Here is a 57,671-nt window from a genome sequence, read left to right as displayed (position 1 = left end):
TTTGGCAGACACAACATGAAATGCTCTCATTATTGGGTGAAGTAGGGGAGACGAGATCCCATGAAACCGGAAATCATGTCCGCCGTGTCGCCAAATATGCAAAAATATTGGGAGAACTTTACGGACTCGAAGATGAGGAAAATCGTCTTCTCTACAGTGCTTCACCGATGCACGATATCGGTAAAATCGGTATTTCGGATGCTATTTTGCTTAAGCCCGGAAAACTTGAACCGGAAGAATACGATGTAATGAAAACACACAGCACAATAGGGTATGATATCTTAAAAAATTCTTCCCGTCCCCTTTTGAAAGCCGCCGCTATCATTGCGCGTGAACACCATGAAAAATGGGACGGAAGCGGTTATCCTAATGCCTTGAGCGGAAGTGATATCCATATTTACGGGCGTATTACCGCATTGGCAGATGTATTTGATGCCCTAAGCTGTGAACGTGTTTATAAAAAAGCATGGCCGATGGAAAAAATTATCGAGTTTGTCCTGAATGAACGGGGGAGACATTTTGATCCGGATTTGGTTGATATGTTTATGGAAAATATAGATCGTTTTAAAGAAGTAGCCGCTAAATATCAAGATTAAAAAGGCAATGGATGTCTAAATTCAATGAGTTTAAGAATCTTTCGGTTCTGTACGCAGAAGATGATTTCGAGCTGCGGGAAATAACCACAAAAACTCTTCAGCTTGTCGTAGGACACGTCTTTTCGGTTACCGACGGTACGGAAGCTTTATCGGTCTATGAGAATAACCGTATCGATATTGTCATATTGGACATTCATATGGGATCGGTCAGCGGGATCGATGTTGCGAAAACGATACGAAAAAGTAACGATAAAGTCCCTATTGTGATCGTATCGGGATCGATTGCGACTCAGGATCTATTGGAAGCCTGCAAACTGAATTTGATAGAGTATATGCATAAGCCGATTGAGTTTAATGCCCTGATTAAAGTCTTGTATCTGGCCGTTGACCGTCTTAAGTCACAGGGGATGTTGATTGCAAAAATCAATGACTCGGTATCGTATGATTATTTTGCCAAAGCTTTTATTCATGCTGAGGGAGAAATATCGGTTTTGACAAAAAATGAGATCAATGCGATGGAACTTTTGCTCGCACACAGAGGTCAAGTCGTCACGTATGAAACATTTTCGAATGTTTTGGAAGAAGAGATGTCGGACGGGGCATTGAAAAATCTCATCCTTCGAATCCGTAAAAAATTGCGTGACGATGGTAACCTGCGCAATCTGGCTAAAGTCGGATACATGCTGACATAAAACTTTTTATAATCCCGGATTTTTATCTTTTATCACATAAATATATAATTTTATTTAATATCTTGAATTGTTAGATTTGCAATTGATAAAATGGTGCAAGTTCATCATAAAAGGTTTCAAAATGTTAAATGATAACAATGAATGGTTGAATGAAGAAGAGGTACTTCAACGGCTGAAACAAATTTCCACGCAGCAGATGATCATCGTCTTTCGTGCGAAAATGAGCAACTACGAGATACTTCTGTGCCAAAAGATCAGCGCAATGAGCAAAATCCCCCTTACTGACGTCCTTGAAAAAATGGAAGCGTTTAAGCAAACGAGCGAGCATTTACTGTATAAAAAGGATTTTATCTTTGTTTGATCCCTTTTTTATTCTTGATTTGCCGCTCTTTCTCGATACTTATTGATAATTTTTAGTTCACTTCAAAACATTGCACAATAGATACATCAAAAAAATAGTTTTTTACTGTATTAAACTTGACTTTACCTATTTATAACTGATAAAATACTGTATATTACAGTTATAAATTATAAGGAATTTGATGAATATTACCATTGTCAATTTTAAAGGGGGAGTGGGTAAATCGATGATTGCCCATCAATTGATTACCGGATTCGGGTTTTGCGGATTTGAAATCGATCCGTACGGTTCCCTTTCAGACCGTCTTCCCGAAAGTGTCGAACGGATCGATATACAGCAAAAAAATATCGAGAAGCCGAAAAAGGAAACAATATTTGATTTCGGGGGATTCGATGATATCAAACTCGATCAGGCGATCGGTTATTCGGATCTGATTATCATCCCTTTTATACCGACGTTGGAGACGATACAAGGGACAGTCGATACCCTCGTACGGGTCGCATCGGCAAACAAACCGATTTTGATGGTGCCAAACATGAGCCAAAAAGAGAACGATATCGGTGATGCAAAATTCGTCTTCGAAGATACGCTCGGATTTGAGGTCGAAATGTTTCCGATTCCGATGAGCGTGGCTCTTCAAACGGCGATCAATGAAAACCGATCAATCGGCGAGCTCTCAAAGCAGGGGGGGATCAAAGCGTATGCCTATAAAAAAGGGGCACAGTTGATCAATGATCTGCATGCCAAAATCCGGGAATACGAAAATATCTAATCGGTTTCAAAATCTATAAAAGGTGGTTAAAGTGGAAGAGGTCAAAGGGAACAAATTTGCTGCACGGGTCACTCAGCGTGAGCTCTCAACCCATAAAGAGATTCAAACGGCCAAACATCCTGGCGGACGTCCTAAAAAAACCGATGAAATCAAACAGAGCGAAAAAGTATTTTTGACGCTGACCAAGGGTGAAAAAGCCAAACTCGACGAGCATACGGCACGCACGGGCGAATCGATCGCGGGGGCGATACGGCGGGCGCTCAAAGAGATGGGGATGATATGATAGGTGCGGTGATGAAACGAACGGTGGTAGCGGCAGCAGTATTGCTGATGTTGGGAGGATGTGCACAACAGCCAGCACCTAGTCCGCAAAAAGCGTGCATGAATGCAGCACAATTAAATAGTTACGGGTATGATCATCTTGAAAAAGTGGCTAAATTGCTACGCGAGGATAAAAAGAACATTGCGTCGTTTGAGTTGTTTATCAATGTGATGAAAGGGACGGTCGATAACTATTCGGATATGATCAAATCGAGTGTCTATATCAGCAATGTTGTTCGGTATTTGCCGGTACCGTATGCGGGTGAGGTATCCAATACGACGAAGTTGATTTCTAAAACGCTCTTAAATCTCGGCGGAGCGGCAAGCGCATTGAACCGGTATAAAAACAGTTCGGATACATTTTTAGCCGGTTTCGACAAACTCAACCGGGCCAATCTCAATGCAGCGGATGTCTCAAAATTGGCGGCATATGCCGATACGAAACTCCTCAGCGATGCCCGTGCCCTCGAAGACTCTCTAAATGAGATATCCTCATCAACGGCGATGATGTCGGCAACGACACAGAGCATTTCCGATGCGTTGGATTCGACAAGCGCTTATGTCGATCAGGCTAAAAGTTTCGTAGGGTTGTCACAGCCGGGCGGAGATGATAAAAATAAAGTGGCGCAAAACCGTTCTTCGATTAACACGCGTATGGCACAGCTGAACCAAAAAATCGTCTCCTTGGAGAAAAGCGGACAAGCCAATCGCTACAACATTGCTAAAGCGCGTATTTATTCGGAATTGGCGTTACAAATCGACAGTTCTTCACAAAAGTAGGCTATTTCGTCTGTTTGACAAAAGTATCTTCGATACTTTTTCGGTCAGTGACTTTGACGTTGATACAAAAATCGTCAAAGACACTGACCTGAGTTGCTGCGGAGTACTTTGTGCGTGTGTAGCGCAATACAATTTTGTTTTGATCATAGAATATTTCACCCGTTACATCACCGCCGTCGGGAGGAATTGTACATTTGTCCGCTTGAAAACCGTTTCGGCTCCATTTCCCGCTTAAATCTACCCCCGATATTTCCAAATCGAATATTTCAGTGAGTTGTGCGGATACGGGTACTTTGCCGACGAGAGTATATGTTGAAATAACATCATCATCGTCGGGACTTCGATTCGCGGTAAGTTTTAGGTGATTTCCGGACATTTCAAGTGTATAACCCCAACCATTATGTCCAATCCATGTGCCTGCAAGGGAAGTAACCTTTGCCGCCTGTTCCATGCGGTATTCGAGTTTAATGATTTCATCACGGATTTTAGGTGCATCTTCAGCTTTAGGATTAAGATCTAAATAACGCTGGTAACTGTACATCGCCTCTTTGTAACGGCCAAGTTTAGATTGTACCGATCCGAGATTGTACCATGCTGCAGAGAGTTCAGGGGCGATTTCGGTAGCTTTCGCAAACTGTTCAGCTGCTCCTGAAAGTTCTTTATCCGATTTTGCCATTTCGATTGCTGCGATACCCCGTATAAAGTATCGGCGACCCTCTTCAAACCGATCATCAGCTATCAAGGAAGTTAAGAGCAAGCTTGCAAGACAAACAGCTTTGAATAAGGTCTTCATGTACTATCCTTTATTTCTGTTACTTAAGCTATTATACAAAAGATATATCATGATTCACAAGGTAAAAAAGAATGAAGAAAGAAGGGGTCATATTTTAAAAGAGAACGGGATACAATCTGTAAAAAAAGGGAGTATAAATGTCCCGTTTTATCAGTTTTCCAATAGCGGTTTTATCAACTATATTGATTGCATCTGCAGCATATGCCGAATATTGTATCGACTGGAAATCATGGCTTCAAAGTTACGCAGGACAGTCGGGGCACTGCTGGCCTAGCGAATCGGAATGCAACTCCTATTACTTTTCGCGTTGTATGAACTCAAACTACAAAAACGACTGTGCCGGTCCTTGTTATTTTAAACCGGGCCTATATCCGAAAACCGGCGCATCCAAAGCTGTTAAATCGGATCAAACGGTTGATAATTCTGCCCAAAAAGCGGCGGAAAACCTTAATAAAACGAAAGAGGCTCTAAAAAAAGCGGCATATCAAAAACAATTTGCTCAAGAAAAAGAAAAGATGCTCCAAGGGATGAAAGATGTGACACTTTCGCCTCCTTCAAACCAGATTTTGCTAAAACCGATCCCTCCCGCACGATCTCAGCTTGATTGTATTGCTAATAATGATGCCAACCGAAGCTGGGGGCAGCGTGCACCCGATTGTACACCGGTGATTCCAAATGTTCCCGAGCCGCCAAGCCCGGTAGAAGCTTCCGGAAATATAGTAATCGATCCCGCCATGCTAGCGCAATTTATCGAATCGCTTCATCAGCGTGTATCTCAAACACGTGATTCACTCATCAAACAGGATGAAACAATTAAGGTTATGGAGAAAGAAGTTATCGCATTTCAGGGTAAAGATATAAAAGAAGAGAGTGATGCATTGAAGCGAGCGAGAGAAGCACTTGCGAAAGCTAAAGCCGACCGTGAACGTACCGCGCATGAACTTTCCCGGCTTGAACAGCAGGAAAAAAAAGCACAAAGTAAAAATAGTCGAACACCCTAATGTAATATTTTTGGTTGAATGGTGCGCCCGAAGGGATTCGAACCCCTGACCCTTGGTACCGGAAACCAATGCTCTATCCAGCTGAGCTACGGACGCTTGAAGAGAAGAAGAAAAGAAGGCGGAAAACCGCCTCGGAAAGTTTACGCTTTTTTCATAAACGCGGCAACGAGGACAATCGTAGTGCCGTTGATTTTTCCCTCGATGTATCGAGCATCGTCGGTGAGGCGGATATTTTTGACAATAGTTCCGCGCTTAGCGGTAAATCCTGCCCCTTTGACTTCCAAATCTTTGATAAGCGTTACGGTATCCCCCTCAGCGAGGATGGTTCCGTTGCTGTCGCGTTGAATGACCGCTCCGCCGTCGTCATTCGCGGCAGTATTAAGCATATCCGCTTGTGCCCATGCTTTGATATCGTCTTCGAGGTACATCATATCAAGTTGATCTTGGTCCCCCAGTGCGCTGAGAAGGCGATACGCCATCACCTGCACGGCAGGAACTTGACTCCACATGCTATCGCTAAGACAGCGCCAATGGTCAGAATCGAGATTCTGAGGATTTTCTATTTGACTTTTGCACGTTTCGCAGATATAGATAGATTGATCTGCCGAAGCGTCACTCGGAGCGACTTCATAAGCAGATAAGCCTTCAGTTGCACCGCATAATTCACAGATATTTCCGCTTCTCTCTTGTAATGATTGTTCAATACTCATAATAACACCTTGTTTAATTAATAGCGCAATTATAGCGTATTCATATTTTTGTCCCTTTTTGGCATAAACGATATTCTCTAGGTATTCAAATTCTATATATAATGATAAGAGTGATACGACTAGTAAAATTTTTTTGCCATATTTTCGATTTTCTTTCGAAAACCTCTTGACATCTATTCTATTTTCCCCTATAATTCCCGTCCACAAACGCTGATAGGCCTTGAGTTAAGGTTTAGAGTTTGAGTTTGCGATCATTGAAAACTAAGTAGGTTTAGCGGTTTCGAGACAATCTCGAAGACGTTGACCTTTAATGTCAACACAATACAACAACCGTCTATTTACTTTGGTTGGGTTAACCAATCACCAAAAAGTAAAATAGATAACAATTTATGAAGCCAATGATTTTAACATCTTGGGTCATAGGATTGAACACCAATTATGGAGAGTTTGATCCTGGCTCAGAGTGAACGCTGGCGGCGTGCCTAACACATGCAAGTCGAACGATGATTGGAGAGCTTGCTCTTCATGATTAGTGGCGCACGGGTGAGTATACCATAGATAATGTACCCCTTAGTTTGGGATAGCCACTGGAAACGGTGATTAATACCAGATACTCCTTCTTGTCCTAAGGCAAGTCGGGAAAGTTTTTTCGCTAAGGGATCAGTCTATGTCCTATCAGCTAGTTGGTGAGGTAATGGCTCACCAAGGCTATGACGGGTATCTGGTTTGAGAGGATGATCAGACACACTGGAACTGAGACACGGTCCAGACTCCTACGGGAGGCAGCAGTGAGGAATATTGCACAATGGAGGAAACTCTGATGCAGCAACGCCGCGTGGAGGATGACGCATTTCGGTGTGTAAACTCCTTTTAAGAGGGAAGATAATGACGGTACCTCTTGAATAAGCACCGGCTAACTCCGTGCCAGCAGCCGCGGTAATACGGAGGGTGCAAGCGTTACTCGGAATCACTGGGCGTAAAGGGTGCGTAGGCTGACTTTTAAGTCAGGCGTGAAATCCAATGGCTTAACCATTGAACTGCGCTTGAAACTGGGAGTCTAGAGTTCAGAAGGGGCAGATGGAATTAGTGGTGTAGGGGTAAAATCCGTAGATATCACTAGGAATATCAAAAGCGAAGGCGATCTGCTGGGATGATACTGACGCTGAGGCACGAAAGCGTGGGGAGCAAACAGGATTAGATACCCTGGTAGTCCACGCCCTAAACGATGAATGCTAGTCGTCGGGGAGCTCGTCTCTTCGGTGATGCACTTAACAGATTAAGCATTCCGCCTGGGGAGTACGGTCGCAAGATTAAAACTCAAAGGAATAGACGGGGACCCGCACAAGTGGTGGAGCATGTGGTTTAATTCGAAGATACACGAAGAACCTTACCTGGCCTTGACATGGTAGGAACCCTTAAGAGATTAGGGGGTGCTAGCTTGCTAGAACCTACACACAGGTGCTGCACGGCTGTCGTCAGCTCGTGTCGTGAGATGTTGGGTTAAGTCCCGCAACGAGCGCAACCCTCGTCCTTAGTTGCTAACAGTTCGGCTGAGCACTCTAAGGAGACTGCCTTCGCAAGGAGGAGGAAGGTGAGGACGACGTCAAGTCATCATGGCCCTTACGGCCAGGGCTACACACGTGCTACAATGGGGCGTACAAAGAGCTGCAATACCGCGAGGTGGAGCCAATCTCTTAAAGCGTCTCTCAGTTCGGATTGTTCTCTGCAACTCGAGAACATGAAGCTGGAATCACTAGTAATCGTAGATCAGCTATGCTACGGTGAATACGTTCCCGGGTCTTGTACTCACCGCCCGTCACACCATGGGAGTTGATTTCACCCGAAATCGGGATGCCAAACTGGCTACCGCTTACGGTGGAATTAGCGACTGGGGTGAAGTCGTAACAAGGTAACCGTAGGAGAACCTGCGGTTGGATCACCTCCTTTCTAAGAGTAACGACGAGTCATTCATTTGACTGCGTCATCTTAAAATCTCACAGAGTATTGTCTTGACCGTTAACCTACTTAGTTTTCAGTGATCCATGTTATTTGATTTAACAATTGGGTTTGTAGCTCAGCTGGTTAGAGCACACCCCTGATAAGGGTGAGGTCGATGGTTCGAGTCCATTCAAACCCACCATATGTATCACTTATCTGGGGAATTAGCTCAGCTGGGAGAGCGCCTGCTTTGCACGCAGGAGGTCAGCGGTTCGATCCCGCTATTCTCCACCAGAGATCAGAATAAAAAGTCTGATTCAAGTACAAGTTTGTTGTATTTGAATTAGACTTTTAAAGTCTAACGTTATTTGAATTATTATTGTTAAGTCGTCAACTAAATATGTTTGACATAGAGAAATCTATGACGAATACATTTACAGTATAGTGAATAACTATACAACGTAACTACAAACACATTTCACCGCTTTATTCTTAATAAGGCGGTGAGCGCAAATTAGAAAAAGATATTAAGGGCCATAGGTGGATGCCTTGGCTGGTAGAGGCGATGAAAGACGTACTAGGCTGCGATAAGCCTCGGGGAGCTGCCAAGAAGCTTTGATCCGGGGATTTCTGAATGGGGCAACCCACTGTATCGAGAGGTACAGTACCCTTCGGGGGGCGAACCTAGGGAAGTGAAACATCTCAGTACCTAGAGGAAAATAAATCAAACGAGATTCCCAAAGTAGCGGCGAGCGAAATGGGATATAGGACAAACCGATGGCTTGCCATCGGGGTTGCGGACTGCATACGGCATTGCGAGTCGATAGAAGAATGAGTTGGAAAGCTCGACCATAGAGGGTGATAGTCCCGTACTTGAAATTGACAGACAGCTAGCAGGATCCAGAGTAGGTCGGGACACGTGTTATCTTGACTGAAGCCGGGGGGACCACCCTCCAATCCTAAATACTACTACCAGACCGATAGCGAACCAGTACCGTAAGGGAAAGGTGAAAAGAACTGCGGTGAGCAGAGTGAAATAGAACCTGAAACCTATGGCTTACAATCATTCAGAGCCCCATTCTTTATGAGGGGTGATGGACTGCCTTTTGCATAATGAGCCTGCGAGTTGTGGTGTCTGGCAAGGTTAACCTAACGGGAAGCCGTAGCGAAAGCGAGTCTTAATAGGGCGAATTAGTCAGATGCTGCAGACCCGAAACTAAGTGATCTATCCATGAGCAGGTTGAAGCTGGTGTAAGAGCCAGTGGAGGACCGAACCGGTGGATGTTGAAAAATCCTCGGATGACTTGTGGATAGGGGTGAAAGGCCAATCAAACTTAGTGATAGCTGGTTCTCTCCGAAATATATTTAGGTATAGCCTCGAGTCGTAACATGAAGGGGTAGAGCACTGACAGGGCTAGGGCTGCTTACCGCGGTACCAAACCCTTTCAAACTCCGAATACTTCATGCGTAATCTCGGGAGTCAGGCGGTGGGTGATAAAATCAATCGTCAAGAGGGGAACAACCCAGACTAACAGCTAAGGTCCCAAAGTCGTATCTGAGTGGAAAAAGATGTGGAGTTGCTGAGACAATCAGGAAGTTGGCTTAGAAGCAGCCATCCTTTAAAGAAAGCGTAACAGCTCACTGATCTAGCGATTCTGCGCTGAAAATATAACGGGGCTAAGATACGCACCGAAGCTTTAGATTCGTATTTATACGAGTGGTAGGAGAGCGTTCCAAACAGCGTTGAAGGTATACCGGTAAGGAGTGCTGGAGCGTTTGGAAGTGAGCATGCAGGCATGAGTAGCGATAAAAGCAGTGAGAATCTGCTTCGCCGTAAACCCAAGGTTTCCTACGCGATGCTCGTCATCGTAGGGTTAGTCGGGACCTAAGTCGAGTCCGAAAGGGGTAGACGATGGCAAATCGGTTAATATTCCGATACCGACAATTGTTCGTTTGAGTGATGGGGGGACGCATAGAGTTAATCGAGCTCACTGATGGAATAGTGGGTCGAAGGACGTAGGAGGTAACACAGGCAAATCCGTGTTGCAATACTCCGAGATCTTACAGGCTCTTCAAGGACTTCGGTCTGCGAGGAGAATCGATGATACTGTCGTGCCGAGAAAAGCCTCTAAGCGAGAACAATTGTCGCCCGTACCGTAAACCGACACAGGTGGGTGAGATGAGTATTCTAAGGCGCGTGGAAGAACCCTGGTTAAGGAACTCTGCAAACTAGCACCGTATCTTCGGTATAAGGTGTGCCCTAAGTATGTGAAGGAGCTTGCCTCTGGAGCAGAACTGGGTCGCAGCAAAGTGTCCCTCCCGACTGTTTACCAAAAACACAGCACTCTGCTAACTCGTAAGAGGATGTATAGGGTGTGACGCCTGCCCGGTGCTCGAATGTTAAAAGGATGTGTCAGCGCAAGCGAAGCATTGAATTGAAGCACGAGTAAACGGCGGCCGTAACTATAACGGTCCTAAGGTAGCGAAATTCCTTGTCGGTTAAATACCGACCTGCATGAATGGCGTAACGAGATGGGAGCTGTCTCAACCAGGGATCCAGTGAAATTGTAGTGGAGGTGAAAATTCCTCCTACCCGCGGAAAGACGGAAAGACCCCGTGCACCTTTACTATAGCTTGACATTGCTATTGGGATACTCATGTGCAGGATAGGTGGGAGCTGTTGATATTGTCACGCCAGTGGCAATGGAGGCATCCTTGAGATACCACCCTTGAGTATTCTGATAGCTAACTCGCATCAGTTATCCTGATGGAGGACACTGTCTGGTGGGTAGTTTGACTGGGGCGGTCGCCTCCTAAAAAGTAACGGAGGCTTACAAAGTTCGGCTCAGAAGGGTTGGAAATCCTTCGTAGAGTATAATGGCATAAGCCGGACTGACTGTGAGACAGACAAGTCGAGCAGAGTCGAAAGACGGTCATAGTGATCCGGTGGTTCTGTGTGGAAGGGCCATCGCTCAAAGGATAAAAGGTACGCCGGGGATAACAGGCTGATCTCCCCCAAGAGCTCACATCGACGGGGAGGTTTGGCACCTCGATGTCGGCTCATCGCATCCTGGGGCTGGAGCAGGTCCCAAGGGTATGGCTGTTCGCCATTTAAAGCGGTACGCGAGCTGGGTTCAGAACGTCGTGAGACAGTTCGGTCCCTATCTTCCGTGGGCGCAGGAGAGTTGAGGAGAGCTGACCCTAGTACGAGAGGACCGGGTTGGACGTGCCACTGGTGTACCAGTTGTTCTGCCAAGAGCATCGCTGGGTAGCTACGCACGGATGTGATAACCGCTGAAAGCATCTAAGCGGGAAGCCAACTCCAAGATGAACTCTCCCTGAAGTTCCCTTGAAGACTACAAGGTTAATAGGCCAGGTGTGTAAGAGCAGTAATGCTTTCAGCTGACTGGTACTAATAGAACGTTCGTCTTTATCTATGCTCACCGCCTTATTAAGCATAAATGGTGGAATGTGCATGAAGTTACGTGTCTGACGACTTAACAACAATCAACTCTAAGCACTTAGAGTGAAGCTCATTTCGATGATCCTCACTCTGAGTGTTCAGGTGGCTATAGAGAGGGGGAAACGCCCGGTCCCATTCCGAACCCGGAAGCTAAGACCCTCATCGCTCATAATACTGCATCTTTCAGGTGTGGAAACGTAGGTCGCCGCCTGGCTCTCAGAGATTCATCTTCTTTTTATAATCCCCCTTCTAAATAATCAATCGAAATGCCTTTTCTATAATATTTAAAATTGACAAACTTATTTCTTCGCGCTAAAATCTAATACTTTATTTTTTGAGGTTAGATATGGTTAAAATACTCACAACCCTTCTTCTCTTCGTATCACTTCTTTTCGGTACGGTTAATATTAACAGAGCCAATTCGGCTCAACTTCAGACGCTAAACGGTGTCGGTCCTGCAAAAGCGCAGGAGATATTGAAATATCGTAAAGCGCACGGGCGCTTTAATACGGTTGATGAGCTGGTTAATGTAAAAGGGATCGGCCCTAGGACACTTATCAAATTAAAGCCTCATGTGAGTATTCGTTAAGGGATATAGATTTTATCAATCAGTTCTTGATATTCACTGCGTGTGTTACTATCGCTTGTAATGCCGCCGCCGCTCTTATAAACCAATCTCTCTTGAGAATTTTCGATAAATCGGATGGCAACGGCACTGTATAAATTTATGCCGTCAAAGTAGCCGAATACACCGGTAAAGTATCCGCGATCATACCCTTCTACCTCATTTATGATCTCAACCGTTTTGTGTTTAGGTGTACCGCTGATACTTCCTGCAGGGAGAAGTTTAGTGATAAGCTCACCGGCATTAGTTCGCCAATCTTCCCCTAATGTACCACAGATATGCGAACTTACCTGATGTAGCTTTTTTTCACCCGTATCGATAGTAGTAATATAGCGGAACTGTTCGACACGTATATCATTAGCAATCATTCCTAAATCATTGCGTAACAGATCGACGATCATCGTATGTTCCGCAAACTCTTTCGGATCTTTGAGTATGGTGTCGATAGCATTCGGTACGGATGCATCAATCGTCCCTTTCATAGGATAGGTATGGATCGTATTGCCCTCCATGGTGATAAACGGCTCAGGCGAGAAACAGACAAATTGATCTTTGACACGAAGTTTATACTGCGCATGTGCCATCGTATAGATATCTTTGAGATTGTAGGGGGATTCAATCGGTGTCGGTTGTGTTAGATTAAGCAGATAGGTATTGCCGCTGCGGATATGTTCTTGAACGGTGTCGAATTTTTGACGGTACTCTTCAAAAGGTATCGGGTAGATAAACGGCTTGTGTGGAGTATTGTTCGGATGCTGGGTACTGTTAAAAGAAAACTCGATATCGTGTAAAGCGAGTTCCTCTATTTTGTAACAATGAAACCGCTCTCCGGTAAAATCGGTATAAAATAGGCAGGGAACTCCTGATGACACGAGTTCACTGAAGTATCGGGTCATTAAGCAATAAGCGCTTTAAGGACAGCCATACGAATCGCGACCCCGTTACGTACCTGCTCTAACACTTTGCAGCGCGGATCTTTGAGCATCATGTCATCGATATCGATATTGCGATGAACGGGACCCGGATGAAGAAGGATGATATCTCGTTCTCCGACAAGTTCTTTGGTAATGCAAAAATCGCTGGCGTAATCTTTAAGCGAACCGTAGGTTTGGTGCGAATGGCGCTCCGTTTGGGTACGCAGACTCATGATTGCATCGACATTATGGATAACATCATGAAGGTTATGGGTCATTTTTAAATAGGAATCGGGAAGAAAATGGGGCGGTGCTACCAGAGTGATATCCATTCCGAAGCGGGTCAATAACTCGATATTACTGTTGGCAACACGGGAATTTTTGATATCCCCTACAATGGCGATTTTTTTCCCCTTAAGCTCACCGAAATGACGGCGGAGGGTAAAGAGATCGAGAAGTGCCTGAGTGGGATGGGCGTGTGCCCCGTCACCGGCATTGATTATGGAAGCATGGGTATGTTCGGCAAGGATATTGGGAACACCTGCATGGGCATGACGGACGATCATCGCATGAGGGCCCATCGCATCGAGGTTGGCTGCGGTATCGACAAGGCTTTCCCCTTTTTGGGTCGAGCTTTTTTGAACATCCAGATGGACGACCTCGGCTCCGAGACGTTTGGCTGCGATTTCAAAAGAGCTTTTAGTACGGGTCGAGTTTTCGAAAAAGAGGGTGATGATAATTTTTTCTTTGAGAATGGGATCAAATTGCCCCTGAAGATAATGTTCCGCATCGTGTAAAACCTGAATAATTTGTTCAATTGTAAAATCATCCGTGCGAATCAGGTGTTTCATGCTTTCTCCTCATTATGTAGTGAAATTGTATCCAAAAGTGCTTTGGCAATGGTATCGATATCTTTATCGATTTGGTAGACGGAGCCGAACCGATGGTTTAGGTAAGGGAGCGAGGTGGTTTCGAATCCCTTGTCATTGCTTCGGCAGTTTAATCCCCAAAGATGAGGAAGTTTAGCATCTTCGAGGGCTTTGAGACTGAGAAGAGTATCGTTGATGCATCCGAGATTGCAGTGTGTGACCAGAAACGTTACGGCATTAAAGTATCGGGGGATATCGATCATCATGGTCTGCTCATCGATCGGAACCATTAGCCCGCCGGCCCCTTCGATAATAACGATATCGCATAGGCTTTCGATTTTGGCCAGCGCTGTGTCAAACGATGCCAAATCGATCGCTCTGCCTTCATTGGCGACAAAAGGAGCTGCGGGAAGCGGGAATTGAAGGGTAACGATATCGTCCAACGATAATACCGAAAGCCCCGGATTAAAAGATAAGGCACATTGATAAAGTTCATCTCCGTCATAAGGGTGTGTCATCACACCCGTTTCAATCGGTTTGTAAACACCGACACGGTAACCTAAGCGTGAGAGCGCATCTATCAGCAGTTTCGAGGTATAGGTCTTGCCTATATCGGTGTTGGTCGCGCTTACGAAAATTCGTTTAGACAAGGTAAGAGCCTTTTAGGTTATAATTGTCTAATTTTAATATAGGTTTGATGATGAATCGCTTTGAAGAGTTTACAACCAGCATTGTTCAACATATCGGGAAAAAAGAGGGGCCGATCAGCCCGGTAATAGTCAACTCCGCGTCGTTCGGTTACGGCAGCAGCGAGAGCGGTGAGGGGATATTTGAGGGTTCGGTGAAAAAACCGCTGTATGCCCGTGTAGGCAATCCGACATCGGCACAGCTTGAACAGCTTTTAGCTCAAATGGACGGCGGAATCGGTGCGGTTGCAGCCTCCTCCGGAATGGGAGCTATTGCGATGGCGACGCTCAGTTTGTTAAAGGCAGGAGATGAGATTATCAGTATCGGCGGGTTGTTCGGAGGCACCTATTCGTACTTTAGCGAAACGCTGACCCGCTTTGGGATCACGACCCATTTTTTCGATGTGGATGAGTTGGACGCGATCGAAGAGGCAATCAATACCGCGACAAAAATACTCTTTTTGGAGAGTGTCGGAAACCCCAATATGCGGCTTCCCGATATTGCTAAAATTGCCGCTATCGCTAAAACTCACGGAGTGGTGTTGATGGTGGATAACACGATTACACCGCTGAGTGTCGCACCAATAACACTCGGAGCGGACATCGTTGTTTATTCGACGACCAAAATTATCACCGGGAATGCATCGGCGCTCGGGGGTGCGGTTATTTTCCGGGCTATCAACGAAGGTGATGACAAATTTAAAGAGGATCGCTACCGCGATATCCACCCTTTTATTAATAAGATGGGCTCCATGGCATTAATCGCCAATGCCAAAAAACGGGCGTTACGCGATTTTGGAATGTCGGCAAACGGATTCGGGAGCTACCTGACGATGTTGGGATTGGAGACTTTGCCGCTTAGAATGGATCGGATCGTCTCCACGGTTGAAGCGGTGGCCAAAGGGTTGTCTGCGAGAGGTTTAAGTGTCAATCACCCATGTTTGGCTCACCATCCGCACCACGAACGCTATAAGAGCCAATTTTCCAACGGCTGCGGAACGATACTTACAATCGATTTGGGAAGCAAAGAACGCGCATTCGAGTTTCTAAACCATTCGAAGCTAATTACGATTACCGCCAATATCGGAGATAACCGTACGTTAGGGCTGCACATGGCTTCAACGATATACCGTGATTTTAATGACCAAACGAAAGAATTTTTAGGGATTACTCCGGGTCTGGTCAGAATTTCGATTGGCTTGGAAAGTGCTGAAGCGATCATCGATGATTTCAGTAACGCGGCAAAAATTTAAAAAGATTCGGTATAGTTCAATTATGGCGACACAACATGAGCATTCAACACAGTTAGAAAATATCCTAGAGCATCCTAAGCAGTACAACGTTTTTTTACTTAATGACGACTATACGTCAATGGATTTTGTAGTGGATATATTGATGAAACTGTTTCGTAAGAACTTTCATGATGCCCATCGAATAATGATCGAAGTGCATCAAAACGGTCGCGGCTTATGCGGAGTGTATCCGTATGAAGTAGCGGAGACGAAAGTGCATCAAGTTTCAATCTTGGCCCGAGAAAACGGATTTCCCCTTAAAGCAATAATGGAGGAGGCATAATCATGGTAAGTACAGAACTCAATGCAATTTTCCAAAAAGCGATTGCGTTTGCACGACATCAGCGTCACGAATATTTAACGATTGAACATGTGATGCTCTCTTTGCTCAATTCACCTGACGGAGATGCTATCATCCGCTCCTGCGGTGCGGATGTCGAGCTTATCCGAGAATCATTGGGTGCTTATCTGATACAGACGATGGAACCGCTGCCGGATGATGTGGAACAGGAGCCGTTTGAAACCGTAGCGTTGGCCCGGATGATTGACGGAATGATGCACCATGTACGAAGTGCGCAAAAAGAGGCTGCCGATGTGGGAGATCTGATCGCTGCAGTGTATGAAGAACGCCATACCTATGCCTGCATGCTTCTCGAAGAGTACGGGATCAGCCGCGTCGATGTCCTTGAAGCGATATCTCATCGCGATTTGGAAGCGGCACAGGAGGAGTCACGCGGTGAAGGGGCACTTCAAAAATATGCGATCAACCTCATAGAACAAGCCCGAAAAGGGAAAATCGATCCGGTGATCGGGCGAGTGAATGAAATCGAACGTGCCATTCAAACGCTGTGCCGCCGCAAGAAAAACAACCCGCTTTTAATCGGTGAACCGGGGGTCGGAAAAACAGCAATTGCCGAGGGATTGGCACTGCGTATTCTCTCCGGTGATATCCCTAAACTCTTGGAAAATGCCGAGATATTTGCCCTCGATTTGGGAGCGATGCTGGCAGGAACGAAATATCGGGGCGATTTTGAAAAGCGTCTCAAAGCAGTGATGGATGAGGCAGCGGAGCATCCCAATGCGATCCTCTTCATAGATGAAATCCATACGATAGTCGGGGCAGGAGCGGTAGGAGGGGGTAGCATGGACGCCTCCAATCAGCTCAAACCTGCCCTGGCATCGGGCGCACTTAAATGTATGGGAGCGACGACTCACGCCGAATATAGAAGCGTATTTGAAAAAGATCGTGCGCTCAGCCGCCGCTTTGCCCGGATCGAGGTGGGTGAACCGAGCGAAGAGGAGAGCTTTTTAATCCTCAAGGGACTTCGGGCCAGGTATGAGCAGCACCATGGCGTTAAATATACCGATAAAGCGTTACGTTCGAGCATTGAGCTGTCCAAAAAATATATTACGGACCGTTTTTTACCCGATGTAGCCATTGATCTGATCGATGAAGCGGGTGCAGCCTTTCATCTGAAAACCCACAAACGCTCTACGGTAACGCCTCATGATATTGAAGCGGTTATTACGAAAATGACGGGAATTCCGACATCAAAAATCGGAGTGGATAGCCGTGAGAAACTCTCTTCCCTCGAAACGGATCTTAAAACTCTTGTGATTGGGCAGGATCAGGCGGTCGCTCAGGTAGTTAAAGCGATCAAACGCTCTTACGCCGGATTGAGCGCTGCACAAAAACCTATTGCCTCGTTTTTATTTTCCGGTCCGACCGGGGTGGGAAAAACCGAATTGGCCAAATCGCTGGCGAGTGAATTGGGGATTTATTTTGAGCGGTTCGATATGTCCGAATATATGGAAAAACATGCCCTCAGCCGTCTTATCGGAGCGCCTCCGGGATACGTCGGATTTGAGCAGGGGGGACTTTTGGTCGAAACGGTTCGAAAACACCCGTATATGGTGCTATTGCTCGATGAGATTGAAAAAGCCCACCCCGATTTGATCAATGTGCTGTTACAGGTTATGGACAGTGCGACGTTAACCGATAATACGGGTTTCAAAGCTAATTTCGCCAACGTCGTGCTGATTATGACGTCGAACATCGGAGCCAGTGAGCGGACGGTCATGGGATTCAATGCGGACAGCTCAATTTCAAGGCATGAAGCGCTCAAATCGTTTTTTACCCCAGAATTTCGCAACCGGCTTGACGGGGTGATTGAATTTGGAGCATTGCCGATGAGTGTGGTTGAGGGGATTGTCGATAAATTTATCCGTGAACTTAACGTTCAGCTGAAAGCGAAAAAAGTGACGGTCAGCCTCACCGATAAAGCCAAAGGGTATGTGGCGAAAATCGGATACGACAAAGCGATGGGTGCACGGCCTCTGGGTAGAGTGATTTCCGATAAGATCAAAGATCCGCTGGTGGATGAGATGCTGTTCGGGCGTTTGGTACAGGGCGGTAAAGTATCGGTTGATTATACCGATAAGCTGATTTTTGACTATGCGGTATGATTCCAAAACTTACCCATCATCTTTCTTTTCCCAATCCGTCTGATGCTTCTGATGAGGGGATCGTCGCGTACGGCGGCGATCTTTCACCATCACGTCTTATGCTGGCCTATCGTTACGGGATATTTCCCTGGTACAGTGCCAATGATCCCATTCTCTGGTGGTCGCCTGACCCGAGGTTGATATTGGAATTGGATGAATTTAAGCTCAGCCGATCCTTACGCAAAAAAATCCCTCAATTCGAGATCCGTTTCAATACCGCTTTTGCCGAGGTGATCCGTGAATGTTCTGCGGCGCCCCGTCCGGGACAGAAAGGGAGCTGGATCGTGCCGGAGATGATCGAAGCGTATGAAACGCTTCATGCACTCGGACATGCGCACAGTATAGAAGCGTATCAAAACGGCATACTTGTCGGCGGATTGTACGGTGTGAGTGTCGGAAAGGTATTTTGCGGGGAATCGATGTTTGCCAAAGTCTCCGATGCATCTAAAGCGGCATTGGCTGTTTGGATAGAACAATTACGTGAATGGGGATACGATTTTATCGATTGTCAGGTTCCTACCGCCCATTTGAAAAGTTTAGGGGCCAAAGAGATATCAAGGGCGGCTTTTTTAGAGCGGCTTCGTTTGGCATCTGAGCAAAAAACCGGAGAAAAACAGTGAAAGAGATAAATTTTTAAGGTTCATTCTCCTATACTCTTTGTTAATTCTTATTGTATAGAAAAGGGGTTTCAATGAAAAAAGTATTGATCAGTATTGCGGCACTCGCGGCGTTAAGTACAGCAGGTTTTGCAACCGTTAACAACCAAACCGGATGCGGACTCGGTTCTCAAATCATCCATGATGACAGTTCTGCCGTTATGTTGGCACTTCAGGCGACGACAAACGGTACATTGGGGAACCAAACATTCGGTGTTACCTCAGGGACGTCAGGATGCAGAAAAGCGAGATTTGTGATGAACGAGCGTGCGGCGGAATTTGTTGCATCGAATATGGATCAGCTATCTCGTGAAATCGCTATCGGTCAGGGTGAGAGCGTTTCAACGTTGGCAGAGCTTTTGAACGTTCAGGATAAAGCGGAATTTGCTCATGCGTTGCAAGCCAACTATAACGCTATTTATACCAGTGAAAAAGCGGATATGGCAACAGTTCTTGATAACGTTTCAACGATCGCTGGATAAGTGTATTTTCAGAACGTATTACATGCGTTCTGAAATATGTTAAGGTTTTTTTTGCCGTTCCTTCTTTTATTATGTGCATTGAGTTTATCGCTGTATGCTGCCTTGAGCGATGAACTGATTGCACAGGCACATGCCAAAAAACTCTCCGAGACACGATACTGGCATCTGCTGATGCATACTCCCCATCAGATCAGTGAAGTGGATGATCCCGCTTTTTTTCTCTCCCCGGTGGGAAAAGAAAATCTCTCTTCCGAACTCGATGCAACCATCCGCCGTTTCAGTAACGATATCAATCGCAGCAATGAGTCTGTTTTTTGCCGTTTTCCGGCGCGTCGGGCATGGATTGAAAAAGAACTCAACATCTCGTTTGGCGAGGGTGAATGCAGCGAATACGAAGCGCTTGTGACAAAAATGGATCCCCAAAAAGTCACCCTTGTTTTTCCCAGTGCCCATATCAACTCCCCCGCTTCGATGTTCGGACACACTTTTTTACGGATCGATTCGTCGATGGAGTCCAAACTGATGTCGTATGCGATCAATTATGCGGCCCATACGGATGATACCAACGGATTGTTATTCGCCTATAAGGGGCTTTTCGGCGGCTATTACGGCTATTACTCCATGCTGCCGTACTATGAAAAACTCAAAGAGTACCGTGACAGCGAATCTCGAGATGTCTGGGAGTACGATCTTAACCTGACTCGTGATGAGGTGATGGCAATGGTACGCCATATCTGGGAACTGCAGCGTATGAATTCGTGGTACTACTTTTTCGACGAGAACTGCTCGTACCATATGCTGTGGCTCGCCGAAATCGCCCGTCCGAGCGTCCGTTTGCGAGACCATTTTTTCTATCACGTTATCCCTCCCGAAACGGTTCGGGCTTTTGAAGAAGAGGGATTGGTGACGACTAAACATTTCCGCCCTTCCAAGCGGACAAAACTGTTGGCATATGAAAGGGCGTTGAGCCCTCAGGGGATACACGCCGTTCGATCGCTTGGTGAGGGCAATATAGATACGAATCAGACACTCACAGATGTGCAAGACCGCCGTTATGCCCTCGAAGCGGCGGCTGAACTCGTCGAATATAACTTTATCGAGGGGAAGATATCCAAAGAACTTTATGCTCAGCGGTATCATGCCTTACTCTCCGAGCGTGCCGCATTGGGTGAGGGGAAAACGCTTCCAATCCCTGATAAATCCAATCCCGATACGGCGCATCATTCCGCCCGCATTCAGATAACGCAGGGATGGTATGAAAAACGCTCCCCTTTATTAATCGAATGGCGCCCCGCTTTTCATGATTTAAGCGAAGACGATGCGGGGCATCTCTTGGGTGCACAGATAGAATTTTTGGATACCGTGATAGGGTTGGATCGAGATAAAGTGAGTCTGGAAAAACTAACCGTTCTATCGCTCGCTTCGATTGCCCCTGTGAGTCATTTTTTTAAACCGTTTTCCTGGCGGATGAAAAGCGGATGGGATCGAGAGTACGGAGATGACCGTCTTAGTTTTGTGACACGTGTAGGGGCTGGAGCGGCAGTCGGAAATGAGCAGTTGTTCGGATACTTTTTGAGCGAGCCGGAAGTGAGACTCGGCTTTAACCCCGATATCGGACTCGGTTTTAGTGCCGGAGGGGGGATTAATTGGGGAAATCGGATGAAAAGTTATGTGGAAAGCGGGCATATTTTTTATCTGGACGGAGTGGATCGCAGCCGCATTATTCTCTCTCATCTATGGCAGTGGAATCGTTCCTCGGCAGTGACATTTTCTTACGAAGCATCGTATCAGCTGCACAGAGAGGATAGGGTTAAACTCGGGGCAAACCTCTATTTTTAATTATTTTTTGGCATAATAGGCCTAATTTATGTTTCGGAGTTTATATGTATATTGCGGAAGCACGCTTCGCCCTATGGGCCGATTTTATTGAGCGGACATTTTTGGAAGATGAGTTTAGGGAACTTATTTCCAAAGGGATCGTTAACGGAGCAACCTCCAATCCTGCTATTTTTAAAAATGCCATTCTTACCTCACCGGCGTATAAAGAGCAACTCTCATCATTGGCGCATCTTTCTTCCAAAGAAAAATACGAAGCGGTCGCTATTTACGATATCCAAAGCGCGGCTGATATTTTACGCCCGCTCTATGATGCCGGAGATGACGGATATGTGAGTATCGAAGTCGATCCGTTTTTGTGTGATGACGCAAATGCTACGATTGCGGAAGGGATTCGGCTTCACGCAACGATAGAGCGTCCTAACGTCATGATCAAAGTACCTGCAACAACGGCGGGATACATGGCCATGGAAGCCCTTGCATCTCAGGGGATTCCGGTTAATGCCACGTTGATCTTTTCGGTCGAACAGGCGCTGAAATGTGCGGAAGCATTTGAACGTGCATCGCACAAAGCGAGCGTTGATACAGTCATCAGTGTTTTTGTCAGCCGGATTGACAGAGCGATTGATGAAACGCTACGTGAAAAAGGGATAAAAACCGGATGGATGGGGATCGTAAATGCCGCCGATATTTATAATCGGGTCGAAGCGCTGAATGTTCCGAAATGCCGCGTCCTTTTTGCCAGTACGGGGGTTAAAGGGGATGAATATCGCGCTTCGTACTATATCGATGAACTTTTGGCTCCGAACAGTGTCAATACGGCTCCGATCGGAACGATTGACGCCTTTGTAAAGGGGGGTGACAGAGTGATCAAACTTCCTCTTTCGCAACAGCTTATAGATGAACATGCCGAGGCTGTGCGTCATGCCGGTGTTAATATGGATCAGGTTATCAAAACACAAATAGATGAAGGTCTGGAAGCATTTAAAGTTGCTTTTGGCGAAATTTTAAACGCATTGGAGTAACGAATATGAGCGAACCGTCTCAACACCATGTGAATGTCAGCGAGCTTAATTTCGATGTATTAAAAAAAGTACGGAGTTATCTGCGCCGAATGGTAGAAGCGGGGGGAAGCGACCTGCACGTAAAAGCCAACAGTGTCGTCCGTGCCCGTATTAACGGAGATATCGTCCCTCTCTCAGGAGAGATACTTTCCAAAGAAGATGCCCTTATTTTTGCAAAAGAGCTTCTTCGTACCCGTTTCCCGGAATTGGTAGAGAAAAAAGAACTGGATCTGGTCTATCCGTTTGATGAGAACACCCGTTTCCGTATCAATATCTTTTTTCAAATGGAAGGGATATCGGCGGTTTTCCGTCTGATCCCGGTCAAAATTTTATCGATCGATGAACTCAAGCTTCCCGAGGTCGTCCATACGTTTTCCGAAATGGAACGGGGACTCGTATTGGTTACGGGGGTAACGGGGAGCGGTAAGTCAACTACCTTGGCCGCATTGATCGACGAGATAAACTGGAAGCGTCGAAAACATATTATCACGATCGAAGATCCGATCGAATTTGTCCATAAAGATCGCAAGTGTATCATTAATCAACGCAGTGTCGGACAAGATACCATCAGCTTCGGGAATGCGCTGCGCGCTGCGCTGCGTGAAGACCCCGATATTATCCTTGTCGGGGAGATGCGGGATATGGAGACGATCGAGATCGCCCTTCATGCGGCGGATACGGGACACCTCGTTTTTTCGACACTCCACACGTTGGATGCGAAAGAGACGGTTAACCGTATTATCTCCGTTTTCCCCCCTGCAGAACAAAATCGGGTGCGTATGACACTCTCTTCCGTATTAAAAGGGGTCATTTCCCAGCGTTTGATTCCGACGGTGGACGGGAAACGGGTTGCGGCATTGGAAATTTTGGTTCGAACGGCGCGGATCGAGCAGCTTATTGCCGAAAACCGTGACGTTGAAATCCCCGATACGATTGCGGAAGGGAAAGAACTCTACAAATCTCAGACATTTGATCAGGGGATACTGGATCTGTATCTGGCAGGACAAATTACCCGAGAGGATGCGTTTGCCTATGCAACGTCGGCATCCGATCTGAAGCTGAAAATGGAAGGCTTGGGCGCAACGATCGATAAATCAAAAATCGGGGTTGATGAAGGGCCGAAAGTATTTAAAGAGGATGAGTATTTCGGGCTCAAAGGGTAAATGCAGTTTAGGATAATATAAGCTATGTTTAAGTATAATTCGCCTCATTTTATTTGAAGGACATGATTATGTTAGAAGGCATCGTAAGAGAGAGTATTGGCAAAGCTGCTACAAAAGCATACCGCCGTGATGGTTATCTTATCGCCAACATCTACGGAAAAGGGCTTGAAAACGTTCACGCCGCGTTCAAAATGAACGATTTTATCCGTACTGTGCGCAATAAAGAAACCGTGGCATTTGCAGTAAAAGTAGACGGAAAAGAGATGAACCTTGTTGTACAAGGGTATGAGTCTCATCCGGTATCAGGCAATTTGTTGCACGTTGATTTAATGGTTGCACAACCAGGTGTTGTGACTCACTATCATGTTCCGGTTAAAGCGGTAGGAACTCCGGTCGGTTTGAAAAACAAAGGGATGTTGTTCGTTGCTAAAAAACGTCTTCGCGTAAAAGCGGCGATCGAAAACTTGCCGACAAGCATCACAATCGATGTTGCTCCGCTTGACTTGGGTGATTCAGTATTGGTTCGTGATCTTCCGCGTGTTGAAAACGTAACATTTACTGATTCTGACCGTGTATCGGTTCTTAGTATCATTAAAGCGAAATAAGGATGCTTATCGTCGGACTGGGAAACCCCGGCTCGGCGTATGTATCTACCCGTCATAATATCGGGTTTATGGTCATCGACGAGCTTTGCCGCCGTCACAGTGTCCAGAACATTTCAAAGAGCTCCTTTGAAGGGGAGTTGTTTAAAATGGGGTCGCACTTTCTCCTCAAGCCGACGACGTATATGAATCTCTCCGGTCGTTCTATCCTTGCCGTTAAAAATTTTTATAAAATCGATGAAGTTATTGTCATCCATGATGATTTGGATCTGCCCTTCGGCGCTTTGCGGTTTAAAAACGGCGGAGGACACGGCGGTCATAACGGATTGAAATCGGCCGATGCCGCTATCGGAGCCGATTATACGCGCGTTCGGATGGGTATCGGTAAACCGGAGCACAAATCCCAAGTGGCCGATTACGTATTGCACCCTTTTAGTGCCGGTGAACAAGAACAGCTTCCCCAATGGATAGGACGTGCGGCAGATGCCGTAGAAATGCTCTTTACCCAGCAATGCAGCGATGTCGCCGCAAAATATTCACAAAAGAGTTTGTAAAAATTTGCAGGATTTATTGGGTACAATAAGCACTAATTTTTTAGTTTAGGCACCTATGCTCGCATTTACTACATTATCGTCTCTTTATTTACGCTATTTTTCGATTGTTTTGATCGCTTTGAGCAGTTTTATGGTCGGATTTGACCTGATGGAGAATGCATCGGAGCTGCCGCATTCAGCCAATCTTGTATTGATTTATATCATGTACAAATATTTTTACGCCGTCGATATGATGCTTCCGATTTCTCTGACATTCGCGATGATAGCCTCATTGGTCGAATTGGTACGTTCCAATGCACTAGTCGCCTATTTTTCGATCGGATATTCCAAAGCCCGAATTTTGGCCCCTTTTCTGACCATGACGACGCTGTTGATCAGTATCTATATCGGATTGCACGCAACCAATTTCGCCCGTGCCAACGAATTTGCCGATAACCTTCGCGATTCCTCCGAATTTATCCGTCCTACGAGCAATCTCTTTTTTACCCATGAGGGAAACTATATTTATTTCGGCAATCTTTATCCGCTCAGTAAACGAGCTGAGGATATTCGGATTTTTACGTTTGAAAAGGGGCAGTTAAAAGAGGCTCTTAGTGCCAGCGAAGCGGTGTATCGTAATGGATTTTGGAATATTGAAAAGGCCCATATGCTGCGTCCGCCGGAAGATTTTGATCTCAAAGGGTTGGGGATCGTAACGGAAGACAAAGAGAATTTAAAAGTACTCCGTGATTTTAAGCCGAAAATTTTAGATCAGGTGTATGAGGGAAAAGTCAATTTTACGATTACGGACGGATTGGAAGCGCTGACCCTCTTAAAAAATCAAAATGTTGATGTGGCCAAAATCATGAGCGGTATGTACCGGATGTTTATCACTCCGTGGTTTGCCCCCTTGCTGATGGTCATCTTTTTTACCTATACACCGGTCAGCAGCCGCTTTTTAAATCTTTCCCTGTTTAGCTTCGGTGCCATTTTGGCAACATTGATGGTTTGGGGGCTTTTATTTATGTTCGGCGAACTCTCTAATAATAAAACGATTTCCCCCGAAATCGGCATTATTCTTCCGATCGGATTGCTCTTTATCGTGATGGTATGGCGACTTGGAAATCCCCTAAGGAGAGTTAGGGTAAAATCGCGACAAAACTAATCAATAGAGGATTAAGGTGATCGATTTTAAAGCTTTAGCACAAACATACGGGACCCCTTTGTATGTGTATGATTTTGATAAGATGAAAACGCAGTTCGAATCGTTAAAAGAGGCGTTTCGGGGACGTAAATCGATTTTAGCCTATGCCGTCAAAGCCAATTCCAATTTAAGTGTCGTCAAACATTTTGCACAGCTCGGTTCAGGTGCAGACTGTGTCTCTATCGGAGAAGTGCGCCGTGCTTTGATGGCGGGTGTGCCGAAATACCGTATTATTTTCAGCGGGGTCGGCAAGCGTGACGATGAGATTCGAGAAGCGATTGAAAGTGATATTCTCTATATCAATGTAGAGAGCGAAGCGGAACTCGGGCGGGTTGAAATGATCGCACGCGAATTGGGTGCAAAAGCGCGTATCAGTATCCGTGTGAACCCGAATATCGATCCGAAAACCCATCCGTACATTTCGACCGGATTGCACGATAATAAATTCGGTGTTGAGATCGTTGCGGCCAAACGGATGTATATCCAAGCGAAAAACTCCGATCATCTTGATCCGGTAGGAATCCATTTTCATATCGGAAGCCAGCTGACCGAACTCGAGCCGATCTATGAAGCGGCGGTCATTGTCGCCGATTTGCTTCGATCCCTTCAGGCAATCGATATTGAGCTAAAATTCTTCGATATCGGAGGCGGTTTAGGGGTACGATACGATAATGAAACGACGATTGAACCGTACGATTATGCGCAGGCTATCCTCTCGGCCCTTAAAGGGATCGATGTAACGATCATCTGTGAACCGGGGCGTTTTTTGACGGCAAATGCGGGCTATTTTCTGACCAAAGTACTGTATGAGAAAAATAACGGGGCAAAGCGTTTTGTCATGGTGGACGGTGCGATGAACGATCTGATCCGTCCGAGTCTGTACAAAGCGTACCACCGTATTGAAGCATTGGACAAAAGCGGCGAAGAGAGTATCGCCGATGTCGTGGGACCGGTATGCGAAAGCGGCGACTTTTTGGCTAAAAACTATCCTCTACCTCCGATGGAACACAACGATTTACTCGTTATCCACAGTGCCGGTGCCTACGGTTTCGGAATGGGGAGCAACTATAACACGCGCGGACGTTCAGCCGAAATAGCGGTCGAAGGAGCGAATGTGCGACTGATCCGCCGACGTGAGAATTTCGAAGACGTGATCGCATTAGAACGCGAATATCTGTAGGATTGATGATGTATTTTATTGATGTGCAGGGGACGTTGATCGAAGACAATACCAAACTCCCTACCCGTGGTGCGGTCGCTTTTATCGATTACCTGAATACGCATCATATCCCCTACATGGTGATTACCAACAGCACTAAAAACCCGAGCGACGAGTTTTTGGGATATTTGAATTCTATCGGATTGAATATCCCCCGTGAGCATTATCTCGATCCGTTGATGATGCTTGAAGGGCATATCGACAAAAGCAAAAAAATAGCCGCCTACGGCTCGGAACCGTTTTTGGATGTCGTCCGTTCAATGGGGTATTATCTTGATTATACCTCTCCGGATACGGTTTTAGTAGCGATCAAAGAGAACTTTTTAGCGGATGAATACGCACAGATGATAGAGTTTCTCCTCTCCGGCGCCGAATTGGTAGGGATGCATGAAACGACGCTGTACGTTAAAAATCATAAGCGTTATCCCGGGGTAGGGGCGATTTTGAAAATGCTTGAGTTTGCGACATCAACACCGTATACGGTTGTCGGAAAACCGAGTATCCCTTTTTTCGAAGAAGCGCTTTTGCGTCTCGCAAAACAAAAAGAGGATGCCCGTTTCGGTGACGTCACAATCATCAGCGATGATCTAAAAGGCGATCTTATCGGTGCCCAAAAGCTTGGGATGAGAGGGGTATTTGTTTTGAGCGGAAAAATCAGAAATGCCGATGAAATTATCCCATCTTTGAGAGAAGATGAGCACCCTGCGGCAATCTACCCTGATATGCAAGGGATATTGGAGAGTTTATGAAAAGTCTAGAAGAGTGCAGAGCACGGATTGATGAAATTGACAACGAGGTCGTAGACCTTTTAAATCGTCGGATGGAAGTGGTACGGCGTGTCGGTGAAATCAAACACGAGAGCAATTCGGCTATTTATCGTCCGGAACGGGAAAAAGCGATCATAGACCGTTTAACGAAGATTAGCGAATCATCCGGAGGATTGCTTAACTCCCAGGCGATCGAAGCGGTCTTTTTGGAAATTTTTGCCGTTGCCCGCAATCTCGAACTCCCGGAACGCATAGCCTATCTCGGACCGGAGGGGAGCTTTACCCATCAGGCGGCGGAATCGCGTTTCGGAGCGATGAGCGATTACCTCTCACTCGGTTCTATCGAAGCGGTATTTAAAACGCTCGAGGCCAGCCGTGCCAAATTCGGGGTGGTTCCGATCGAAAACAGCCGTGACGGCGTAGTCGGTGAAACTTTGGATCTGCTGGGCAAGAGCAGCGTTAAAATCGTTGCCGAGCTCTATATGCCGATTCATATGGCGTTTGCGACCAAAGCGGAAAAAATACACCATATCAAACGGATTTATTCTAAAGACAAAGGGTTCGGGCAGTGCCGCGAATTTTTAACGGAACACGGTTTGGATGTGGTTGAACATATACCGGTAGAATCGACAGCCAAAGCGGCTATTCTGGCGGCAAAAGATCCTGAAGCGGCAGCTATATGTTCGCATATCGCAGCCAAACTGTACGGTGTACCGACCTTGTTTGAAAATATCGAAGACACCCATAACAATGCCACCCGGTTTTTCATCCTCAGCGATTTTAAAAACGGTATCAGCGGCGAAGATAAAACATCGATTCTGGTCCGTTTGAAAGATGCCCAAAAAGCGGGGGCGTTGGTCCACTTTCTCGAAGATTTCAACAATGCGGACATCAACCTCAGTAAAATCGAAAGCCGTCCGTCCCGAGACAATGACGGTTTCGGATATTGGTTTTTTATCGATTTCTTCGGCCATATCGATGAGCCGAAAATTCAATCATTAATCCAGAAACATGCCGATGAAGTGACATGGCTGGGAAGCTACGTTAAGGGAGAATTATGAAATTTAATACTGCATTAGAGAGCATTAAAACGTACGAAGCGGGTAAACCGATCGAGCTTGTAGTCCGTGAATACGGTATCGATAAAGACCAAATCGTCAAATTGGCGAGTAATGAAAATCCGTTCGGGTGTTCGCCGAAAGTGAAAGACGCGGTGCGCGCTATAATCGATAATATGGCACTCTATCCCGATGATTCAATGGTTAAACTCAAATCCGCTTTGTCGAATAAATACGGTATTCAAAGCAACGAACTGATTATCGGTGCGGGGAGCGATCAGGTTATCGAATTTGCGATTCATGCCAAAGCTCATAGCGGCAGCAAAGTACTGATGAACAGCGTTACGTTTGCGATGTACGAGATTTACGCCAAACAAGTAGGGGCGCAAATCATCCGCACCGCGTCACGCGAACATAAGATGGATGAATTTTATGCACTTTACCAAGAACACAAACCGTCCATTATTTTTCTTTGCACCCCTAATAACCCTACGGGTGACGGGCTTCTTGCTAGTGAACTGGTTTCATTCATCGAAAAAATCGATAATGATACTCTCGTAATTGTCGATGGTGCGTATATGGAGTATGCCCGTTTCAAAGACCCTTCGTACGCGGTTGAACCTGGCGATTTGGTTAAGCGCTTTAATAATGTCCTCTTTTTGGGGACGTTTTCAAAAGCGTACGGATTAGGGGGGATGCGCGTAGGATACGGTATCGCGTGTGCACCTATCATCGAAGCGTTGTATAAAGTCCGTCCTCCGTTTAATATTACGACCCTTTCGCTAGAAGCGGCATCGGTCGCACTGGAAGACGAACTGTTTGTTCAAGAGTGTATCGCGGACAACTTTAGCCAAATGGAGCGTTACAAAGAATTTGCACACGCAAAGGGGATCACTGTGATTGAAAGTTATACCAATTTCGTCACTTTATTGCTTCCTGAAGAAAAAAATTCATCGAAAATTGCGCAAGAACTCTTAAAAAAGGGTATGATTGTACGTGATTTAAGCAGTTACGGATTGAACGCCATTCGTGTTACAATCGGAACGCGGGTGCAAAACGATCGATTTTTTGAGCTCACTGATTCTTTAGTATAAAAATAGGTAACAATGGATTTTAAGACCCTCTTTTCGCAACTCGTTGTTTTTTACGGAAAGCTTACCCAAGCACAAAAGATTATTATCGGTACAGCGGTTGCGGGAATTATTGCCTTTTTGGTCTTTTTGGTTGTGTATACTTCCGAAGGAAAGAAGGGGGATAATGACGGGTATCAAGTCTTATTTGAACAATTAAGCGGCGAAGACGCCTCAAAAGTGATTGAGCAGCTTGAAAAAGACAAAATCCCTTACCGTATTCCTCGCGAAAATGTAATCGAAGTCCCTAAAGAGGTCGTGTATAAAGAGCGTATTGCGATCGCTTCGCTGGGAATTCCGAAAGAGGGGCACGTCGGATTTGAACTTTTTGACAAGCAGGAATTCGGTGCGACCAATTTCGATCAAGAGGTTAAATTCCGACGTGCGCTAGAGGGTGAATTGGCCCGTTCAATCGATTCTCTTTCCCCGGTCGAAAAATCGAGCGTTTCCCTGGCCCTTCCCAAAGAGACCCTGTTTGTCGAAGAGGCGGTTCCTCCATCCGCTTCAGTTATGGTTCAGCTTTATCCCGATCGGAAACTGACTCCTAAACAAATCCGCGGTATTAAAAAGCTTGTAGCTGCCGCGGTTCCGAAACTTACCCCCGAGAATGTAGCACTGATCAACGCAGAGGGCGAAACGTTGGGCGATAATGACGATGCCAGCGCTATGGGCGAACTCTCTAGCATACAGCAGCAGTATAAAACCAAAGAAGAGAAAAAGCAGGAAGAGAAAATTATTAATGTTCTTGCCCCGTTTATCGGAGGGAAAGATCGCGTCGTTGCCAAAGTGACGATAGAGTACGATTTTTCAGAGCAAAGTTCGACATCCGAAAAATTCGATCCGGAAAACGTGGTACGCAGCGAACAGTCATCTGAAGAGAAACGCGAAGGTGCGGCGCCTCAGCAAGTCGGCGGCGTTCCGGGAGCCGTGAGTAATATCGGGCCGGTAGAAGGGCTTGCAGGCGGCGGCGGTGAAAAATTTGAAAAAACCACCGGAACGACAAATTACGAGGTATCCAAAACCGTTTCAACAACGAAGATGGAGTTTGCCCGTATCAAGCGGATGACGGCTGCAGTTGTCGTAGACGGAAAATATGAACCGAAAAAAGATGCTTCCGGGCAGCCGACGGATGAAATTGAGTACATTGCATTGGATGAAACGCAGATTCAGGCTATCGATGCATTGGTTAAACAATCGATCGGTGCCGATGAACAGCGCGGCGATCAGGTAACGGTCCGAAACTTTGAATTCCAAATGTCCAAAGACGGGATGAGACCGAAAGATGCCGTATCCAAAACATCGCTTTTCATTTCGACGTATATCGCTCCGTTCACTCCGGTTTTCAAATACATCTTAGTTGCAATTATTTTATTTATAGCGTATAAGAAAATTATTATCCCTTTTGCCGAACGTATGCTAGAATTTAGTCGAGAAGAAGAAGAATTTGAAAAGCCGAATTTGGAAATTGCCGATGATGAGGATGAGGATTTGGCAGAAAAAGTACAGTTGATGCGCAAAAAAGTGGAAAATCAGCTCGGATTGGGTGAAAACTTCAATGAGGATGAGCTTAAATACGATGTTCTATTGGAAAAAGTGCGTGAAATTGCGGAAGATCACCCGGAAGAGATTGCTTCATTGATTCAAGCTTTGATCGATGAAGAATCGATACCTGCCGATAGTCCGCATAAGCGATAGGAGGGCTAAATGACGTTAACACAGTCACAGCAAGTTAATTTTGATGAAATGAGTATGTCACAAAAAGTAGCTATCTTGCTCGTGCAGCTGGGTGAAGACGTCACCGCCACCATTTTTTCGCGTATGAATGTCGACTCGATTACCGAAATCTCCAAATACATTGCATCCAACCGTTCTATCGAGAAAAATATCGGTGCCGCGGTTTTGGAAGAGTTTTATGCCATTATCCAGTCAAACCAATACCTCAATACCGGAGGTTTGGATTACGCGCGTGAAATCCTTTACAAAGCGCTAGGGCCGGAGGAAGCCCGAAAAGTTCTGGAACGTCTGAGCAAGACGATGCAGGGGACTCAGAACTTTGCCTATCTCTCTAAAATCAAACCGCAGCAGCTTGCCGACTTTATTATGAACGAACATCCGCAGACGATTGCGTTGATTTTGGCCCACATGGACCCTTCTGCCGCTGCGGAGACCCTTTATATCTTCCCGGATGATTTACGGGCCGAAGTGGCGATGCGTATGGCAAAACTCGGGGATATCTCTCCTTCTATCATCAAGCGGGTCAGTGCCGTCCTGGAATCGAAACTCGAATCACTTGCAAGCTACAAAGTCGAAGTGGGCGGACCTCGCGCCGTGGCGGATGTCTTCAACCGTTTGGGGGCGAAAGCGTCCAAAGCGACCCTCACACAAATCGAACAACTCGATCAGGAACTGGCCGCATCGATCAAAGAGATGATGTTTACGTTCGAAGATATGGTTGATTTGGATAATAACAGCATCCGAGAGATTCTTAAAGCGGTGGATAAAAACGATCTTATGCTGGCCCTTAAAAATGCCGCCGAAGAGCTCAAAGAGAAGTTTTACGCCAATATGTCCCAACGTGCGAAAGACGCTTTTATCGAGGAACTTCAGTTCCTGGGTGCCGTTAAGATGAAAGAGGTCGAAGCCGCGCAGCGTAAAATCGTCGATGCCGTTCAGTCACTGGCCGATCAGGGTGTTATACAAATCGGCGAATCTGAAGAGATGGTAGAGTAACCGATATGGATGTGGTAATTCAGCAGAATGCTGCAGGGGCTCACTCCATTAGCAAATATCAGTTCAAAATTCTTTCATCGCTTTCAGGGATGAGTGTCGGAGAAGCGGCGCATGAAATGAACAGTATTCCGATCAACGAGCCGGCTACGGAAGCCCGCAAGGAGGAATCGAAATCTTCCAAAGATGAATTGATCGAATCGTTGCTGAAAAAAGCGGACGAAATGAGTTCCAATGTCATCAAAATGCAGATGAGGCTTGAATCACTCCAGGAAGAACATGTAAGCGCACTTGAAGAGGCTAAAAAGATTGCCTATCAAGAGGGTTTGGAAGCCGGTATTGCTCAGGAAAAGGCACAAAAAGAGGGACAAAGCGCCCAATCGCATGATCAGCTGGCACAATCGGTAAAAACATTGGAGAATGCCGCAGCAGAGTTTACGATAGCGCTTTCATCGATTCAAAAAGAGCTGACCCATACGGCGCTGGATATCGCCAAAGAGGTGATAGGGATTGAAACTGCAGAACACAGTGGTAAAATAGCGGCAAAACTCTCCAATGATCTGATTGAAGAGTTGAAAGATGCCTCCAAAATAACGCTTCGGGTTAATCCGGCCGATCACGGATTTATCTCGGAAAAAGTGGGCTCGCTAGCCCATGTAGAGGTGCTGTCCGACCGTGCAATCAGTCCGGGAGGGGTTGTCGCAATCAGCGACGCCGGGAATATCGACTCAGAGATTAAAAAGCGTTACGAGAGACTGAAGCGTTCCTTGTTGCTAGAATCGTAAAGCATTTACAAATATTCACTTATATACTATTAAGTATTTGAACAGATAACTATTTTTAGGACAGTGCATCACAATGGATATAAAAAATTTCACATTGCCTCAGTTGGAAGAACTCTCTCAAAAAATTCGTAACCGTATTTTAGAAGTAGTGAGTACCAACGGCGGCCATTTAAGCTCTACACTCGGGGCTACCGAGATTATAGTAGCTATGCATAAAGTTTTTAATGCGGCTCAGGATCCCTTTATTTTTGACGTATCCCATCAATCGTATGCCCATAAACTTCTGAGTGACCGCTGGGAAGAATTTTCTACGCTGCGTCAGTTCAACGGGCTTAGCGGCTATACGAAACCCTCCGAATCGCCGATGGATTATTTCGTGGCGGGGCACAGTTCGACTTCTATATCTTTGGGTGTCGGTGCGGCTAAAGCCATTGCTCTCAATAATGAACAATCAAGCCGGATCCCCGTCGTCGTTATCGGCGACGGTGCGATGTCGGCGGGGATGGCGTACGAAGCATTGAATGAGCTCGGGGATCGAAAATATCCGATGGTGATTATTCTCAACGACAATGAGATGAGTATTTCAAAACCGATCGGTGCGATCAGCCGGATGCTCAGTTCAGCAATGGCAAGCCCGTTTTACCAACGGTTTAAACGAAAAACAGAACAGTTCGTCGATAATTTCGGGGAGGGGGCACATTACCTTGCCAAGCGGTTTGAAGAGTCGTTCAAACTCATCACGCCGGGAATTATGTTTGAAGAGATGGGGATCGAATACATCGGCCCTATCGACGGACATGACCTGAAATCGTTGATCGATACGTTTGAGATCGCCAAAGGGATGGGAAAACCGGTACTGGTACATGTACAGACGATCAAAGGCAAGGGGTATGAGATCGCCGAGGGAAAACATGAAAAATGGCACGGAGTATCCCCGTTTGACCTCAAAAGCGGTACGGCTAACGCTAAAAGTTCAGCCAAAAGCGCTACTCAGATTTATGCTGATGCCCTAATGTCCCAAGCACTCAAAAATGATAAAATCGTAGGGGTTACCGCCGCAATGCCGAGCGGAACGGGTATGAGCGAGTTGATGGAAAAATTTCCGGAGCGTTTTTGGGACGTGGCGATTGCCGAACAGCATGCCGTAACTTCTATGGGGGCATTGGCAAAAGAGGGATTTAAGCCGTTTTGTACCATCTATTCGACCTTTTTGCAGCGGGGATTCGATCAGGTGATCCACGATGTGTGTCTGATGGATCTGCCGGTCGTTTTTGCTCTGGATAGAGCCGGAATCGTCGGCGAAGACGGAGAGACCCATCAAGGGGCATTTGATATCAGTTTTTTACGCCTGATTCCCAATATGACGCTGTGTGCTCCGCGGGATGAAAAATCGTTTCATCAAATCGTTGCGTATGCCGCAGGGTATGACCATCCGTGTTCGATCCGCTATCCGAGAGGGGCGTTTTTGGAAGCCGATCTCCCCGAATCGGTTCCGTTTGAGACGGGTAAATCGCACCTTTTGATCTCCAATAACTCCGATATCCTCTTTATCGGATACGGAAACGGCGTCGGACGTGCGGCCCAAACAATCGAGATGATGGAGTCGAAGCCTTCGCTTCTGGATCTTCGTTTTGTAAAGCCTTTGGACGAGGAGATGTTAGAGCTGATGGCGCACCGTCACAAGCGTTGGTACGTCTTTAGTGATTCGGCACGTCTCGGCGGCGTGGCAAGCGCTTTGTTAGAGTGGCTCAGTGAAGCGAAGATCAGCGATGTACAGGTTATCAGCTTCGAATATGATGATAAATTTATCAAACACGGAAATACCAAGCTTGTGGAGGAATTTTTGGGTCTTCTCCCTGAGCAACTCGCGCAAAAGGTCAGCGAAGAAGTATAACTCCGGCAATGCGCCCTGTATGCTGCCGATCGGCGCGATACGAAAAATAAGTGTCATGGCGGCAGGCTGTACACTCATTGATAACCTCGATGTTGTTAAGCGGTACGTCCAGCGCGGTTAACTGCTGCCGTAAAACGGTATTGACATCCAAAAAAAGTTTTTCCCCTTCTCTCCTAAGTGCTTCATAATATCCTTTTTCTTCTACTTCAGCCGCGATATTCGGATTGATTTCGTAGCAGCATCCGTGAATAGAAGGGCCCATGCTGATCCGCACATCGTCGATTGTTGTTCCGTATATTTGCGCCATTCGCTCAAGCGTTTTGGGCAAGATGGCATTGAGCGCTCCGGCACGTCCCGCATGAACCGCACCGATTGCACGATTGAGCGGATCGTAGATGAGAATCGGGGTGCAGTCGGCGCTCATCACCATAAGCGGGGTGTTTTGAATGTTTGTGATAAGGGCATCGCATTCGGGCGGAGTATCGAATGTGCAGGTTTCATCCGCTACAACGATCCGATCGGAATGGATTTGGCGCATATGGATGAGCCGACTCCGTTCATAGCCGAGTGATCGGGCCAAAAGATCATGATTCTGCATGACATCATTTGGATTGTCTCCGACATGAAAGGCAAGATTGGCGCTGGTATAGGGAACTTTCGACACACCGCCGTGCCGCGTCGTAAATACGGCGGTAACGTTTGTAAACGGAGATAAAAGAGACGGCGTGAATGTTTTCATACAGTGAGTATACCCTGCGGGCGTTTTAGTTGGAATTAAAGAGCTATTTATTATTCTTCTATTCTTCTTTTTTTGTCGGGGCGTAGCGCAGTTTGGCTAGCGCACTACCTTGGGGTGGTAGAGGTCGCCTGTTCGAGTCAGGTCGCTCCGACCAGTAAACTTTCTAGTATATTCATTATTAAATAACCGAAAAATAACCTTATAAAGTTAATATTTTTGTTTATAATTAAGCATAAAAATTTATGTATTAGAAAGTTTTAGTGAAATGAATTTATGTAAAAACAATCACATAGCCAATGACCGAACTGTCGGTTCGGTACTTATCATAGAAGATTCCGCATTTTTTAACAATGCCCTTGGTAATGGAATAAAGGCTTTAGGATATACCGTTTCCAGCGCCTTTACACTTTCAGATGCTTTGAGCGCATTAGAATCCGATAGTTTTGATTTAGTGGTTTTGGATTTGCATTTGCCCGACGGTGAGGGTGAAGAATTGCTTGAACGATTGAGTACGAAGCAAAAACTAAAAATTGTCGTTTATACGTCTGATCCGGATAAAGAACGACGTAATGAGTGGTTTCGCTACGGTGTGCTCGGGTATTTATCTAAAAACGACCCTTTTCATTTTGTGATTCAAGAGATTGATACGACACTCAAAGCGATTGCTGAAAATACTAATTACAATATATTGATCGTGGATGATTCTACCGTTGTGAGAGGGCATGTTTCCATGTTATTACAACCGCGCAATTATCGTATCCATACGGCTGTTGACGGGGAGAGTGCTATCAAAAGTATTAATACGCAGCGCTTCGATCTTATTTTACTCGATCTTGAACTTCCCGACATGAACGGAGAAGAGGTGTTGAAGTATCTGAAAAAAAACAGCATGACTTTTGAGACCCCCGTATTTATCCTAACGGGGAGATACGATGCTTCAACGGTTGCCAAATTAATCAAACAGGGGGCGACGGAGTTTTTCCTCAAACCTTTTGTCCCGGAAGAGCTTCTGCTGAAAATCGATTTTTGGATCGATTCCAAACGCAAATCCAGAGAGATCGAGTGCGAGCGGCAGCTGCTCCAAGAATATAAAGATACGGTGGATAGAAGTTCTATCGTCTCTAAAACCGATAAGCGGGGGATTATCACATTTGTCAATGATAAGTTTTGTGAAATTTCCGGATACAGCTATGCTGAACTGATCGGAATGCTCCACAATATCGTGCGCCATCCCGATATGCCGAAAGAAGTATTCAAAGAGATGTGGGAAACGATATTAGCAGGCAATGTGTGGGAAGGGATCGTTAAAAACAGGAAAAAAGACGGATCAGCGTATTGGGTTGAAAGCATTATCAACCCAATACGTGATATAAACGGCAATATCATCGAATACATTGCCATCCGCCGGGATGTTACGTCAAGCGAAGAGTATAAAGAACGTATGGCAAATGATCTAAAACTGACATCCGATAATATTGAAGATATCAAACTGCTTGCGCATCAGTACGAAGATGCGATGGGCAGTACGCTCGCAATGCTTCGGACAGATACCGATAACATTATCACATTTGTCAATAAAACATTTTGCGAGATCAGCGGATACGAAGAATCGGATGTCATCGGCATCGAATGTTCAACACTTAGAACACACAAACATCACGAGAATAAAGATTGTGAACGGATTCAAGGAGAGTTGGCAAAAAAGCAAATTGTAAAGTGCATGTTTGAAAATATCGGTAAAAACGGTAAACACTTTTTTACTGATACAACTATCTATCCTATCGCGGATAAAGAGGGAACTATCATTGAGCATCTTCATTTGATGTGTGATGTCACAGAGGAGATCCATCTCCATCAAGAAATTGAGTCAACCCAAAGCGAGATTATTTACAAGATGGGAGAGATCGGAGAGAGCCGAAATAAAGAGACCGGAAACCATGTCCGCCGGGTTGCGGAATATGCAAAATTATTGGCATATAAAGCCGGATTAAATGATGAAGAATCCGAACTTATCGCAATGGCTTCACCGATGCATGACATAGGAAAAGTTGCGATTCCCGACGCAGTCTTGCTCAAACCGGGGAAGTTAGATGAAGATGAATGGAACATCATGCGTTCACACGCCATTATCGGAGCAAATGTACTCGCAGGATCAGAACGGAGTATTCTGAAAGCGGCATCAATCATTGCCAAAGAACACCATGAAAAATATGACGGAAGCGGATATCCTTACGGATTGGCGGGAGAAGAGATCCATATGTACGGCCGTATTGTAGCAGTAGCCGACGTTTTTGATGCGCTTGGGAGTAAACGTCCTTATAAAAAAGAGTGGACCTTGGAGGAAATTATCGATTTGTTTCACGAACAAAAAGGAAAACATTTTGATCCCGTACTCGTTGACTTGCTTTTGAATAATCTTGATGAATTTTTAGAAATCCGAAACTGTTATCATGATTAATTGGAACTAGGCTTTTCCCATCATTTTAATGAGAGAGTCAACCAGTTTAATATTAAGCTGTTCTTTCATCTCCTCTTTCATTATTTTAAGTGCGTTGAAGAAACTTTCCGCCTCTTTATAGGAACGGTTGGAGGTAAGCGCATCGAAAATATCGGCAATGGTCACAATCTGTGCCGCAAATGAAATCTCTTTTTCTCTCAGGGCTCTTGCGTAACCGCTTCCGTCAAGCTTTTCGTGGTGATTTAAGACAATCTCCAGTGTCTCAGGACAGGTTTCTCCATTGCTGATAAGGGTTTCGTAGCTGTACTGAGGATGCTCTTTCATTGCTTCAAATTCATCTAAACTCAGCTTGCCCTGTTTATTGATAATGCACTGATCAATTTTGCATTTTCCCAAATCATGTAAAATTGCTCCGGATGCGATCTTGTGTATCATTGCTTCATCCAAACCGTGTTCATGGGCCATTCCGATCGAGTAGAGGGCGACATTTACACAATGCGAATAGGTTTGATAGTCGTGTGTACTGAGCTGCAAAATTGAAGCGGCTGTCACGTTATTGGAAATGATTTGTTTGACCGTTTCGGTCATGATATCTTTGGCAATCATAATTTTAGATTGGGAAATATCGCTTTCAAACATATCTTGCATGATATGAATCGCCGAAGAATAGATAATTTTGGATTTTTGCTTCTTGTTGAGATACGGAGAACTGAGTACCGTCCCGAGATGGTTGGTAAGATATGTGTCAAACGCTTTGGAATGGTGTGAAGAAAGATAAAAATGATCGACCCCGTTTTGGAGAAGTTTTTCTTTTTTATCAAAGGATAATGTATCCCCTGATTTTATAAATTTAACCAAACGGCTTGAATTATTGATATAAAGATCAAACGCCAGCGGCTCGTTAAGGATAATGGTTTCAATCGTAAAAGCTTTGTAACTGTTGTATTTTTTATAAGAGTCCAATTGTTTGCCCGGTGATTAGATGCAGAGTTCAATTCCCTACCGTAATGATTATAACATAAAAGATAACGGTGAGAATTCCATCTCCTTTTACGGCAGTTTTCTGTCCAAAGACGGGTTTTACATATTTATGTGAGTCGCGGGCACGGCTTAAAGGTTTAAAATGTCTAAAGTCAGTAAAATAAGAGATATTTTACGAAGAATTAACGGAAAAGGTTATCGTGAACACTTCTTTACGACATGTTTGGATCGGGGTATTTCTTTCGGTGCTTGTACTCTTAGTCGGTGCATGGGCGATTTATAACGATACCCGTTCCCGAATACTCGCATTGATAATGCAGCAGCATGCGATTACACATTTTCATATTGAAGATTTTGAAAAGAAGGAGAAATCTCTAATTAAGATGCTCTCAGAGCATCCGAACGTCCAATACTATGAACCGACCGATCGAATGGATACGGAATCTCTTTTTTACGATGTCCTGAAAGGACATTATGAAATTATGCAGGTACGTCTGATTGATACTTTCGGCAATGAATTGGTACGGGTTGATCGGCTTCGAGACGGAACAATCAAACGTATTGTGAAGGATGAACTTCAGAATAAAGCAAATCGTTACTATTTTCAGGAGTTTATGCAGCTTTCCGAAGGTTCCATAGGATTTTCGGACTTTGATCTGAATATCGAACACGGCAAACTCGATGTTCCTTTTAATCCGACGCTGAGGATCGGAATGCCGGTTTATAACAATGGAATGAAAACCGGGATTGTTGTGATTAATTTCTATATGCAAGATTGGATTGAAAACTTGCTGCATTACACAAACAATGAGCTGATGCTCATCGATCGCGACGGATACTTTTTAATCCATCCTGATAAGAAATGGGAGTGGTCACGCTATCAACGCCCATCCAGAAAAGCGGCTGAATATTTCGGTTTATCTCCTTTTGAGCTTGAATCATTTGGGAATACACACTATCACTGGATCAACAACGATACGGTAGCGGTTCCTCTCAACATGTTCGGGCAGAAACTCTGGGCATTATATCACCCGCATGAGCCGGTTCTCAAATTGTTTTTTCAAAAAAATCTGCAGTTCGTATTGATCGTTTTGACATCATTGGCTTTGATCGTGATTCCGCTTATCCGGATGATACGACTCTATATCCGTCGGATAGATGAAGAAAAAACAAAAATTAAAGAGGGGAAAATATATCTGTCGACACTCTTGAACAGTGTATTCGATGCGGTGATTGTTATTGACCAATGGGGGACCATACAACGGATTAATAATCAGGTATGCAGTCTATTCGGATATAAAGATGATGAGTTGATCGGAAAAAATGTCAATATAATTATTCCGGAGCCGTACCACTCTTTGCATGACGGGTTTATACGCAATGATACATCCAAGAAAAAGGGAATGGAGCATGAAGAACGGAATTTTGATGCCCTAAAGTCTGATGGAACCCTTATTCCTATCTCATTGATCGTAACGCATATGCGGATTAATGATAAAATATTTTTTATCGGAAGTATTCGAGACCTTACCCATATTCGAGAGCTAGAACGAAGAGAGAAGTCGAATGAAACGATGTTGATTCACCAATCCAAACTTGCCGCAATGGGTGAGATGCTGGGTACGGTCGCTCATCAGTGGCGGCAGCCTCTCAATTCCATCGGTCTGATTATTCAGGATCTCGTTTTGGCATTTGAGAATGATGATCTTGAAAAGAGTTATTTTAAGAAGTCTCAAAATGAGATCATGGGGCAGCTTCTTCATATGTCAAAAACGATAGATGAATTTCGAAGTTTTTTTATTCAAGAAGAGGTGGCTGTTGAATGCAATGCAATTAAACTGGTGAGCGAAATTGAAGAGTTATACCGACCACAGCTGGAAGCCTATAATGTAAGATTGCAAGTGCGCTATGGAGACGGTTTCGGGGGGGTAGAGTCAGGTGAAGATCAAGATGCCTTTAGGTTTAAAACCTATCCTTCCGAAGTCAAACAGATTCTTCTCAATCTGATATCCAATTCGAAAGAGGCGATTGAAGCACTCCGTCCGGAAGATAAAAGGCTCCGCAATACGATCACTATAACCCTTAACGCCTCAGAGACGTCGATTCGAATTGAGGTTTCCGATCGGGCGGGAGGAATAGGTGCAGAGATTGCGGGTCGTATTTTTGAACCGTATTACACGACTAAAGAAAAAGGGGTCGGTTTGGGGCTTTACATTTGTAAAATCCTGTGTGAACGCCACCTGAATGCAAAATTGATGTTTGAAACGGATACGTTTAACGGGATTACGAAATTTATTCTGATCTTGCCGCGTACACTTCAAGATCAATGATACGTTAGAAAGGGGATATATTTTGGAAACAAGCAAGCCACTTTACGAAGAGTTAAAAAACTATTCAATTCTGATCGTTGAAGATGAAAAGGCGGCATTGGCTTCTCTCGTCAATGTTTTAAAACGCTATTTTAAAAATGTTATAACGGCTACAAACGGGTACGAAGCATCGGATTGTATTTTGTCCAAAAAAATAGATATTATCCTGACCGATATGCGTATGCCATATCAAGACGGGGTCGATTTCGTCAAACAAATACGAGAACTGGACTTTAATACGCCGGTAATTTTTATGTCGGCACACTCGGATTCCGAAACACTGCTGAGAGTCATTCCGTTAAATATCACCGAATACTTAATCAAACCGATCCAAATTGAGAAAGTTTTAGAACTTTGTCAAAAAATGTTCAGAGAAAAAAGTGAAAATCTCAATAAACAGCGCGCTGAAAGAAACATACATTATCTTCCAAACGGTATTCATGTCGATTTGGGGGATAAAACAGTGTACCAAAACGATATGATGATTTTATTAACGAAAAAAGAGTTTGAACTGCTCACCCTATTATTAAAAAACAAACATTCTGTTTTGAGCAAGACCCAAATTGAATATTCGCTATGGAACGGTGAACTGATTTCTGAGAGAAGTGTCAAAACACTTATGAAAAAACTCCGTGAAAAAATTGGTGAAGACTCTATCGTAACCGTAAAAAATCTAGGCTACAAAATTTCTACAGACTAAACATTTCCTGTTAACTTCACATAAAATAACCGAAAAATAACTTTCCATTGATACCATGTCAAAATACTCATGTGCGGCAGGTCGCCGAAAATTTAAGACAATTGAGGCATTATGCGTTATTATTGTTAAATAAGGCACAAAAATTTAGCGGGTTCCAGGCGCACGCTTTTCAATACATCGGCTAAGAATATCCGATGCGGCTGTCTGCATGTATGAAAGTGGATGGGCACTTGAAAAATTATCGAAAGAGGGTCGTTTCAAAGAGCGGTGTCTGATCCGTATACTGCCATTGATGCGAAAATATAATCAAGAGAAGAAGGATGCAGATTGAAATTATTGGTCGTAGATGATAGTTCGACTATGCGCCGGATTATTAAAAACACACTCTCTCGGCTCGGCTATGAAGATGTTTTGGAAGGTGAGGACGGAGTACAAGGGTGGTCGGTTCTCAATGAGAATCCGGACATGGGGATGCTGATTACCGACTGGAATATGCCGGAGATGAACGGATTGGAATTGGTCAAGAAAGTACGTGCGGATGCGCGTTTTGCCGACTTGCCGATTATCATGGTTACGACAGAGGGCGGTAAAGCGGAAGTAATCACCGCACTAAAAGCAGGAGTAAACAACTATATCGTTAAGCCGTTTACACCTCAGGTTTTAAAAGAGAAACTTTCGGCTGTATTGGGAACAGCATAAATATCAAAAAGGGATAAAGATGGAGCAAATACTAAAAGATACCGATTTTTTGGTATCACAAACGGATGCAAAAGGGAAAATACTTTTTGCCAATGAGGATTTTTGCAGCATTGCGGGATACACTCTCGAAGAGCTGATCGGCAAACCGCATAACATCGTCCGACATCCCGATATGCCTAAAGCGGCGTTCCAAGATCTTTGGGATACCGTTAAAAGCGGAAAGGTATGGAAAGGGTACGTAAAAAATAAAACCAAAAACGGCGGGTTTTACTGGGTATTTGCGACGGTTTATCCCAACATCGCGTGCGGAGAGGGTGAGGGGGGCTATATGTCATGCCGCCGCAAAGCTTCCACGGCAGAGATACAAAAAGCCGAAGCGCTTTACAAAACCATGCGTTAATTAAGGGATACTATACATATGAAAAACAGCACAAAAATAATTATTTTATCTATTTTAGGCATCTTTGGAGTCGTATTAGCCGTGACGGTTAACTCTGCATGGGTTTCTGCAATAGCTATGGTAATACTTATGGGAACAGCTATAGGGTTAAATACCGCCTCCGTTTCGTCTGGGAACGAAGCAATCAAACAGTTAGCCGAACTCGAAGAACTGATGCAGTTCAAACGCAATCAAATGGAGCCTCATCCGGCACAACCCGGCAGTATGGAAGAGAAACTCAGTCATCTGGCTAAAACCCACGAATTGATTTTGGAACAGGATACCAAGGTCGCGGGTGAAATGGTACTGCTTGCCGATAAGGTCCGCAGAGGCCATTTTATGTGCCGTGTCGCCAGCGATACCAAAACGCCGCATGTCCATTTGCTCCGTAAAACGATGAATGCAATGCTTGATGCGACCGAAAAAAATCTCGATCAGGCGATTAATGTTTTAGGGGCACTAAGCGAAGGGAAATTCTCTACACGCGCGTCGGTCGGTGTCGAAGGCAAAATGGCCGAAATGCTGGAGAAAATCAATGCATTGGGTACAGCATTACAATCGATGGAGACGCAAAACAACGAAGCCAAAGAGGTGCTGAACAACAATACGAAACAGCTGAAAGATACGCTGGAATCTCTCCGTGCAAAAGAGTTTGTGGAGCTCAACGGCATGATTAATACGACTGTAGAACGGATACAAAGAGTTGCCAACAAAGAGCATGAACTCTCCGATAACCTCCAAACCTTGGCGGGTAATGCCCAAGAGACGAAACAGATATTGACCACTATCGGCGATATAGCCGATCAGACCAATTTATTGGCACTGAATGCGGCGATCGAAGCGGCACGTGCGGGAGAACACGGACGCGGGTTTGCCGTTGTTGCCGATGAAGTCCGTAAACTTGCCGAACGTACCCAGAAAAGTTTGGCTGAGACCTCTGCTACTATCAATATCCTTATTCAAGCCATTAATGACAACAGTGATTCACTGAATAAAAACATGGATGAGATGATGAATTTGACTCAGTATGTCGGAACGGTTGATGATAAAATGAGTGAGGTGCTGAACTCGATGGATCGTTTGCAATAATCACTACAAAGATAAAAATAAGAGCAGTTGATACAAATGACTGCTCTTAGGATTAAAAACTCTTAGGCTTCCGATAACATAGTATCCATCAGAACAAACAACTCATGCGATGCTTTTTCCATCTCCTCAAAATTTGCGATGATTTTCGGTGCGTGATCGATCGATTTTTCTTTGTATAAATGGACAAAATTTAGATTTTCATTGGCTTTTTCGTGTACGAGCGTATGCGGTATTCTTAATTGGGAGTAGCTGCGCGTATTGCCGAAACGGCGTTTCCCCTCATCGTCATACCATTGTCCCATTTGACATTGATGCGTATCCATCGTCTCCAGTGCCTGCTCACTTGTCATAATGCTGTTATAGGCACGTGATTTGTAGAGAATGTGCTCAATTTTCGCCAATACGATGAAGACACTGTTTTCCATTTTGAATGAAGAGCCGACAATACGGGACGAACTCTCATTGAGACGGATGAGCGTGTGCTCGAAATTATTGATTTTCTCGCTGGAACTCTCTACGACACTGTTCATCTCTTCGGCGCTGGATTGAATATCACTCATGTCCTGCTGCAACGAATTGATCGATACCGATATTTCTCCTGTTGCTTTATGGGTACGTTCGGCAAGTTTACGGACTTCATCGGCAACAACGGCAAACCCGCGTCCGTGTTCTCCCGCACGTGCCGCTTCGATCGCCGCATTCAGTGCCAATAGATTGGTCTGATCGGCTATATCGGTGATAAACTCGATAATCGAAGTGATTTCGGCAGCCCGGCCGGAGATATGTGAAATCGCTTCGTTGTTATTGGCTACTTTTTCGGTCAATTTCCCCAGTTCGGAAATAATCTCGCTGATAGTTTGACGGCTTCCGTCGGCTAAGGTCGCCGCATCTTCGGTTGCCGAGGTGACTTGTTTGAGATTTTGAATATTGTTATGCAAATCATGCTGAATGACGCTGAGGCTTTCAGTGACTTGGATATTAAGATGACTGAGCTGTGCATTCATCGCATCGCGCCGTTTTTTCAGCTCCTGATCTTTCATGATATCGATGCTCTCTTTGACATGGCCTATCGCATCGACAAATGCTCCGTGCATCCCCTCATCGCTGATCGGATGGGAAAAATCGCCGACGGTGGCATTGGTGATAGAGATATTGATTTGAGAGATAAAGTTCTCAATTTGCATAAGGAGCTGTTGGAGCGCATCCGCCATGATTCCAAGTTCCGTTCCGGGACTTGCATTGATATGGGTATCGGAAAAATTACCTTCGGACACTTGTTTGATGACACGGGTAAAACTTTCCAACGCTGATATTATAGAGGCCTGAATGAGGGTGGCAAAAGCAAAAATGACAATAGCTACGGCGATCCCTGAAACGAGTACGAAGAGCTTATAAAAGCTGATCTCGTTGTGCAAATCGGCCGAAGCACTTTCCAATGCATCCTGCTTTATTTTAAGAACCTCTTCAAAGTCATCACGCGACGCCTCGGCGATAGGGGTAAACTCTTTTTTGTATTTGGCATATATTTCGGCACTGTTGGCGGTGATGGAACCCGGATCCAGCGATTTCATCATAGCAAAGGAGTTGTCCAGAAACTGGATTGTACTTTTCTTGGCTTCTTCTATCAACGTTTTGGATTTTTCATCGGTTGATGTTTGTTCCAGTTTAGTGAATGCCGTATGGACATTTTCGATCCGTTCTCCGAGTTTGACGATGTTTTTATCGTAGCTTCCCCCCAGCATAATATCTCGGCTGGTACGGCTGACGTAGTTGATGTCTTTTTCGATTTCAAGGGCCAATAAAGCCCCTTGGGTAGAGTTTTTCTGTAAATCGTCGTATTTGGACTCAATGCTGCTAAGGGCAAAATAGACAAAAACGGCGGCTCCGATGACCGATAAGGTTGCTGTGATGACCAGATAATGCATCCGCTGCCGGATGCTGAGATGATGAAGGGCATTATTGAACATAAAAATCCTTTATATTTTTAACCATTGTTTTATATCCAATCCTCATAAAAAGAATGTAAAGAAAGTTTGATATTCGTGTTTCATTGTTCCAGATTAGTGTTGCAAATATGTTGCAAAATAGTTGGAGTTAAAAAAAACGGATTTAAAGAGTCTACGTTCATTCGGATGTGATGATAATGTGATGTATTATAATATTTTTTTCTAATTCTGTATTAGAATCCTGAGTAAAGCACTCAGGTCTGATACAGAAGAATAATGTGTTACTCGATCGAAATAGGATAAAATACAATTAAAACGGAAAAGGATTGATGAGTGTTGCATAGACAGATGAAATCACCGCGAGTGGACGGGGATGATATTTCTGCCAAACGTGAAGAGCTGAGAGCTTATTTTCATCAAAGCTACGATTTGTTTGAGTCGCTATTCGAGCTGTTGATTTCCGATGAGGTTTTTTACCGCCAATCCGAACCGACACGCCATCCGATGATTTTTTATTTCGGACACACGGCAATTTTTTACGTTAACAAATTGGTTGCATCCGGGGCGCTGCGTGAGCGGATCAATCCCCATTTTGAGCAGCTGTTTGCCGTCGGTGTCGATGAGATGACGTGGGATGCCGCCAGCGATACGCTCAAATGGCCGAGTATCGATGACGTACGAGAATATCGCAAACACGTCAGGACTATGGTGGATGAACTGATCACCTCAATGCCGATGAGTTTACCTATCACCCAAAAAGATCCGTTTTGGGCGATTTGGATGGGGATAGAGCATGAACGTATCCATATCGAAACTTCCAGCGTACTCCATCGGCAGATGCCGCTTCAGTTTGTCCGATCCCATAAGGATTTCCCGATTTGTCCGATACAAGATGTTTCTCCGCAAAACAGATTGGTCGGATTTGAGGCTTGTGACATACAGCTGGGGAAAGGGTCTGGTGATCACGGATTGTACGGCTGGGATAACGAATACGGAGAACACAAAGCGCAGGTTAAAGCGTTTCAGGCTTCACAATATCTCGTCAGCAACGGCGAATATATGGAATTCGTTTTGGCTGGGGGGTACACAACACCGCGTTGGTGGGATGAAGAGGGGCTGAAATATCTACAGATCCGTCAAGCGCTCTGTCCGCCGTTTTGGGTTTTGCAGGAGGACGGAAGCTATAAATTCCGTACACTGAGTGCCGAAATCGATATGCCCCTCAACTGGCCGGTCGAGGTGAATGCCCTCGAAGCGGAAGCGTTTTGCCGATGGAAAAGTGCTCAGGATGGGGAAGTTTACCGCCTCCCGACCGAAGATGAATGGGCCGTGATGGCGCAAGAGGGTGGAGTTGGAGAAGAGTTTTTCGATGATACGCGCTCCAATATCAATCTTGCCCACGCAGCCTCATCGGTACCCGTCGATACGTTTGCCCACGGCAGACTCTACGATGTTGCGGGCAATGTGTGGCAGTGGACCCAAACGCAGATGGACGCGTTTAAGGGATTTTTCACCCACCCGTGGTATGACGATTTCTCCGAGCCGACGTTTGACGGAAAACACAATCTGATCAAAGGGGGCTCATGGATCTCGACGGGGAACGAAATACTCCGATCGTCGCGCTATGCGTTCCGACGCCATTTTATCCAGCATGCGGGATTTCGTTACGTCGTCGGTGATGGGGAAACTGAATCCGAAAAATATGCTCGTATCGAGCAGATGTATGAACGGTGGAAAAAACGGTATGGATGAGTTTCGTTTCATCGATCGAAGCAATTCCAATGCTGAAAAATACACCCTGAGAAAAAAGCTCTTTCATACCGAAGAGGTGATGCCGATGTGGGTTGCCGATATGGATATAGCGACCCCTGAGTGTGTCTTGGAAGCGCTCAAAGAGCGTTTAAACCATCCGATATTCGGATATGAGATTATGCCGGATTCCGCCTATGCGGCTCAAATAGCGTGGATGAGAGAACACCACTCGTTTGAAATCAAACGCGAATGGCTCAGTTATTCCCCATCGGTGGTGGCATCGATCGGATGCGCGATCCGGGCTTTGAGCGAAGAGGGTGATGAGGTGATCGTTATGGATCCCGTCTATCCGCCGTTTTACAGTATGGTCAAAGAGAATAACCGCCATCTTATCCTCCATCCGCTCAAACCGGATGTGGAAGGGAAATATCACTTTGACTTGGAACAGCTGCGTACCCAAATCACTTCGAAAACCAAACTGTTATTGTTCTGCTCCCCCCATAACCCGATCGGACGGGTATGGAGTCGTGAAGAGCTCACCCTCTTAGGTAGATTTTGTCTTGAACACGGTATCCGCATTATCAGCGATGAAATCCATTGCGATATAGTCTATAAACCGCATACGCATATTCCGATGGCATCACTCTCTTTGGAGCTTTCAGAGAATACCGTTACATTGATAGGACCGGGGAAAACGTTTAATATGGCGGGATTTTCGATTTCGACCGTATGCATCGCATCCGACACCCTCCAAAGAGCGTACGAAGAGGAACGTCAGCGCGTCCACTTCGGAGACGGCGCGGCACTTTCTCACGTTGCGTTTGAAGCGGCCTATACGTACGGCGGGCCATGGCATCGTAACGTGATGGATCACTTGAGCCGAAATGTTCGTTTAATCGAAGAGTGGTGCCGTAAAAATCCCGTTATACGGTTCCGCCCCCCCGAAGCGACCTATCTGGCATGGCTCGATTGCAGGGAGCTTGGGCTGGGTGATCGGGAGTTAAGAGAGTTTTTTGTCCACAAAGCGGGACTGGGGCTAAGCCCCGGTCTTAGTTTCGGCAAAGAGGGATCGGGCTTTATGCGGCTAAATTTTGCCGTTCCTACCGTGGTGTTAGAAGATGCGCTGGAAAAACTAAGCGGAGCGCTGCGTGGATAAAAAAATAGACTCTTTTATCAAAAAACATCATCTTCTCTCCCTTGCGACGGCGGGAGAGAGGCTATGGTGCTGTTCGATGTTTTATGCATACGATGAAGCAAATCAGGGATTTATCGTTGCATCGGATGAGATGACGGAGCATATGGGCAATGTGCTAAAAAATGCTCATGTCGCCGGAACGGTGGCGTTGGAGACGAAAACACTCGGAAAGATTCAGGGAATACAGTTTGCCGGAGTGATACAAAAGGCTGAAAAACAAAGTGCCGAGTTATATTTTGAGGCGTTTCCGTATGCGAGAATCATGAACCCGACATTATGGACAATACGTCTCGATGAGGTGAAAATGACTGATAATACTTTGGGATTCGGTAAAAAAATCAGTTGGAAGCGCTCTTTTTCGGAGTAAAGTAAGAACAAGGTGCACCGCTGGAACTGAGGACGACCTGGGAGGGGAGAAATTTTGCTTTAAAGCCGTACGCCTTGCATCCGTGAGGCTGATGCGCTTCCCATGTGACAAAATAGTAGATACATTTATGACAGTTGATCTTTTGCATGGATGAAATATTACCGTATAATTAGAAACTTTTTAAAGGATAAATATGAATAAATTACTTTGTATGTTAGAACTCCAACAAAAATTGAACGATGCGACCAACGGAACAGGCTGGGAGAAAGGGGTTACGAAAAACGGCAAAAAGATCAACTGGCGCCGCTGTATTTACATGGAGTCGGCGGAGATGATCGATTCGTTCGGATGGAAACACTGGAAAAGTATCGCCCAAGAGACCGATTATGAAAATCTTCAAATCGAGATCGTCGATGTATGGCATTTCGTGATGAGTCTGGTGTTGGAATTTGCCTATATCAGCAAAGCGGAGAGCGTCGAAGAGTTGGCGAAGCGTATCACCCAAACACCGGAATATCAAAAACTCAGTACCGATGCAGCGTTGACATTCGGCACCGATGATATCCTGATGACAAAGATCGAGAATGTTATGCGACTTTCATTGATTCCGATCACTCCGGAGATGATCGGAGCATTGATCGAAGAGTTTTTTGATCTTGCTTATCTCGGTGCTTTGAACGCAACACAGCTATACCGCTTGTATGTCGGTAAAAATATTCTCAATCAGTTCCGTCAGGATCACGGATACAAAGAGGGAAGCTATATTAAAATCTGGAACGGTTTGGAAGATAACGCCGTAATGAAAGGTGCGTGGGAAGCCAATCCCGATATGACGCCGGATGATTTATATAAAGCGCTTCAGGCGGCTTATCCGGCGTAAATTTCGTTATATTCATTCTTCCAGCGCTTGTGGCACCAAAACCAATGTTTCGGGGAGCGTCGGATAATGTGTTCCAAAGTGGCGACTTGCCGTTGAGTCGCTTCGGTGATAGAACTTTTGTCATCGCTTTGCACTTCGATCGGTTCTTCAAAACGGATAACAAAATTTTCTTCATCTTCGCTGCTGATATAGAGGGCAACGATCGGAGCATTGTATTTGTAGGATAAAACGGCAGGCGTAGAGGAGTGATAGGTCGGATGTCCGAAGAAATCGACGGCGACTCCGTCTCGCGGATTACTCGACTGATCAATCATCAAAGAGATTGATTGACCGTTTTTTAGAGCTCTGGCCATATGTTTGAGTGCTCCGCTTTTTTCGGCAAGATTCATTCTGTGACGGGTACGTGACTCCAGAAGATAGGGGTCAAATTCGGCCCGCTTAAATCCCTTATAGATTGCTGTCGTGGGTGTTACCAGCAAAGAAAGGGCCGTTGCTCCTATTTCCCAGTTCCCGAAATGGGCAGAGATAAAAATCATACTTCTCCCTTCCGCCAAAAGGGCATCTACTTTTTCACGATTTTCGAATCGGATGCGTTTGGAAAAATACTCAGAGGTAGCGTGCCGGTTTTCCATGACCTGTAAAAGGTTCAATCCCAGATTGCGGTAGCAATAGCGTTCGATTTCTGCTCTTTCATGAGAGGTGAGGGTCTCTTGGAATGCAAAATCCAAATTTTGCCGAATTATGAGGTTACGTTTTCCCGCCAAACGATGGACGAGTGCCGCCAATGAGGTAAAAAGCCTTTTGCGCCATGAAGAGGGCAATTTCATCAATACCGCGTCTAAAAGTAAAAAGAGACGAAATAGGATCATGATAAAAGTTCCTTGGCTTTTTGAAGCACCGTCTGCGGGTCAATTTCTTGAATCGAAAAATCGTTGCGGTTGATTTTAAGAATATTGACCGAAGAGGGGGATTTGATCCCGATATTGATCTCTGTCGGAAAGATCATCCGCTCATTGGTAGGACCGAAGAGGGTAATGGAGGCTTTGTTCATCGCCCATGCCATGTGGGTAGGGCCTGTATCATTGCCGATCGTGAGATCGCAATGTCCGATAAAACTGACCAGTTCACCCAGCGACATTTTCGGGGCGACTTTGGCATTGGAAGTCTGTTCGCATATCCATTGCGCATCGAGTTTCTCGGCTTCGCTTCCCCAGATCAGATGACAGGGATAAGGCAATTGCGAACAAAGTGCGGCAAAATGCTCTTTGGGATAGCATTTACTCGGCCACGAAGCCCCGATCACGCAGGCGATATTTTTTGTTTCACTCAAAGTTTTCGGTTTGTCACGGAGAGGAAAAAGAGGTTCTTTATTGAGAATATCGTTTTCATTGTACGGGATGTTTAACGCTTCGGTAATGACGAGAACATTCCTTTTAATGATATTGAGTTCATAAGGGATGGACGATACGGTATCATAAAATCGTGCGGCAAGTTTTTCGCGCGCGCTGAAACGGTCAAATCCGTGCACTTTCCCTTGTAAAAAATAGGTCACGAGTGCCGATTTAAGCAAACCCTGCGCATCGATAATCTGATCGTAAGGGGGATGGGATTTTAGGCTGCGGACCGTCTCTTTGAGAAGGTGTAAACTTTTTGTTTTTTTGATCCGTTTCAGGGGAACGGAGATCACCTTGCTGATCAGAGGATGGTCGTTGAGTATAGGTGCGAAAGCTTCTTCGACGTACCAGTCGATCGTCGCTTCAGGATAATGCTTACGGATGATTTGCAAGACTACGGCAGTATTGACAATGTCGCCTAATGCACTTAACCGTACGATAGCTATTCGGAAATTTCGAGTATTCATAAGCATAACTATAGCGCAACTAAGCTACACTTCACATTTATTTTTATAAACGCCAAAAGGAATAAAATCCCTTTGGCTACGCTTGCCGCTAAGGCACTGAAGCGTGTCTCTTATGAGACGATTTTAGCTTAAGAGGGAGAGATTATGGTTGTTCAAGATATCCAGCAGTATTCGGAAATCCGCCCGAAAGCACGCGCTTATTTTTGCTATCTGTTTCATAAAAATCTTCCCAATCATCTCCCTTCGGTATCGATAGAATCGCTAACCGCCCGTTTATTGAAGATACGCGGCGATCTTCAGGGACTTGAAGCGGCTTATTTGCTTGATGCTGCGGGAAATCAAGTAACCCCCACCTATCTTAAAAACGGGAAGAAAGAGGAAGATATAGGGGTAAGCCGCTCAACACGGGCGTACTATTACCGTGCTATGCATGAACGGCGCTGCACCATTACCGATCCGTATCCTTCGCTTCTCAACGATGAATTGACGGTTACCGCTTCGGAGCCTATCTTTGATGAAAACGGCGATATCGTCTATGTCGCCTGTATCGATATGCCATTGGCCGAGGTTTTGAAAATTGCCCATCCGATGGCGCTTGAATCGACTGCCGGACGATTTTTTAGAGCTGCTTATGCCGCGTTTACCGTTGTTTTGGCATTGGTGTCGCTGCTCCTTTTTGTCAAAGGGATTGAAGGGTTCTTAGCCTACGGAGCGGGCCATTACGACAAGATAGAGATCAAAGATATTTTTGAAGCGACGATTTTGCTGACCCTCTCTCTGGCGATACTCGATTTGGTAAAAACCCTCTTTGAAGAAGAAGTTTTGGGGCGTCCGAAACACGATCCCGATTCCAGTATCCATAAAACGATGGTCCGCTTTTTAGGCTCGATTATTATCGCCCTCTCCATTGAAGCGTTGATGCTCGTGTTTAAATTTGCAATGACCGAACCGCATATGCTGGTGAATGCAATTTATATTATCGGAGGGGTGGCTCTGCTTTTGGTCGGTCTTGCCGTATATATCCGTTTTACAAATTTAGGAGAGCGCCGTTGATAGCAATTGTTGATTACAACATGGGCAATTTGGCCAGTGTTAAAAATGCTTTTGATCTGTTGGGAGAAAAAGTAGTCGTTGAATCCGATCCGGAAAAATTACGTTCGTATGATCGTATCATCTTACCCGGTGTCGGGGCATTCGGTGATGCGATGGAACATTTGCGAGATCGCGGTATGGATGAAGCGGTTCGTGAATATGCCGCCAGCGGAAAATATCTGTTGGGGATTTGTCTGGGGATGCAGCTGTTGTTTGAATCGAGCGAAGAATTCGGTGTTTCTGAGGGGCTTGGATTGATCCAAGGGCGGGTGGTCGCTTTTGATACGAGCCGTTTTTCGACTCCGCTCAAAGTTCCGCATATGGGGTGGAACCGTATGTTTACCAAAGATCATCCTTTGTTTGAGGGGCTTGATGAAGCCCACTATCTCTATTTCGTCCACTCGTATCATGCTCTTTGTACCCATGAGCGCGACAGTATCGGTGAATCGGTTTACGGATACCGCTTTACGAGTGCCGTCGCACACGAGAATGTGATGGGGATACAGCCCCATCCCGAAAAAAGCCACAAAAACGGGCTGAATATTCTTAAAAATTTTATCAATCTCTAATAGGACAACTCAATGACAATCTTTCCGGCAATCGATCTTAAAGACGGCAAGGCGGTACGCCTGACCAAAGGGCTGATGGAGAGTGCAAAAATCTACTCCGATACGCCGTGGGAACTCGTAAAAACATTTGAAGAGATGGGTGCTAAATGGGTTCATCTTGTTGATTTGAACGGTGCGTTTGCGGGTGAGCCGAAAAATCTGGAGCAGATCCGTGCCATCAGAGAAAACTGTAACGTTAAATTACAGCTCGGCGGAGGAATCCGGGATGAAGCGACGATTCAACGCTATCTGGAACTGGGGATCGATCGCCTTATTTTAGGTTCTATCGCTCTGCGAGATCCCGAATTTGTCAAATCTATGGCGGCAAAATACCCTATCGTCGTCGGCATCGATGCGATTGACGGCTATGTCGCCGTCGAAGGGTGGGGTGAAGTGAGTTCGATGAGGGCGACCGATTTGGCCCGTGCGTTTGCCGATGCGGGTGTTGAAGCGATTATTTGCACCGATGTGGGGCGTGACGGTACACTTTCCGGCGTAAATGTCGATTTTACCCTTGAGATTGCCCGAGCATCCGGTATCCCGACCATCGCCAGCGGCGGTGTAAAAGATGACAGTGATATCGTAGCACTCCAAAAAAGCGGTGAAGTTTCCGGTGTTATCATCGGGAAGGCATTTTATGAGGGGAGAATTAACCTCAATAACTTTTTTTAAACTTACCGCAAAGTTGGTTAGGTTATCATTGGGTATTTATTCTCTAAAAATGTATCAATTAAAGGACGTACTTTGAAATTATTGGTTGTAGATGATAGTTCGACTATGCGCCGGATTATTAAAAACACACTCTCTCGGCTCGGCTATGAAGATGTTTTGGAAGGTGAGGACGGAGTACAAGGGTGGTCGGTTCTAAATGAGAATCCGGACATGGGGATGCTGATTACCGACTGGAATATGCCGGAGATGAACGGATTGGAATTGGTCAAGAAAGTACGTGCGGATGCGCGTTTTGCCGACTTGCCGATTATCATGGTAACGACAGAGGGCGGTAAAGCGGAAGTAATCACCGCACTAAAAGCAGGCGTAAACAACTATATCGTTAAGCCGTTTACACCTCAGGTTTTAAAAGAGAAACTCTCCGCCGTACTAGGTACTGAGGGTTAATGCAAGATTACTATTACATGTTGGTGGTTAAGCCATCATCGCATTTAGAGCTTTTTAGTGACTTTCTTGTTGATGTATTGCCGGTCGGCTTCGAAGAGATTGATGATGGATTTATTATTCGCAGTGAAGAGGATCTTGAGACCGTGCAGTGGGGGATCGAGCAGTTTTCCGAAGCATTGCAGCGTGCTTTGGGCGAAGTAATCGATGTCGACATGACCCTTACCAAAGAGAAAAACGACGATTGGATTGCGCAGTACCAACAGGGGATTAGTCCTGTTGAAATAGCACCGTTTTATATTCACCCGACATGGGAAGAACCGAAAGAGGGGATGCTCAATATAGCGATCGATCCCGCATTGGCGTTCGGTACGGGGCATCACCCTACAACCGCTTCATGCCTTCGCGGTATTGCGAAATATGTCAAAGAGGGCGATGTCGTCATGGACGTAGGCTGCGGAAGCGGCATATTGGCAATTGCGGCTATCAAAAAAGGGGCTGTCGTCGATGCGTGCGATACCGATCCTCTTTCCGTTGAAAATGCATCGGTCAATGCAGAACAAAACCATATTTCCTATCGCCGTTTATGGGAAGGTCCGATCAATGAGACGGATGAAAAATACGACGTTATTATTGCCAATATTGTTGCCGATGTCTTGGTTTTCATCGCAAGCGACCTTAGAAAACGGTTGCGGGAGGGCGGAGTCTTGATTCTCTCAGGAATTATGGATAAATATGAAGATAAAGTTCTTCGCGCTTATAAAAATTTTGAATTGACAGAACGCCTTGTCGAAAACGAATGGGTAACTCTGGTAGTGACTCAAAAAGGAAATGCATAAAATGGCAAATAATGAACCGAACCAAAATCCGACACCGGATAAAAACGGAAACTTTTTTAACAAAAATCCCCTTGTAACTTTTATCCTTTTTTCGATTATAGTCATTGTCCTTTTTAAAGCGGTAATCGGCGATGAAAGTGATTTGGCAAGTAAAATTAACGGGCAGAATGTTACCCGTACACAAGAGATTACCTATGCCGATCTCAAACGTCTGATCCAAAATAAAGAGGTCGAAAAAGTCTCCATCGGACAAACCTATATCCGTGCGATCGGAAATGACGGAAACGGAAAAGTAGCCTATACGACCCGTATCGTCGGGCCTGATTCGACACTTATCCCGCTGTTGGATCAAAACAAAATCAATTACAACGGTTTCAGCGAGACCAACTGGTTTACCGAGATGTTCGGATGGCTTTTCCCGTTTTTGATTATCATCGCTATTTGGATGTTTTTTGCGGGACGAATGCAAAAAAGTATGGGCAGCGGTATTTTGGGGATGGGCAACTCCAAAAAACTCATTAATTCGGAAAAACCGAAAACCAAATTTGAAGACGTAGCCGGTGCCCAAGAGGCAAAAGAAGAGGTTCATGAAATCGTCGACTTCTTGAAATTTCCCGACCGCTATGTCGAACTGGGTGCCAAGATCCCTAAAGGGGTACTGCTCGTCGGTAGTCCGGGAACGGGGAAAACGTTGCTGGCAAAAGCGGTAGCCGGCGAGGCGGAAGTTCCATTTTTCTCGGTATCGGGTTCAAGTTTTATCGAGATGTTTGTCGGTGTGGGTGCCGCCCGTGTACGCGATTTGTTTGAACAGGCGAAAAAAGACGCTCCTTCTATCATCTTTATCGACGAAATCGATGCGATCGGTAAAAGCCGTGCCGCAGGCGGCATGATGGGAGGGAACGATGAACGTGAACAAACGCTTAATCAGCTTCTCGCCGAGATGGACGGATTCGGAACCGACACGCCGATTATTATTTTAGCGGCAACCAACCGTCCGGAAATTCTCGATCCCGCATTGCTTCGCCCGGGCCGTTTTGATCGGCAGGTATTGGTTGACAAACCCGATTATCAGGGGCGTATAGATATCCTAAAAGTCCATGTAA

Annotated in this window: 54 protein-coding genes, 4 tRNA genes and 3 rRNA genes (2 of these 61 cut by a window edge); 49 read left to right on the top strand and 12 right to left on the bottom strand. The window is 45.3% G+C overall.

From position 1 onward, the window contains the following. The 6 genes from SULKU_RS09795 to SULKU_RS09770 all read left to right on the top strand — a co-directional run. Positions 1 to 596, top strand: partial view of an HD domain-containing phosphohydrolase gene (locus SULKU_RS09795; protein ID WP_013460803.1) — the final stretch only. The gene continues 838 nt to the left of window position 1, outside the view; only the last 596 of its 1,434 coding nucleotides appear in the window; the start codon falls outside the window, past its left edge; its stop codon occupies positions 594 to 596. An 11-nt stretch (positions 597 to 607) separates the two neighbouring features. Then, positions 608 to 1,288: a response regulator transcription factor gene (locus SULKU_RS09790; protein ID WP_013460802.1), complete on the top strand. Its 681-nt coding sequence runs from the start codon at positions 608 to 610 to the stop codon at positions 1,286 to 1,288. A 121-nt stretch (positions 1,289 to 1,409) separates the two neighbouring features. Beyond that, on the top strand, positions 1,410 to 1,649 hold the full coding sequence (locus SULKU_RS09785) for a hypothetical protein (RefSeq protein ID WP_013460801.1): 240 nt from the start codon (positions 1,410 to 1,412) through the stop codon (positions 1,647 to 1,649). A gap of 181 nt (positions 1,650 to 1,830) precedes the next feature. Beyond that, positions 1,831 to 2,421 (top strand): ParA family protein, encoded by a 591-nt coding sequence (locus SULKU_RS09780; RefSeq protein ID WP_013460800.1) that lies wholly within the window; start codon positions 1,831 to 1,833, stop codon positions 2,419 to 2,421. A gap of 31 nt (positions 2,422 to 2,452) precedes the next feature. Next, positions 2,453 to 2,704: a hypothetical protein gene (locus tag SULKU_RS09775; RefSeq protein ID WP_013460799.1), complete on the top strand. Its 252-nt coding sequence runs from the start codon at positions 2,453 to 2,455 to the stop codon at positions 2,702 to 2,704. 11 nt (positions 2,705 to 2,715) lie between these two features. Beyond that, positions 2,716 to 3,522: a hypothetical protein gene (locus SULKU_RS09770; protein WP_151174296.1), complete on the top strand. Its 807-nt coding sequence runs from the start codon at positions 2,716 to 2,718 to the stop codon at positions 3,520 to 3,522. Position 3,523: 1 nt separating this feature from the next. Here SULKU_RS09770 and SULKU_RS09765 read toward each other — a convergent pair whose 3' ends face one another. Further along, positions 3,524 to 4,315 (bottom strand): tetratricopeptide repeat protein, encoded by a 792-nt coding sequence (locus SULKU_RS09765; RefSeq protein WP_013460797.1) that lies wholly within the window; start codon positions 4,313 to 4,315, stop codon positions 3,524 to 3,526. 137 nt (positions 4,316 to 4,452) lie between these two features. Here SULKU_RS09765 and SULKU_RS09755 point away from each other — a divergent pair, with 137 nt between their 5' ends. After that, positions 4,453 to 5,316 carry a hypothetical protein gene (locus tag SULKU_RS09755; protein WP_013460796.1) on the top strand — a complete coding sequence of 288 codons (864 nt, stop codon included), beginning with the start codon at positions 4,453 to 4,455 and terminating at the stop codon, positions 5,314 to 5,316. Positions 5,317 to 5,335: 19 nt separating this feature from the next. Here SULKU_RS09755 and SULKU_RS09750 read toward each other — a convergent pair. Together SULKU_RS09750 and SULKU_RS09745 are read right to left on the bottom strand one after the other, a co-directional pair. Beyond that, positions 5,336 to 5,412: transfer RNA gene (locus SULKU_RS09750), tRNA-Arg, on the bottom strand. A gap of 44 nt (positions 5,413 to 5,456) precedes the next feature. Continuing rightward, a complete protein-coding gene (locus SULKU_RS09745; protein WP_013460795.1) occupies positions 5,457 to 6,026 on the bottom strand; it encodes a PhnA domain-containing protein in 570 nt (189 codons plus the stop codon). A 435-nt stretch (positions 6,027 to 6,461) separates the two neighbouring features. Here SULKU_RS09745 and SULKU_RS09740 point away from each other — a divergent pair. The 6 genes from SULKU_RS09740 (at position 6,462) to SULKU_RS09715 (ending at position 12,016) form a co-directional block, all read left to right on the top strand. After that, positions 6,462 to 7,973, top strand: a 16S ribosomal RNA gene (locus tag SULKU_RS09740). 116 nt (positions 7,974 to 8,089) lie between these two features. Next, positions 8,090 to 8,166: transfer RNA gene (locus SULKU_RS09735), tRNA-Ile, on the top strand. A 16-nt stretch (positions 8,167 to 8,182) separates the two neighbouring features. Further along, a tRNA-Ala gene (locus SULKU_RS09730) sits at positions 8,183 to 8,258 on the top strand. A gap of 223 nt (positions 8,259 to 8,481) precedes the next feature. Continuing rightward, positions 8,482 to 11,401 (top strand): 23S ribosomal RNA (locus SULKU_RS09725). 124 nt (positions 11,402 to 11,525) lie between these two features. Then, a 5S ribosomal RNA gene (rrf, locus tag SULKU_RS09720) occupies positions 11,526 to 11,641 on the top strand. Together the 16S, 23S and 5S rRNA genes with 2 tRNA genes alongside form the textbook arrangement of a ribosomal RNA operon. A gap of 132 nt (positions 11,642 to 11,773) precedes the next feature. Further along, positions 11,774 to 12,016, top strand: coding sequence for a ComEA family DNA-binding protein (locus SULKU_RS09715; protein ID WP_013460794.1), 243 nt, complete (start codon positions 11,774 to 11,776; stop codon positions 12,014 to 12,016). On the opposite strand, the gene SULKU_RS09710 is transcribed toward SULKU_RS09715, so the two are convergent. The 3 genes from SULKU_RS09710 to bioD are packed head-to-tail and all read right to left on the bottom strand — an operon-like array spanning position 12,013 to position 14,485. Next, the gene (locus SULKU_RS09710) at positions 12,013 to 12,948 is read right to left on the bottom strand and encodes an aminodeoxychorismate synthase component I (protein ID WP_013460793.1); all 936 of its coding nucleotides are present in this window, start codon (positions 12,946 to 12,948) and stop codon (positions 12,013 to 12,015) included. The genes SULKU_RS09715 and SULKU_RS09710 overlap by 4 nt on opposite strands. Further along, a complete protein-coding gene (locus SULKU_RS09705; protein ID WP_013460792.1) occupies positions 12,948 to 13,817 on the bottom strand; it encodes an aspartate carbamoyltransferase catalytic subunit in 870 nt (289 codons plus the stop codon). The genes SULKU_RS09710 and SULKU_RS09705 overlap by 1 nt, the downstream gene beginning before the upstream one ends. Beyond that, positions 13,814 to 14,485, bottom strand: a complete 672-nt coding sequence (gene bioD / locus SULKU_RS09700; protein WP_013460791.1) for a dethiobiotin synthase — start codon at positions 14,483 to 14,485, stop codon at positions 13,814 to 13,816. The genes SULKU_RS09705 and bioD overlap by 4 nt, the downstream gene beginning before the upstream one ends. Before the next feature lie 47 nt (positions 14,486 to 14,532). On the opposite strand from bioD, the gene SULKU_RS09695 reads away from it, so the two are divergent. From SULKU_RS09695 to dxs, 19 genes are all read left to right on the top strand, one after another. Then, the gene (locus SULKU_RS09695) at positions 14,533 to 15,774 is read left to right on the top strand and encodes an aminotransferase class I/II-fold pyridoxal phosphate-dependent enzyme (RefSeq protein WP_245535145.1); all 1,242 of its coding nucleotides are present in this window, start codon (positions 14,533 to 14,535) and stop codon (positions 15,772 to 15,774) included. 22 nt (positions 15,775 to 15,796) lie between these two features. Then, positions 15,797 to 16,096: an ATP-dependent Clp protease adapter ClpS gene (gene clpS / locus SULKU_RS09690; RefSeq protein ID WP_013460789.1), complete on the top strand. Its 300-nt coding sequence runs from the start codon at positions 15,797 to 15,799 to the stop codon at positions 16,094 to 16,096. A gap of 2 nt (positions 16,097 to 16,098) precedes the next feature. After that, positions 16,099 to 18,279, top strand: a complete 2,181-nt coding sequence (gene clpA / locus SULKU_RS09685; protein ID WP_013460788.1) for an ATP-dependent Clp protease ATP-binding subunit ClpA — start codon at positions 16,099 to 16,101, stop codon at positions 18,277 to 18,279. Further along, a complete protein-coding gene (aat, locus tag SULKU_RS09680; protein WP_013460787.1) occupies positions 18,276 to 18,938 on the top strand; it encodes a leucyl/phenylalanyl-tRNA--protein transferase in 663 nt (220 codons plus the stop codon). The genes clpA and aat overlap by 4 nt, the downstream gene beginning before the upstream one ends. 71 nt (positions 18,939 to 19,009) lie before the next feature. Then, entirely contained in the window at positions 19,010 to 19,456 is a 447-nt protein-coding gene (locus SULKU_RS09675; RefSeq protein ID WP_013460786.1) for a DUF3015 family protein, read from the top strand. Positions 19,457 to 19,507: 51 nt separating this feature from the next. Continuing rightward, positions 19,508 to 21,295, top strand: a complete 1,788-nt coding sequence (locus SULKU_RS09670; RefSeq protein WP_049766977.1) for an Lnb N-terminal periplasmic domain-containing protein — start codon at positions 19,508 to 19,510, stop codon at positions 21,293 to 21,295. A gap of 44 nt (positions 21,296 to 21,339) precedes the next feature. Continuing rightward, positions 21,340 to 22,317 (top strand): transaldolase, encoded by a 978-nt coding sequence (locus SULKU_RS09665; protein WP_013460784.1) that lies wholly within the window; start codon positions 21,340 to 21,342, stop codon positions 22,315 to 22,317. A 5-nt stretch (positions 22,318 to 22,322) separates the two neighbouring features. Then, positions 22,323 to 23,519 (top strand): type IV pilus twitching motility protein PilT, encoded by a 1,197-nt coding sequence (locus SULKU_RS09660; RefSeq protein ID WP_013460783.1) that lies wholly within the window; start codon positions 22,323 to 22,325, stop codon positions 23,517 to 23,519. A 68-nt stretch (positions 23,520 to 23,587) separates the two neighbouring features. Continuing rightward, on the top strand, positions 23,588 to 24,124 hold the full coding sequence (locus tag SULKU_RS09655) for a 50S ribosomal protein L25/general stress protein Ctc (protein WP_013460782.1): 537 nt from the start codon (positions 23,588 to 23,590) through the stop codon (positions 24,122 to 24,124). A 2-nt stretch (positions 24,125 to 24,126) separates the two neighbouring features. Then, the gene (gene pth / locus SULKU_RS09650) at positions 24,127 to 24,675 is read left to right on the top strand and encodes an aminoacyl-tRNA hydrolase (RefSeq protein ID WP_013460781.1); all 549 of its coding nucleotides are present in this window, start codon (positions 24,127 to 24,129) and stop codon (positions 24,673 to 24,675) included. 55 nt (positions 24,676 to 24,730) lie between these two features. After that, entirely contained in the window at positions 24,731 to 25,819 is a 1,089-nt protein-coding gene (locus SULKU_RS09645; protein WP_013460780.1) for an LptF/LptG family permease, read from the top strand. A 16-nt stretch (positions 25,820 to 25,835) separates the two neighbouring features. Then, positions 25,836 to 27,038: a diaminopimelate decarboxylase gene (gene lysA, locus SULKU_RS09640; RefSeq protein ID WP_013460779.1), complete on the top strand. Its 1,203-nt coding sequence runs from the start codon at positions 25,836 to 25,838 to the stop codon at positions 27,036 to 27,038. 5 nt (positions 27,039 to 27,043) lie between these two features. Next, positions 27,044 to 27,826 carry an HAD-IIA family hydrolase gene (locus SULKU_RS09635; protein ID WP_245535144.1) on the top strand — a complete coding sequence of 261 codons (783 nt, stop codon included), beginning with the start codon at positions 27,044 to 27,046 and terminating at the stop codon, positions 27,824 to 27,826. Beyond that, on the top strand, positions 27,823 to 28,905 hold the full coding sequence (gene pheA / locus SULKU_RS09630) for a prephenate dehydratase (RefSeq protein ID WP_013460777.1): 1,083 nt from the start codon (positions 27,823 to 27,825) through the stop codon (positions 28,903 to 28,905). Before SULKU_RS09635 ends, pheA begins: the two co-directional genes overlap by 4 nt. Beyond that, a complete protein-coding gene (gene hisC / locus SULKU_RS09625; RefSeq protein WP_013460776.1) occupies positions 28,902 to 29,996 on the top strand; it encodes a histidinol-phosphate transaminase in 1,095 nt (364 codons plus the stop codon). The genes pheA and hisC overlap by 4 nt, the downstream gene beginning before the upstream one ends. A gap of 12 nt (positions 29,997 to 30,008) precedes the next feature. Further along, positions 30,009 to 31,727 carry a flagellar basal-body MS-ring/collar protein FliF gene (gene fliF / locus SULKU_RS09620; protein ID WP_013460775.1) on the top strand — a complete coding sequence of 573 codons (1,719 nt, stop codon included), beginning with the start codon at positions 30,009 to 30,011 and terminating at the stop codon, positions 31,725 to 31,727. A 9-nt stretch (positions 31,728 to 31,736) separates the two neighbouring features. Further along, a complete protein-coding gene (gene fliG / locus SULKU_RS09615) occupies positions 31,737 to 32,762 on the top strand; it encodes a flagellar motor switch protein FliG (protein WP_013460774.1) in 1,026 nt (341 codons plus the stop codon). Between the two features lie 5 nt (positions 32,763 to 32,767). Next, positions 32,768 to 33,544 (top strand): flagellar assembly protein FliH, encoded by a 777-nt coding sequence (fliH, locus tag SULKU_RS09610; protein WP_013460773.1) that lies wholly within the window; start codon positions 32,768 to 32,770, stop codon positions 33,542 to 33,544. A gap of 73 nt (positions 33,545 to 33,617) precedes the next feature. After that, positions 33,618 to 35,438, top strand: coding sequence for a 1-deoxy-D-xylulose-5-phosphate synthase (gene dxs / locus SULKU_RS09605; protein WP_013460772.1), 1,821 nt, complete (start codon positions 33,618 to 33,620; stop codon positions 35,436 to 35,438). Here the strand turns inward: dxs and pgeF are convergent. Continuing rightward, positions 35,422 to 36,177, bottom strand: coding sequence for a peptidoglycan editing factor PgeF (gene pgeF / locus SULKU_RS09600; RefSeq protein ID WP_013460771.1), 756 nt, complete (start codon positions 36,175 to 36,177; stop codon positions 35,422 to 35,424). The genes dxs and pgeF overlap by 17 nt on opposite strands. A gap of 76 nt (positions 36,178 to 36,253) precedes the next feature. Here pgeF and SULKU_RS09595 point away from each other — a divergent pair. Together SULKU_RS09595 and SULKU_RS09590 are read left to right on the top strand one after the other, a co-directional pair. Continuing rightward, positions 36,254 to 36,331: transfer RNA gene (locus SULKU_RS09595), tRNA-Pro, on the top strand. Between the two features lie 111 nt (positions 36,332 to 36,442). Continuing rightward, positions 36,443 to 38,635, top strand: coding sequence for a response regulator (locus tag SULKU_RS09590; RefSeq protein ID WP_013460770.1), 2,193 nt, complete (start codon positions 36,443 to 36,445; stop codon positions 38,633 to 38,635). A 6-nt stretch (positions 38,636 to 38,641) separates the two neighbouring features. On the opposite strand, the gene SULKU_RS09585 is transcribed toward SULKU_RS09590, so the two are convergent. Then, entirely contained in the window at positions 38,642 to 39,598 is a 957-nt protein-coding gene (locus SULKU_RS09585) for an HD-GYP domain-containing protein (RefSeq protein ID WP_013460769.1), read from the bottom strand. 218 nt (positions 39,599 to 39,816) lie between these two features. Between SULKU_RS09585 and SULKU_RS09580 the strand changes: the two genes are divergently transcribed. The 5 genes from SULKU_RS09580 (at position 39,817) to SULKU_RS15320 (ending at position 44,912) form a co-directional block, all read left to right on the top strand. After that, a complete protein-coding gene (locus SULKU_RS09580) occupies positions 39,817 to 41,946 on the top strand; it encodes a PAS domain-containing sensor histidine kinase (RefSeq protein WP_013460768.1) in 2,130 nt (709 codons plus the stop codon). Between the two features lie 22 nt (positions 41,947 to 41,968). Then, complete coding sequence (locus SULKU_RS09575) at positions 41,969 to 42,685, top strand: response regulator transcription factor (protein WP_013460767.1); 717 nt, start codon at positions 41,969 to 41,971, stop codon at positions 42,683 to 42,685. Positions 42,686 to 43,012: 327 nt separating this feature from the next. Next, on the top strand, positions 43,013 to 43,384 hold the full coding sequence (locus SULKU_RS09570; RefSeq protein WP_013460766.1) for a chemotaxis response regulator CheY: 372 nt from the start codon (positions 43,013 to 43,015) through the stop codon (positions 43,382 to 43,384). A gap of 19 nt (positions 43,385 to 43,403) precedes the next feature. Further along, on the top strand, positions 43,404 to 43,784 hold the full coding sequence (locus SULKU_RS09565; RefSeq protein ID WP_013460765.1) for a PAS domain-containing protein: 381 nt from the start codon (positions 43,404 to 43,406) through the stop codon (positions 43,782 to 43,784). A gap of 18 nt (positions 43,785 to 43,802) precedes the next feature. Beyond that, positions 43,803 to 44,912 carry a methyl-accepting chemotaxis protein gene (locus SULKU_RS15320; RefSeq protein WP_013460764.1) on the top strand — a complete coding sequence of 370 codons (1,110 nt, stop codon included), beginning with the start codon at positions 43,803 to 43,805 and terminating at the stop codon, positions 44,910 to 44,912. Positions 44,913 to 44,974: 62 nt separating this feature from the next. On the opposite strand, the gene SULKU_RS09555 is transcribed toward SULKU_RS15320, so the two are convergent. Next, positions 44,975 to 46,879: a methyl-accepting chemotaxis protein gene (locus tag SULKU_RS09555; protein ID WP_013460763.1), complete on the bottom strand. Its 1,905-nt coding sequence runs from the start codon at positions 46,877 to 46,879 to the stop codon at positions 44,975 to 44,977. Positions 46,880 to 47,206: 327 nt separating this feature from the next. Here SULKU_RS09555 and ovoA point away from each other — a divergent pair, with 327 nt between their 5' ends. Genes ovoA through SULKU_RS09540 form a run of 3 tightly spaced genes read left to right on the top strand, consistent with a single transcriptional unit; the run spans position 47,207 to position 50,172 of the window. Beyond that, complete coding sequence (ovoA, locus tag SULKU_RS09550) at positions 47,207 to 48,610, top strand: 5-histidylcysteine sulfoxide synthase (RefSeq protein WP_049766976.1); 1,404 nt, start codon at positions 47,207 to 47,209, stop codon at positions 48,608 to 48,610. Then, positions 48,582 to 49,766, top strand: a complete 1,185-nt coding sequence (locus tag SULKU_RS09545) for a pyridoxal phosphate-dependent aminotransferase (protein ID WP_013460761.1) — start codon at positions 48,582 to 48,584, stop codon at positions 49,764 to 49,766. The genes ovoA and SULKU_RS09545 overlap by 29 nt, the downstream gene beginning before the upstream one ends. Continuing rightward, the gene (locus SULKU_RS09540) at positions 49,759 to 50,172 is read left to right on the top strand and encodes a PNPOx family protein (RefSeq protein WP_013460760.1); all 414 of its coding nucleotides are present in this window, start codon (positions 49,759 to 49,761) and stop codon (positions 50,170 to 50,172) included. The genes SULKU_RS09545 and SULKU_RS09540 overlap by 8 nt, the downstream gene beginning before the upstream one ends. On the opposite strand, the gene SULKU_RS14795 is transcribed toward SULKU_RS09540, so the two are convergent. Then, positions 50,144 to 50,320, bottom strand: coding sequence for a hypothetical protein (locus SULKU_RS14795; protein ID WP_013460759.1), 177 nt, complete (start codon positions 50,318 to 50,320; stop codon positions 50,144 to 50,146). The genes SULKU_RS09540 and SULKU_RS14795 overlap by 29 nt on opposite strands. Before the next feature lie 45 nt (positions 50,321 to 50,365). Between SULKU_RS14795 and SULKU_RS09535 the strand changes: the two genes are divergently transcribed. After that, positions 50,366 to 51,052 carry a dUTP diphosphatase gene (locus SULKU_RS09535; protein ID WP_013460758.1) on the top strand — a complete coding sequence of 229 codons (687 nt, stop codon included), beginning with the start codon at positions 50,366 to 50,368 and terminating at the stop codon, positions 51,050 to 51,052. Here the strand turns inward: SULKU_RS09535 and SULKU_RS09530 are convergent. Together SULKU_RS09530 and waaC are read right to left on the bottom strand one after the other, a co-directional pair. Further along, on the bottom strand, positions 51,040 to 51,921 hold the full coding sequence (locus SULKU_RS09530) for a lipid A biosynthesis lauroyl acyltransferase (protein WP_013460757.1): 882 nt from the start codon (positions 51,919 to 51,921) through the stop codon (positions 51,040 to 51,042). The two genes, SULKU_RS09535 and SULKU_RS09530, sit on opposite strands and share 13 nt — an antisense overlap. Further along, on the bottom strand, positions 51,918 to 52,913 hold the full coding sequence (gene waaC, locus SULKU_RS09525) for a lipopolysaccharide heptosyltransferase I (protein ID WP_041666794.1): 996 nt from the start codon (positions 52,911 to 52,913) through the stop codon (positions 51,918 to 51,920). The genes SULKU_RS09530 and waaC overlap by 4 nt, the downstream gene beginning before the upstream one ends. Positions 52,914 to 53,057: 144 nt before the next feature. Between waaC and SULKU_RS09520 the strand changes: the two genes are divergently transcribed. From SULKU_RS09520 to ftsH, 6 genes are all read left to right on the top strand, one after another. After that, positions 53,058 to 53,966: a PDC sensor domain-containing protein gene (locus SULKU_RS09520; protein ID WP_013460755.1), complete on the top strand. Its 909-nt coding sequence runs from the start codon at positions 53,058 to 53,060 to the stop codon at positions 53,964 to 53,966. Then, a complete protein-coding gene (gene hisH / locus SULKU_RS09515) occupies positions 53,963 to 54,574 on the top strand; it encodes an imidazole glycerol phosphate synthase subunit HisH (protein WP_013460754.1) in 612 nt (203 codons plus the stop codon). Before SULKU_RS09520 ends, hisH begins: the two co-directional genes overlap by 4 nt. Before the next feature lie 12 nt (positions 54,575 to 54,586). Continuing rightward, positions 54,587 to 55,285: a 1-(5-phosphoribosyl)-5-[(5-phosphoribosylamino)methylideneamino]imidazole-4-carboxamide isomerase gene (gene hisA / locus SULKU_RS09510; RefSeq protein WP_013460753.1), complete on the top strand. Its 699-nt coding sequence runs from the start codon at positions 54,587 to 54,589 to the stop codon at positions 55,283 to 55,285. Between the two features lie 72 nt (positions 55,286 to 55,357). Next, the gene (locus tag SULKU_RS09505) at positions 55,358 to 55,732 is read left to right on the top strand and encodes a chemotaxis response regulator CheY (RefSeq protein ID WP_013460752.1); all 375 of its coding nucleotides are present in this window, start codon (positions 55,358 to 55,360) and stop codon (positions 55,730 to 55,732) included. Continuing rightward, a complete protein-coding gene (locus SULKU_RS09500) occupies positions 55,732 to 56,568 on the top strand; it encodes a 50S ribosomal protein L11 methyltransferase (RefSeq protein WP_013460751.1) in 837 nt (278 codons plus the stop codon). Before SULKU_RS09505 ends, SULKU_RS09500 begins: the two co-directional genes overlap by 1 nt. Position 56,569: 1 nt before the next feature. Further along, positions 56,570 to 57,671, top strand: partial view of an ATP-dependent zinc metalloprotease FtsH gene (gene ftsH, locus SULKU_RS09495; RefSeq protein ID WP_013460750.1) — the 5' portion only. The gene runs 857 nt beyond the window's last position; 1,102 of the gene's 1,959 nt are visible here — the first part of the coding sequence; it begins with the start codon at positions 56,570 to 56,572; the stop codon falls past the right edge of the window.

The organism is Sulfuricurvum kujiense DSM 16994 (assembly GCF_000183725.1).
Lineage (GTDB): Bacteria > Campylobacterota > Campylobacteria > Campylobacterales > Sulfurimonadaceae > Sulfuricurvum > Sulfuricurvum kujiense.
This window is presented reverse-complemented; position numbering and strand designations above follow the sequence as displayed.

Coding starts and splice junctions, on each gene's coding strand:
- hisA (WP_013460753.1), top strand. CDS start 54,587: ATGACAATCTTTCCGGCAATCGATCTTAAAGACGGCAAGGCGGTACGC.
- SULKU_RS09635 (WP_245535144.1), top strand. CDS start 27,044: ATGATGTATTTTATTGATGTGCAGGGGACGTTGATCGAAGACAATACC.
- SULKU_RS09535 (WP_013460758.1), top strand. CDS start 50,366: ATGAATAAATTACTTTGTATGTTAGAACTCCAACAAAAATTGAACGAT.
- ovoA (WP_049766976.1), top strand. CDS start 47,207: ATGAAATCACCGCGAGTGGACGGGGATGATATTTCTGCCAAACGTGAA.
- SULKU_RS09755 (WP_013460796.1), top strand. CDS start 4,453: ATGTCCCGTTTTATCAGTTTTCCAATAGCGGTTTTATCAACTATATTG.
- SULKU_RS09545 (WP_013460761.1), top strand. CDS start 48,582: ATGAACGGTGGAAAAAACGGTATGGATGAGTTTCGTTTCATCGATCGA.
- waaC (WP_041666794.1), bottom strand. CDS start 52,913: ATGAATACTCGAAATTTCCGAATAGCTATCGTACGGTTAAGTGCATTA.
- SULKU_RS14795 (WP_013460759.1), bottom strand. CDS start 50,320: ATGCAAAAGATCAACTGTCATAAATGTATCTACTATTTTGTCACATGG.
- SULKU_RS09705 (WP_013460792.1), bottom strand. CDS start 13,817: ATGAAACACCTGATTCGCACGGATGATTTTACAATTGAACAAATTATT.
- SULKU_RS15320 (WP_013460764.1), top strand. CDS start 43,803: ATGAAAAACAGCACAAAAATAATTATTTTATCTATTTTAGGCATCTTT.
- fliG (WP_013460774.1), top strand. CDS start 31,737: ATGACGTTAACACAGTCACAGCAAGTTAATTTTGATGAAATGAGTATG.
- SULKU_RS09790 (WP_013460802.1), top strand. CDS start 608: ATGTCTAAATTCAATGAGTTTAAGAATCTTTCGGTTCTGTACGCAGAA.
- pth (WP_013460781.1), top strand. CDS start 24,127: ATGCTTATCGTCGGACTGGGAAACCCCGGCTCGGCGTATGTATCTACC.
- SULKU_RS09665 (WP_013460784.1), top strand. CDS start 21,340: ATGTATATTGCGGAAGCACGCTTCGCCCTATGGGCCGATTTTATTGAG.
- SULKU_RS09565 (WP_013460765.1), top strand. CDS start 43,404: ATGGAGCAAATACTAAAAGATACCGATTTTTTGGTATCACAAACGGAT.
- hisC (WP_013460776.1), top strand. CDS start 28,902: ATGAAATTTAATACTGCATTAGAGAGCATTAAAACGTACGAAGCGGGT.
- SULKU_RS09780 (WP_013460800.1), top strand. CDS start 1,831: ATGAATATTACCATTGTCAATTTTAAAGGGGGAGTGGGTAAATCGATG.
- SULKU_RS09785 (WP_013460801.1), top strand. CDS start 1,410: ATGTTAAATGATAACAATGAATGGTTGAATGAAGAAGAGGTACTTCAA.
- SULKU_RS09715 (WP_013460794.1), top strand. CDS start 11,774: ATGGTTAAAATACTCACAACCCTTCTTCTCTTCGTATCACTTCTTTTC.
- SULKU_RS09660 (WP_013460783.1), top strand. CDS start 22,323: ATGAGCGAACCGTCTCAACACCATGTGAATGTCAGCGAGCTTAATTTC.
- SULKU_RS09765 (WP_013460797.1), bottom strand. CDS start 4,315: ATGAAGACCTTATTCAAAGCTGTTTGTCTTGCAAGCTTGCTCTTAACT.
- SULKU_RS09555 (WP_013460763.1), bottom strand. CDS start 46,879: ATGTTCAATAATGCCCTTCATCATCTCAGCATCCGGCAGCGGATGCAT.
- SULKU_RS09770 (WP_151174296.1), top strand. CDS start 2,716: ATGAAACGAACGGTGGTAGCGGCAGCAGTATTGCTGATGTTGGGAGGA.
- pheA (WP_013460777.1), top strand. CDS start 27,823: ATGAAAAGTCTAGAAGAGTGCAGAGCACGGATTGATGAAATTGACAAC.
- clpS (WP_013460789.1), top strand. CDS start 15,797: ATGGCGACACAACATGAGCATTCAACACAGTTAGAAAATATCCTAGAG.
- SULKU_RS09745 (WP_013460795.1), bottom strand. CDS start 6,026: ATGAGTATTGAACAATCATTACAAGAGAGAAGCGGAAATATCTGTGAA.
- SULKU_RS09695 (WP_245535145.1), top strand. CDS start 14,533: ATGATGAATCGCTTTGAAGAGTTTACAACCAGCATTGTTCAACATATC.
- dxs (WP_013460772.1), top strand. CDS start 33,618: ATGGATATAAAAAATTTCACATTGCCTCAGTTGGAAGAACTCTCTCAA.
- clpA (WP_013460788.1), top strand. CDS start 16,099: ATGGTAAGTACAGAACTCAATGCAATTTTCCAAAAAGCGATTGCGTTT.
- SULKU_RS09520 (WP_013460755.1), top strand. CDS start 53,058: ATGGTTGTTCAAGATATCCAGCAGTATTCGGAAATCCGCCCGAAAGCA.
- SULKU_RS09675 (WP_013460786.1), top strand. CDS start 19,010: ATGAAAAAAGTATTGATCAGTATTGCGGCACTCGCGGCGTTAAGTACA.
- SULKU_RS09530 (WP_013460757.1), bottom strand. CDS start 51,921: ATGATCCTATTTCGTCTCTTTTTACTTTTAGACGCGGTATTGATGAAA.
- SULKU_RS09710 (WP_013460793.1), bottom strand. CDS start 12,948: ATGACCCGATACTTCAGTGAACTCGTGTCATCAGGAGTTCCCTGCCTA.
- fliH (WP_013460773.1), top strand. CDS start 32,768: ATGGATGTGGTAATTCAGCAGAATGCTGCAGGGGCTCACTCCATTAGC.
- SULKU_RS09590 (WP_013460770.1), top strand. CDS start 36,443: ATGAATTTATGTAAAAACAATCACATAGCCAATGACCGAACTGTCGGT.
- SULKU_RS09500 (WP_013460751.1), top strand. CDS start 55,732: ATGCAAGATTACTATTACATGTTGGTGGTTAAGCCATCATCGCATTTA.
- aat (WP_013460787.1), top strand. CDS start 18,276: ATGATTCCAAAACTTACCCATCATCTTTCTTTTCCCAATCCGTCTGAT.
- SULKU_RS09655 (WP_013460782.1), top strand. CDS start 23,588: ATGTTAGAAGGCATCGTAAGAGAGAGTATTGGCAAAGCTGCTACAAAA.
- SULKU_RS09645 (WP_013460780.1), top strand. CDS start 24,731: ATGCTCGCATTTACTACATTATCGTCTCTTTATTTACGCTATTTTTCG.
- pgeF (WP_013460771.1), bottom strand. CDS start 36,177: ATGAAAACATTCACGCCGTCTCTTTTATCTCCGTTTACAAACGTTACC.
- fliF (WP_013460775.1), top strand. CDS start 30,009: ATGGATTTTAAGACCCTCTTTTCGCAACTCGTTGTTTTTTACGGAAAG.